This is a genomic window from Aeromonas taiwanensis (genome assembly GCF_000820165.1).
In the GTDB taxonomy this organism is placed as follows: Bacteria; Pseudomonadota; Gammaproteobacteria; order Enterobacterales; family Aeromonadaceae; genus Aeromonas; species Aeromonas taiwanensis.
Map to the genome: position 1 here is coordinate 1 of NZ_CDDD01000001.1, position 55,579 is coordinate 55,579.

Below are 55,579 nucleotides of genomic sequence, written 5' to 3' on the forward strand. Positions count from 1 at the left end.
GGCCGCCATCACCCAGAGCGGCGATCTCAACACCGAGCGCAGCGCCCGCCTGCTGGCGGCCTACCGCTTCCTGCGCCGGGTCGAGAACATCCTGCAGGAGATCGGCGATCAGCAGACCCAGACCCTGCCCACCGAGGAGCGGGATCGCCAGCGGCTCATCGCCGCCCTCGGCTTTGCGGACTGGGACGCCTTCATGGCCCACCTGGACGAGGAGATGGCCGCCGTCCATCAGGAGTTCGTCGCCGTGGTGGGGGAAGAGAAGGAGGCTCCCGCCCACCTGGATCAGCTCTGGCTCGATCTCTGGCGCACCGAGCTCGACGCCGCCGAGCTGGAAAAATTGCTGACCACCCAGGGCGTGGCGGAGCCCGCCCCCCTCTGCGCCGCCCTGCTGCGCTTCAAGGAGGAGTACAAGCGTCGCCAGGTCGGTCCCCAGGGGCGCATCGCCCTGGACTGGCTGATGCCGGAGCTGCTGCGCCTGGTGGCCGCAAGCCGCGAGCCCGCCCGCCTCTTCGAGCGGGTCTGCACCCTGCTGACCCGCATCTTCACCCGTAGCGCCTACCTGCAGCTGCTGGCGGAAAACCCCGCCGCCCTGCGCCAGCTGGTGCGCCTGTGCGACGAGAGTAACCTGGTGAGCGAGCAGCTCGCCCGCTACCCCATCCTGCTGGACGAGCTGCTGGATCCCCAGCACCTCTACCACCCCACCCCGCTGGATCAGTACAAGCCCCAGCTGCGCCAGTTCCTGCTGCGCATCCCCGAGGAGGACGTGGAGCAGCAGATGGAGGCGCTGCGCCAGTTCAAGCAGGTGCAGCTGCTGCGTATCGTCGCCGCCGACATCGCCGGCGCCCTGCCGCTGATGAAGGTGAGCGACCACCTCACCTGGCTGGCGGAGGCCATCACCGAAGAGGTGGTCAACCAGGCCTGGGCCCAGATGAGCGAGCGCTACGGTGTCCCCCCCGAGGTGGCGGTGAGCGGCCAGCGCGGCTTTGCGGTGGTGGCCTACGGCAAGCTCGGCGGCATCGAGCTCGGCTACGGCTCGGATCTCGACCTCGTCTTCCTGCACGGCGGCGATCCCAACGGGGTCACCGACGGGCGCAAGCCCATCGACAGCCGTCAGTTCTACCTGCGCCTGGCCCAGCGTATCCTGCACCTGTTCAGCACCCGCACCCCGTCCGGGATCCTCTACGAAATCGACATGCGGCTGCGCCCCTCCGGCGATTCGGGGCTCCTGGTCTCGTCCCTGTCGGCCTACGAGCAGTACCAGCAGAATGAGGCCTGGACCTGGGAGCATCAGGCCCTGGTGCGGGCGCGCCCCATCTACGGGGACGAGGCGGTCATCGCCGACTTTGCCCGCATCCGCCGCGACGTGCTGGCCAAAGAGCGGGATCTGCCGACCCTGGCCCGGGAGGTGCGCGAGATGCGCCAGAAGATGCGGGATCACCTGCTCAAGGCGGGCGAGGGGGAGTTCGATCTCAAGCAGTCCCCCGGCGGCATGGTGGACATCGAGTTCATCGCCCAGTACCTGGTGCTGGCCCACGCCTGCGGCGAGCCGGATGCCCTCACCCGCTGGTCCGATAACGTGCGCATCTTCGACGAGTGCGTGCTGGCGGGGGTGCTGACCCTGGAGCAGGCGGAGGGGCTCAAGCACGCCTATCTGGAGATCCGCAACCTCGGCCATCGCCTCAACCTCTCGGAGGTCTCCCGCAAGGTGGGAGACAACCAGCTGCCGCGCGAGCGGGGCCATGTGCAGGCAGTCTGGCAGCAGTTGCTGGGGGAATAAACGAAAGGGGCGCCATGGCGCCCCTTGTCATTGAAAGGAAAGGGAACTGTTTCTCTAGCGCCCGCCGGCCACGTCGATGAAGGTGCCGGTGACGTAAGAAGCCTCGTCAGAGAGCAGCCAGGCGATAGCCGCCGCCACCTCATAGGGTTCTCCGCCCCGTTGCAACGGGATCTGCCCCTTCACCCGGTCGACCCGGCCGGGCTCGCCGCCATCGGCGTGCATCTCGGTGTAGATAAAACCGGGGCGCACCCCGTTGACCCTTATCCCCTGGGCCGCCACTTCCAGCGACAGTCCCCTGGTCAGCACGTCGACGGCCCCCTTGGCGGCGGCGTAGTCCACGTACTCCCCGGGGGAGCCCAGGCGCGCCGCAGCGGAAGAGACGTTGACGATGGCCCCGCCGTCCGTCATGCGCTGCACCGCCTCCCGGCAGCAGAGAAAACAGCCGGTGACATTGGTGGTCAGGGTTTTGTTGATGCGCTCGGCGCTCATCTCCAGCACCCGCATCTGCGGCTGCAGTCTGCCGGCGTTGTTCACCAGGTGGGTGACGGGCCCGAGCCGGGCGTCCATCTCCTCGAACAGGCGCACCACCTCGGCCTCCTCGCCGACATCCGCCTGCACCGCGATACACTCGACCGGATACCCCGCCCGGATCTCGGCCACCAGCGCCTCGGCCGCCGCCCTGTCCTGACGATAGTTGAGACAGAGATGGTACCCCTGCGCCGCCAGATGGCGGGCGGTGGCGGCCCCTATGCCCCGGCTGCCACCGGTGATCAGCACCCGTTTGTTCATGAACCCTCCTGGTTCCCGCTTATGATGACTGCCCCGGATAGTATCCCATGTGCCTGGGCAAACCTGGCGCCATGGCGCCATGTTCCACAACAAAGAGCCCGCACTGGGCGGGCTCTGGTGGCAATACAGGGGAAGCAGACTACTTGAACAGCCCCTTGAGCAGCTGATCCGCCGCCCCCTTGATCCCCTCGTCATCGGCCTTGTCGCCAAGCAATTTCTTGAGGCCGCGCTCGGCCTCCTTGCGGGCCTTCTCCTCCAGCACCTTGTTGTTGCTGAGCAGCGCCTTCACGTCGAGGCGGTAGCTCGGCGCCTGCCAGTGACCGCCGATACGCACCGGTATGGTGATGTCCTTGAGCTCGTCCACGCTCTTGCCCCCCTGCCCCTTGCTGCTCTCCACCACAGAGGTGAGGAACAGGAAATCGAGGGTCTCCGGCACCAGGGCGGTCTGGCCCTGCCCCTTCACCCGCAGGGCGGGGGCGAACAGCTGGATGTCGTCGCTCTGGGCAACCCCGTCGGCAATCCGGAAGCTGGCGGTGAGGGCGCTGAAGTCGGTCTTGCGCACCTCCTTCACCTGGTCCGCTCCCTTGCCGGTCAGGGTGGCCCGCGCCTCGCGGATCATCTCCGCCAGGTTGATGCCGTGCAGGGCGCCGTCATGCACGGCCAGGCTGATCTTGCCCTGCATCCGGCTGAGCAGGGCCTGCTCGGAGAGACCCGAGCCCTGCACCTGCACCTCCAGATCCCCCTTGCCTTCCAGCAGATCGGTCTGGGCCAGGGTCTGCAGTAGCGGCCGCACATCCACCCCCTGTACCCGCTTGTGGACCTGATAGCGAGCCGGCTGCTGGCGGGCATCCAGCACGCCGTTTGCCGTCACCTTGCCCCCGAGCACCCCGGCACTGAACTGCTTGAGGGTGAGCTGACCACCCGCCAGCGCCAGTTGCAGATCGACGGCGCGAAGATCCATCCCTTTCGCCTTCAGGTTACCCAGCTGCAGCCGGCCGGCCAGATCCATCCGTTTGAGGGCGGCCAGATCCGGCTCGACCGTGGAGGGTGCCTGGGTGGCGGGAACTTGGGCCTTGGTTCCGGCCGGTGCCGCAGTCCCAGAGGCCGCAGCAGCCGGGGCATCCTTGGCCGGTTGACCAAGCCAGGCATCGAGATCCAGCGTCTCCCCCTTGAGGTCGAACTCCACCCTGGGCACGGCCCCCAGCCGCACAATCCCGTTGCCGCTCAGCAGGGCGTCGTCCGCCCCCATCACCAGATTGCTCAGGGTGACGGTCTGCTTGTCCAGCTCGGCGCGGGCAAAGCCAGCGAGCTTGAGCTGCATCTGCGGGCGCGGCAGGGCATCACCGCTGAGCTTGGCGGCCAGCACGGCGTCAGACACCTCCAGCAGCTGTTGCTCCCGATCGAAACGCGCCTTGAGGGTCCCCTCCAGAGTGCCGGCCAGGGTCGGCTTGGCCGCCGCCCCCTGCGCCCCCTGCAGACTCAGGGTCAGGCTGCTCCACTCCCCGAGCGCCAGCCGATCGGCCTTGAGGGAGAAGGCGTCGAGCCGCTGGGCCGGATCACTCAGACTGCCGCTGAGGCCGAGATCCTTGAGCTCGCTCTTGATGGCCTCCCGGGCCAGCTTGAGCTGGGCCTGACCCTTGAGATCAAAGGCCAGATCCCCCTGGGCCCCCTGGGCGGCCAGGGTCACGGGCACCCACTCCCCCGGGGTCAGCTGCCCCAGATCGAGGTCCAACCGGTCGAGCCGGGAGACGGCACCCCTGCGGTCATCCCGCACCAGGGCGCTGGCGTCCACCAGCGCAATGCCTTGCAGGCTGATCTGCCAGGGCTTTTCGTCACGGGCGGTTGTGGCTGGCTGGCCCTCGCCGGAGGGCTGGGCATCAGCCCCCTTGGGCTCGGCAGAGGCGGTGAGCAGGTCGCTCAGGTTGGAGCTGCCGTCGGCTCTGGTCTGGATAAACAGGTGGGCACCACTCAGGGTTACCTTGCCTATCTCAAGCCGGTGGGAGAGCAGGGGCAGCAGGCCCACCGAGGCCTCACCCTGCTCGAAGCGCACCAGGTCGGGTTCGGCGAAACCGGCGGGGTTGCGCAGCGCCACCTTCTCGAGGGAGAGACCGAGGCTCGGCCAGAAGCGCCAGCCGATCGCCCCCTCCATCACCAGCTCGCGGCCCGTGCTCTTGCGCACCTGTTCCGCCAGCTGGGGTTTGAACTGATTGGGATCGATGAGGGATACCAGGGCGGCGATGGCCACCACGGCGGCCAGCGCCAACCCCAGCAGGATATAGATGATCTTCTTCACGACGGACTCCTTGAATGCGGATCTTGTGGCTGACTATACCACCGGGGGGATAACAGATGGGGCCCTTCTCCCAAAACAGGCATCCGGCGAGACAGGGATGGTCGCGGTCGGCCATGAAAAAGGGCCCCGCAGGGCCCTGATGTCACTGGACGGTCGGCAGTTGCCGATAGCCCATCTCGTACAGGGTGAAGGCATAGATGTCCGCACTCTGCTCGATCAGCTTGGCCACCGGCGTACCCGCCCCGTGCCCGGCATTGGTCTCGATGCGGATGAGCTGGGGATGGGGGCCGGCATCGTCGGCCTGCAGGGTGGCGGCAAACTTGAAGGAGTGGGCCGGCACCACCCGATCGTCGTGATCCGCCGTGGTCACCATAGTCGAGGGGTAGCTGACCCCGGGTCGGACATTGTGCAGCGGCGAGTAGCCCTTCAGGTAGTCGAACATCGCCTCGCTGTCGGCGCTGGTGCCGTAGTCATAGGCCCAGCCCGCCCCGGCGGTGAAGGTGTGGTAGCGCAGCATGTCGAGCACCCCCACCGCCGGCAGGGCGACCCGCATCAGATCCGGCCGCTGGGTCATCACGGCCCCCACCAGCAGGCCGCCGTTGGAGCCACCGCGGATCGCCAGCCGGTCGGTGCGGGTGTAGCCCTCGGCCTTGAGGTACTCGGCCGCGGCGATGAAGTCGTCGAACACGTTTTGCTTGTTCTGCCGGGTGCCCGCCAGGTGCCAGGCCTGGCCGTACTCGCCCCCCCCGCGCAGGTTGGCCACCGCATAGACGCCCCCCAGATCCAGCCAGTTGGCCACCGACACGCTGAAGCTCGGGGTCAGGCTCACGTCGAAACCGCCGTAGCCGTAGAGGATGGTCGGGTTGCTGCCATCGAGTTTCAGCCCCTTGCGGTAGCTGATGATGAGCGGCACCCGGGTGCCGTCCTTGCTCTGGTAGAAGCGCTGCTCGGAGACGTAATCCTCTGGTTTGAACGGCGCCGCCGAGGCGCGATAGAGGCTGATCGCGCCGCTCTTGGGCTCAAACCGGTAGAGGGTCGGCGGCTGGGCATAGTTCTCGAAGCCGAAGTAGAGGGCGGGGTCGTCGTGCTTGCCGTTGAAGCCGCTGACGCTGCCAAGGCCGGGCAGCGCCACCTCGCGCACCCGCTTGCCCTCATAGTCGAACTGCTCTACCCGGGCGGTGGCATCCACCATGTACTCGGCAAACAGATAGCCGCTGCCGCTGTGCACCGTCAGCACCTGCTGGCGCTCGGGGATGAGATCCCGCCAGTGGCTCGGGCCCGGGTTGGCGGCATCCACCGTCACCAGCCGGCGGTTGGGGGCGTCCCGGTTGGTCAGCAGGTAAAGGGTGCTGCCCTTGTTGTCCACCAGGCTGACGTCCGCGTCCAGATCTCCCTGCACCGTCAGCAGCGGCGCGTTCTCCTGGCTCAGATCCTTCACATAGAGGCGGTTGCCGGAGGTGGAGTTCGCCGCCGAGATGAGCAGGAAGCGATCATCCTCGGTGACGGTCGCCCCCACGTAGCGGTGGTGCTGGGCCGGGATGGCGCCGAACACCAGCCGGTCATCCTCCTGCGCCGTGCCGAGCCGGTGGAAATAGACCTTGTGCTGATCGGTCCTGGCCGACAGCTCGCTGCCGTCGGGCTTGTCGTAGCTCGAGTAGAAGAAGCCCTCGTTGCCAAGCCAGCTGATGCCGCTGAATTTCACGTCCTTGAGGGGCGCCTCCAGCGGCTGCTTGCTCTCCACGTCCATCAGGTGGATCTCCCGCCAGTCGCTGCCGGCAAGCGACAGGGAGTAGGCCAGGATGCGGCCATCGCGGGAGAAGCTCAGCTGATCCAGCGCCGTGGTGCCGTCGGGGCTGAGGGTATTGGGATCGAGGAACACCTCGGCCGGCTTGCCCTCCTGCTGGCGCCACAGCACATTCTGGTTCTGCAGGCCGTCGTTCTTGAAGAAGTAGTGGTAGCGCCCCTCGCGAAACGGCGCCCCCTCCTTGGCGTAGTTCCAGGAAGCGGCCAGCTTCTCCCTGATGGCGGCGCGATACGGGATCTGCGCCAGATAACCCTGAGTCACGGCGTTCTGGGCCTTGACCCAGGCTTCGGTCTCGGGGCTGCGATCATCCTCCAGCCAGCGATAGGGGTCGGCCACGGCCTGGCCGAAGTAGTGATCCACCTGCTCACCCTGGCGGGTGACGGGGTAGTGAAGGCGCGTATTCCCTGACATGGCATCCTCTTGGGTTGGCTGGCCACTGCACGCACACAGCAGTGACAGGGCCAGCAGGCTGACAATGGCTCGCATCGAGGCGGCTCCCTGCGGTTTCGGTGAAGCGGGCAGGGTAACAAAGAGTGCCGTATGGCCCAACCCCCCAGCGGGTGACCCGTAACGGGAACATACCGGCACGAACCTCCTGGTCAGTCACCACGCTCTGTGAGCCAGCTCCCCCTGCCCAGAGTCTGTCTGTGCCATCCTCACAGAAACGGCAATGGGAGGAGAAACCCATGTGGATAGAGGCGGAGCCCGTCTACGGCGCCCTGGTGTCCCTGGCCATCGGTCTCATCATCGGGCTGGAGCGGGGCTGGCAGGTGCGCCAGCTGGGGGACAACCAGCGCATCGCCGGGATGCGAACCTACGGTCTTATCGGCCTGCTCGGCGGGGTCTGCGCCCTGCTGCTCCCGACCCTGGGATCCTGGCTGCCCCTGCTCGGCCTGCTGGCGGTGGTGGCAGGCTGCGGCCTCTCGGTCTGGCTGGCACAGCGCTGGAAGGGGGAGTTCGGCCTCACCAGCTCGGTGGCCATGGTGCTCACCTATTTGCTGGGGCTGATGTCGGTGTTGCAGAGCCCGAGCGAGGCGGTGGCCTGCGCCGTGCTGGCGGCGCTCTTGATGGGGCTCAAGGGCAAGATCCAGCAGGGCATGCTGTTTTTGAGCGAGACGGAATTTCACGCCACCCTGCGTTTTCTGCTCATCTCCCTGGTGCTGCTCCCCGTGCTGCCCGATGCGGAGATGGGCCCCCTCGACGCCTTCAACCCCTTCAAGATCTGGCTCATGGTGGTGATCATCGCGGGGATCTCGTTCTGTGGCCACTTCGCGGTGCGGCTGCTCGGCACCCGTGCCGGACTGGTGCTCACCAGCATGCTGGCAGGGCTCGCCTCCTCCACCGCCCTCACCCTGCAGTTTGCCCGCCTCAACAAGGAGCAGGGCGGGCTGGAGCGGCTGCTCGCCACCGGCATCCTGCTGGCGGGAGCCACCATGTGGCTGCGGCTGCTGATGCTGGTGCTGCTGATCCATAGCGAGCTGGCGATGCGCCTGGCCGTCCCCCTGCTGCTGCTGGCGGCCATCGTCTATGGCTTCGCCTTCTGGTTCTGGCGCCAGCGGGAAGAGCTCGCCGACAACCCGGTGCAGCCAGAAACCCGCAACCCGCTCGATCTCGCCACCGCCATCAAGTTCGGCCTGTTGCTGGCCCTCATCGGCTTCATGGCTACCCTGCTGCAGAGCAAGGTGGGCAACTCCGGGGTCTATCTGCTGGCACTGGTCTCCGGCATCACGGACGTGGACGCCATCACCCTCTCCCTCTCCCAGCTCGCCCAGAAGGAGCTGGCTCTGGAGGTGGCGGCCAGGGGCATACTGCTCGCCGGCCTGGTCAACTCCCTGGTCAAGGGGATGCTGGCACTGGTGATCGGTGGACGCAGGCTGGGGCTGCGGGTGCTGCTGCCCTACCTCCTCTCCGTCCTGCTGATCCTGCCCCTGGTCTGGCCGACGGGATGACGAGGATCACCTCCCCGGGATGGCGGACTGACGCCCCTCCCCCCTTGTCACGTATACTGCCTCCTCTTGCAGCATGAGGAGGTAGCAATGGCAAGCGATTGGGACAAGATTCTGGCGGGTGGCCCCCTCACCCAGACCGAGGAGATCGCGAACGACAGGATCCGCGGCCAGGCGCTGCTGGCCGAGCTCAATGCCTCCCCGTCCGGCGATCACCCCCTGCGCCAGCGCCTCTGCGCCGAGCTGTTCGGCCACTGCCCGGACTCGTGCTGGATCAGTACCCCCTTCACCTGCGAATTTGGCCGCAACATCCACCTCGGCGAGAAGACCTTCTTCAACTTCAACGTCACCATTCTCGACGTGGGCGAAGTGCACATCGGCAGCCATGTGCTGCTGGCCCCCAACGTGCAGATCTACACCGCCACCCACAGCCTGGATCACCGGGAGCGCCGCAACTGGACCGCCTACAACAAGCCGGTACGCATCGGCGATGACTGCTGGATCGGCGGCGGCGCCATCATCTGCCCCGGCGTCACCATAGGGCCGCGCACCATCATAGGCGCCGGTGCCGTGGTGACCCGCGACATACCGGCAGACTCCGTCGCCGTCGGCAACCCGGCTCGCGTGATCCGCACGTTAAATTCGGATGAGCCCCGGGATCCGGAGTGGCTGTCATGATGGTGCTGGCCCTGCTGCCCCTGGGGTGGGCCGGCTGGCTCGGGGTGCGGGACGCGAACTGGTGGCCGCTGGCCCTGATCCTGCTGATGAGCCTGCTGACCCTGGCCGCCTACGCCTGGGACAAGCGCCAGGCCATCCGTGGCGGCTGGCGCGTGCCCGAGGCGCGTCTGCACCTGCTGGAGCTGTGCGGCGGCTGGCCCGGCGCCCTGGTGGCCCGTCAGTGGCTGCGCCACAAGACCCAGAAAGGGAGCTACCGCCTGCGGTTCTGGGCCATCGTCTGGGGGCAATTACTGCTGCTCGGGCTCTGGCTCGGCCGCCCGCTCTGGCAGGGGTTCTGAACCACCAAGGCGGGCATTGCCGCCCATGACCGGGTATGAGAAAACGGAAGACAGGGAGCTGACCTCTCCCGTTCAGGCACAGACAAGGAGTCACCCATGACCATGTGGACAGGTATCGTCCTGATCGTCTTTATCAGCGTGTTTTTCGGCTATCTCGGCAAGCGTGCCCGCTACCAGATGGGGGACGCCCGCATCACCGACCGCCTCGGCAAGCAGGATGTGAACATCAGGGAGTTGCAGGAGCGGGTCGCCAATCTGGAGGCCATCATGCTCGAGGAGGAGAAGCGCAAACCCTTCCGGGAGCTGTGAGACAGAGCCCGGCGGTGCGGCAAACGAGACGGCAACCCGGGTTGCCGTTTCTGTTGGAGTGCCCCTGCGCCGCTCCCGGGATTCATGTCGTCGGAGGCAGCCCGGCTCCCGCCATGGCGCTCGCCAGCGCCTCCCCACCCCGCTCGCGCACCCCGTCGATGGCCCCCTGCCGGTCGGCCTCCTCCTTGTTCTGGCTCAGCTTGAACTTGCCCACCAGACGGTCGATCTCGATTTCGATGCCCACCACGGCCGCCACCATGGCCTCGATATAGTCTCGCGGCGCGTCCGCCATCTTCCAGGGTGTCGGCTCGGCAGCCTCCTGGGTGCGGGTCAGGGTGGCGAGCAGGCGGCGCACGAAGCGTGCATCGTCCCGCACCCGGATACGGCCGTGGGCGTGCACCACCGCATAGTTCCAGGTCGGCACCTGCTTGTGGTGCGCCTGCTTGCTCGGGTACCAGTTCGGTGAGACATAGCCGTCGGCGGCCCTGAAGATCACCAGCACCTCGTCGCCGTCTTTCACCTCCTGCCAGAGCGGGTTGTTGCGGGCCACGTGGGCGCGCAGAACCCCGTGAGCCCCCTCCCCGGCATCGAACTCAAATGGCAGATGGTTGGCATCGAGCCCCGACTTGCCATGGGTGATCAGGGCCCCCAGGGGATGGGCCCGGATCAGCTGATGCTGCGCCTCGGGGTCGGTGACGGCGAAATGGGGTGGCAGGTACATGCGAACTCCTTGTCCTGAGGACGACGTGAGGGGGCGTCCAGGCGCCCCGTGATAGGCCCATTTTCACCCGTTACGGGGAGACTGACGAGCAGACAACACAAAATAAAAAAGAGGGCCTGGGCCCTCTCTTGTCATCCATGCCGACCTCAGCCGCGCTTGGCCAGCCAGGCCTCGGCGGCGGTGAGGGCTGCCTCTATCTGCTCGCGGGCGACGCCGCCCTTGGCGACCCGCTTGGCCAGGGTCGCTTCCAGCTCCAGATTCGGGTAGACATCCTCCCCCACCACGGGGCTGAAGCGCTGGAACTCGGGGAGGGAGAGCTCCTCCAGGGGTTTCTTCACCCCGATCGCGTAGACCACGGTCTCGCCGACGATATGGTGCGCCTCGCGGAACGGGATGCCCTTGGCCACCAGGTAGTCCGCCAGCTCGGTGGCGTTGGCATAGCCGCCCTGGGCGGCAGTCTTGGTGCGCTCGCCGTTCACTTTCAGATCGATCAGCACCAGGGCCGCCATGTCGAGACAGTCGTGCCAGGTATCCAGGGCATCGAACAGCCCCTCCTTGTCTTCCTGCATGTCCTTGTTGTAGGCCAGCGGCAGCGCCTTGAGGCTCATCAGCATGCCCATCTGGGCACCGACGACCCGGCCGGTCTTGCCACGGATCAGCTCCAGCGCATCCGGGTTCTTCTTCTGCGGCATCAGGGAAGAGCCGGAAGTGACGGCGTCGGAGAGCTCCACAAACCCAGCCTCGCCGGTGTTGTAGAAGATGAGGTCTTCGGCGAAGCGCGACAGATGCGCCATGGACAGCGACGCCACGTGCATCAGCTCCACCACGTGGTCCCGATCGGAGACCGAATCCAGGCTGTTGCGGGTGGCGCCGGCAAAGCCCATGTCGAGCGCCAAGGCTTCGCGGTCGATGGCATAAGCGGTGCCCGCCAGGGCGCCGCAGCCGAGCGGGCTGGTGTCGAGGCGCTTGAGGGCATCCTGCAGACGGGAGTAGTCCCGCTCCAGCATCTCCACATAGGCGAGTGCCCAGTGGGCATAGGTGACCGGCTGGGCGCGCTGCAGATGGGTGTAGCCCGGCAGCACGGCGGCCTGGTTGGCACGGGCGGAGGCGACCAGCCCCTGTTGCAGGGCAGTGATGGAACCGAGCAGCAGCTCACCCTGGGCCTTGCACCAGAGTTTGAGGTCGGTGGCGACCTGATCGTTGCGCGAGCGGCCGGTGTGCAGCTTCTTGCCGAGCGCCCCGACGGCGTCGATCAGCTTCCCTTCGACCCAGGAGTGGATGTCTTCGGCGTCCGAACTCAGGATCTGCTGGGGATCCTGCTGCACGGAGGCGAGCAGTACCTCCATCGCCTGCTGCAACTTGCCCTGTTCACCCTCGGTCAACACGCCCACCTTGACCAGCGCTTTGGCCCAGGCCATGGAGCCCTGAATATCCTGCTCCGCCAGACGGTAGTCGAACCGCAGTGAATCGTTGAACTGCTTGAACCGGCTATCGGCTCCCTGACTGAAGCGTCCACCCCAAAGTGCCATACTGCTCTCCTTGAATGCGTTGTCGGCGGCGCCTTGCGCCGTCGAACTTGAAATCTTGCCTTGTTTTCCTGCGAGCCTGTTATCTCACAGAAGCGGCCGAGGCGCAGCCGCTCTTGTCACACCCGATGAGGATGGCAGAGGGGCTCTCTGCCTGTAAAAGAGGGGGCCATGCCCCCTCGAATCAACGGGTTATCGCGCTTGCTTAGCCGTGGGTATGGTCGCCACCGATGGCCTGGTGCTGCTCCTTCATGGCGCGGATGCGGCTGGCCAGGGTGTAGAGACGGATGAAGCCTTCAGCATGGCTCTGGTCGTACACCTCGTCGGCGCCGAAGGTGGCGAAGTCTTCGGAGTAGAGGCTGTTCGGCGACTTCTTCTGCACCGCGGTGACCTGACCCTTGTACATCTTCAGGATCACTTCGCCGTCCAGATCCTCGGCGATGGCGTTGGCGGAGGCGACAATGGCCTTGCACAGCGGGGTAAACCAGCGACCGTCATACACCAGGTGGGAGAACTCGGCACCCAGCTTCTCGCGCCAGGCGCGGGTCGGTCTGTCCAGCACCAGCTCTTCCACGGCGCGCAGTGCGGCAACCATCACGGTGCCACCCGGGGTCTCGTAGCAGCCGCGGGACTTCATGCCTACCATCCGGTTCTCGGTGATGTCGATGCGGCCCACGCCGTGCTTGCCGGCACGCTCGTTCAGGGTGGTCAGGATCTGGTGCGGGCTGAGCGGCTGATCGTCAACGGCGACCACTTCGCCCTTGGCCACGGTCAGCTTGACGTATTCCGGCTCGTTCGGTGCCTGCTCGGCGGAAACGGTCCACTGCCACACGGCTTCGGACGGCTCGTTCCAGGTGCTCTCCAGCTCGCCACCCTCGGTGGAGATGTGCCAGGCGTTGGCGTCGCGGCTGTAGATCTTCTTCAGGGTCGCCTTGCAGGGGATGTTGCGGGCTTCCAGATAGGCCAGCAGATCTTCCCGGGAGCGCATGTCCCAGATCCGCCAGGGGGCGATGACTTTCAGCTGGGGGGCCAGCGCGGCCACCGCGCCTTCGAAACGCACCTGATCGTTGCCCTTGCCGGTGCAGCCGTGGGAGATGGCATCGGCGCCTTCCGCCAGCGCCGCCTCGACCATCGCCTTGGCGATCACCGGACGGGCCATGGAGGTCCCCAGCAGGTAGGTGCCTTCATAGACGGCGCCGGTCTTCAGGGTCGGGTAGACGTACTCTTTGACGAACTCTTCCCGCAGATCCTTGACGATGCACTTGACCGCGCCGGAGGCGATGGCCTTCTGCTCGATCCCTTCCAGATCGTCACGCTCCTGGCCCACATCGGCGACGAAGGCGATGATCTCTGCGTCATAGTGCTCCTTCAGCCAGGGAATGATGGCCGAGGTATCCAGTCCGCCCGAATAAGCCAGTACGATCTTGTTGATTCCGCTCATTTACTTCTCTCCGTGATGATTCGATAAAAGGTTGTGATTCTGGGTCGGTTGCCGCGTTACTTGTGCCCGAGCAGGGTCAGCAGCACGGCATTCTGGATATGCATCCGGTTTTCTGCCTCATCCATGATGAGGGAGGCTGGGCCGTCCATGACCTCCGAGGTGATCTCCAGTTCCCGGTGCGCCGGCTGGCAATGCAGCACGTGCTGGATGCCGGTGCGGTCGAGCAGGGCCTGGTTGATCTGGTAAGGCATAAAGATATCTTTTACCTGCTCCATTGGTGTGTTGTCACCCATTGAAACCCAGGTATCGGTATACACCACGTCAAACCCTTCGATGTCCGCCACGTCGTCGCTGATGTGGATGGTGGCGCCGGATTGAGCCGCCAGCGCCTGGGCCTGCAGGAAGATCTGGGTGTCAGGGCCGTGGCCTTTCGGGCAGATCAGAGTCACGTCGGTGCCAAGCGTCGCCCCCAAGAGCAGCAATGAGTGGCTGACGTTGTTGCCATCACCCAGATACGCCAGCTTCACCTTGGACAGATCCGCGTAGTGCTCGCTGATGGTCATGAAGTCCGCCAGCCCCTGGCAGGGGTGGTAGAGGTTGCACAGGCTGTTCACCACGGGCACGGTGCCGTGTTCGGCCAGCTCGACCAGGGTCTGGTGGTCGAACACCCGGGCGACGATGGCGTCGCACCAGCGGGACAGGTTGCTGGCGAAGTCCTTCACCGATTCCCGCTTGCCGAGCGCCCCGTTCTGCTGATCCAGATAGACGCTGTGGCCGCCCAGTTTGGCGATGCCGATGTCGAAGGTGACCCGGGTGCGCAGGGAGGGTTTCTCGAACAGGGTGACCACACTCTTGCCCGCCAGGGCCTGGCTGTATTTCTTCGGATCGGCCTTGACCGATTTGCCCAGGGCGATCAGCGCCTCGATCTGGGCCTTGCTCAAGTCGCTGTCTTTCAGAAGATGTTGCATCGGATGTTCCTTGTTCCGGTGGAGATCAGAGAGAAACCTGGGTGCCAACCGCACCGCCGGCCAGCAGCTTGAGCAGTTGATCCGGGTAGCGCCAGCTGGCGACACAGACAGGCTTGCCCAGGGTCTCGGCGGCATGCAGGGCCGCCTTCACCTTGACCGCCATGCCATCGCTGATCACGCCCTTCTCCATCAGATCCAGGGCGGTCTGCTTGTCCAGCTGCGGTACCAGCTTGCCCTTGCCATCCAGGATGCCGCTCACATCGGACAGCATCACCAGATCCGCGCCCAGCGCCTCGGCGATGGCGGTGGCCGCCTGATCCGCGTTGACGTTCATCAGCTGACCCTCGGCAGTAATACCGATGGAGCTCACCACAGGCAGCAGGCCCTGGCCCAGGATGCCGGCCACCAGCGCCGGGTTGCCCGGCTTGCAGTCACCGACCGCGCCGAGATCCGGATCGAGCTGGGTCACCTGGCACAGACCGCCGTCGGCGAGGCAGAGCCCCACCGCCGGAATGCCGGTGGCGATGGCCTTGGCCATCATCATCTTGTTCGCGGTCCCCGCCAGGGCACCGGCAATCACGGGGATCTGCTCGAACGGGGTCACCCGCAGGCCGTGCTTCTTGGTGGAGGTCATCCCCAGCCCCTTGAGCAGGTCATCCACCAGGCAGCCACCGCCGTGCACCAGCACCAGGGGACGGTGTTGTTCGTCCAGGAAGGTTTTCAGGGTGGCGAACAGGGCGGTCAGGGCCTCGTCGTTCTCGATCAGGGCACCACCCAACTTGATTACCAGCGTCTGCTTTTCCATCTTCTCGATCCTTTCCTAAAGCGTTAAATCAGGCCGGTGGCCGGTTCAAAACCAAATTTGATATTTATGCACTGCATCGCCTGGGAGGCCGCGCCCTTGAGCAGGTTGTCGATGGCGGAGACCACCACCAGCATGTTGCCCTGCTGCTGCCAGGCAAGGTCGCAGTAAGGGGTGTTCGCCACGCCGCGGATGGAGGGCATCTGGCCGGTGAGGCGCACCAGGGGCTTGCCTTCGTAGGCCTTGAGATAGGCCTGGTCTACCTGGGTCTGCGTCACGCCGTCCACCAGCTGCACATAGATGGTGGCCAGGATGCCCCGCACATAGTTGCCAAGGTGGGGCTGGAACAGCACCTGCTTGCCGAGGTGGTGGCTGATCTCCGGCTGGTGTCTGTGATTGAAGGTGCCGTAGGGGCTCAGGCTCACCTCGCAGAAGCTGGTATTGATGGCCGCCTTGCGGCCGGCGCCGGAAACACCGGACACCGCGTTGATGATGGGCTGCCACCCTTCGGCAATCAGGCCTGCCTGCTGCAGCGGCTTGAGGGCGCACAGGGAGGCGGTCGGGTAGCATCCCGGCACCGCGATCAGCTGGGCGGCCTGGATGGCCTCGGCGTTCCATTCGGCCAGGCCGTAGGCGGCCTGCTCCAGCCACTGCTCGCTGTCGTGGGTGAAGCCGTAGAAGGAGGAGTAGAACCCTTGATCCTTGACCCGGAAGGCACCGGAGAGATCGAACACCGGCAGCCCCTTGGCCAGGAACTTGGGCGCGAGCTCGGCACTCACCTCATGGGCGGTGGCCAGCAGCACCAGGTCGGCCTGGGTCAGGATCCGGGTCATGCCGTCTTCGTCCAGGGGCAGCAGCGGCTGATCCAGCTCACCAACCCACTGGGGATGCAGGGAAGAGAAACGCTTGTGGGCGTCCTGGCTGCCGGCGGAGACATAGAGGCCGAACAGCTTGAGTTGTGGATGGTTCTGGACCAGTGCGGCCAGTTCGGCCCCCGCGTAGCCACTGGCACCGACGATAACGGTATTGAGCATGTTTGAGTATTCCAAGTCTGGGTTCGAAATTCGCAGCATGGTGCCGCGGTGCAAGGGGTCGGCTATCGCCCCTTCGATGCAACGAGTGCGGAGGGGCAATTCAGGCGGATATGCGTCGTCGGTTACAGATCAGGTGACAGAACATTAACTTTCCCTTACAACTAGAGGCCTTGTCGATGAGCACTCGAACAGAATATTCATGCACTCACTTTGCATTTGTATTTTCTAACAGAAAGATTCCGGGGACGCAAGGAGGAGCTGATGGCCAATCTGGATTTTTTTTCACTTTATAAGAATATTATTGCGATTCCCTCGATCAGCAGCACGGATCCCCGCTGGGATCAGAGCAACGAGGCGGTGATCCGGCTGCTGGCCGACTGGTTCGGCCAGCTGGGCTTCCACTGCGAGGTGACGGCGCTGCCGGATCTGCCGGGCAAGTTCAACCTGGTGGCGACCCATGGCCAGGGCGAGGGTGGCCTGCTGCTGGCGGGCCACACCGATACGGTGCCGTTCGATGAGGGAGCCTGGAACAAGGATCCCTTCAAGGTGACCGAGGAGGGGGATCGCCTCTACGGCCTCGGCACCATCGACATGAAGGGCTTCTTCGCCTTCATCGTGGAGGCGCTCAAAGAGATCGATCTCACCACTCTCAACAAGCCGCTGCGGATCCTGGCGACCGCCGACGAGGAGACCACCATGGCCGGGGCCCGCGCCATCGCGGCCGCCGCCGAGCTCAAGCCCGACTACGCGGTGATCGGCGAACCCACCGGGCTGGTGCCCGTGGTAGCCCACAAGGGGCACATGTCGGAGGCCATCCGCATTACGGGCCGAAGCGGCCACAGCTCGGATCCCGCCAACGGCGTCAACGCCATGGAGATCATGCACAAGGCCATGGGCCAGGTGCTCAAGCTCCAGCAGGATCTAAAAGACAAGTACGCGGATCACAGATTCGCCGTGCCCCAGCCCACCCTGAACCTCGGCTACATCCAGGGGGGCGACAGCCCGAACCGCATCTGCGGCTGCTGCGAGCTGCACATCGACATGAGACCCACTCCCCAGGTAGGGCCGGACGAGTTGATGGGCATGCTCAAAGAAGCGCTCTCCCCCATCGAGATCCACCAGCCCGGCTGCCTGCACCTGCAGCACCTGCACGAGCCCATCCCGGCCTATGCCTGTGCGGACGACTCGGATCTGGTGCGCGAGGCCGAGAAGGCGAGCGGCCAGGCCGCACAATCCGTGAACTATTGCACCGAGGCCCCCTTTATCCAGCAGTTGGGATGCCAGACAATCGTGCTGGGTCCTGGCCACATCGCCCAGGCCCACCAGCCCGATGAATACCTGGATCTGTCGTTTGTCAAACCGACCACGGCGGTGCTGCAGCACCTGATCCGGCGCTTCTGCCTCTGACCAGAGGGAATGTAAGTAAGTTACATAACAAGCCGTCCCCGGAGAGGTGAGGGAAATACATCTTCTGAATCGGCTTGTTATTTGACCTTGCGCAGACAATCTGGGTAGATTGTCCCCCTAAGATGACGGAGCATATGTTGTAATCGCACAACAATAAGTGAGGTCGCCTCCCGTCCCCGGAAGGTCAGGAGGCACCAACAAAATAAGGATGTGGAATGAACGAAAAGTACGCCGCACTACGGGCCAACGTAGGCATGTTGGGCCAACTGCTGGGTAAATCCATCAAGGACCATCAGGGGCAACCCTTCCTCGACAAGATTGAGACCATTCGTCAACTGGCCAAGTCCTCCCGCAAGGGGAACGAGGCGGACAGAGAGCGCCTGCTCGAGACCCTGCGCACCCTCTCCGACGACGAGCTGTTGCCCGTGGCCCGCGCCTTCAGCCAGTTCCTCAACCTTGCCAACGTGGCGGAGCAGTTCCACACCATCTCCCGCCGCTGCGAAGAGCAGGTCTGCACCCCGGATCCGCTGGAGCAGATGTTCGCCAAGCTGAAGTCTTCGAACCTCTCCCAGGAAGCCATCATCCAGGCCGTGCGCGAGCTGGACATCGATCTGGTGCTGACCGCCCACCCCACCGAGGTGACCCGTCGCACCCTGATCCACAAGCACGTGCAGCTCAATGACTGCCTCGAGGCGCTGGAGCTCTCCGATCTGCTGCCCCGCGAGCGGGACAAGATCCTCAATCGCATCGAGCAACTGGTCAACCAGGCCTGGCACACCAACGAGATCCGTGAACAGCGTCCGACCCCGGTGGACGAGGCCAAATGGGGCTTCGCCGTGGTGGAAAACAGCCTGTGGCCGGCCATCCCCGAATTTATGCGCAACCTGGACGAGCGTCTGCAACACCATCTGGGTGTGCGCCTGCCCCTGGACGCCGCACCGGTCAAGTTCACCTCCTGGATGGGCGGTGACCGCGACGGCAACCCCTTCGTCACCGCCAAGGTGACCGCCGAGGTGCTGGAGCTGGGTCGCTGGATGGCGGTGAGCCTGTTCTACAAGGACATCAAGGAGCTCACCTCCGAGCTCTCCATGGCCGACTGTACCGAGGCCGTGCGCGCCCGGGTCGGCGACAATCCCGAGCCCTACCGTGCCCTGGTGCGCGAGCTGCGCGAACAGCTTCGCGAGACCCAGGAGTTCCTGACTGCCAAGGTGCAGGGCCAGGCGAGCGAGAGCCGGGATCTGGTCAAGAGCACCGCCCAGCTGCGCGAGCCGCTGGAGCTCTGCTACCACTCCCTGCACGCCTGCGGCATGGGCAACATCGCCGACGGCATGCTGCTGGACGTGCTGCGCAAGCTGGCCTGCTTCGGCATCCACCTGGTCAAGCTGGACATCCGTCAGGATGGCGAGCGCCACGGCCAGGTCTTCTCCGAGCTGACCCGCTACCTCGGCGTGGGCGACTACGCCGAATGGAGCGAGGAGGACAAGCAGGCCTTCCTGCTGCGCGAGCTGAACTCCCGCCGCCCGCTGATCCCCAATGACTGGGAGCCAAGTGCCGAGACCCGCGAGACCATCGACACCTGCCGGGTGATCGCCGGTCACGACCCCGATGCGTTCGGCATCTACATCATCTCCATGGCCGGCGCGCCGTCCGACGTGCTGGCGGTACAGCTGTTGCTGAAGGAAGCCGGCTGCAAGTTCCGCATGCCGGTCGCCCCGCTGTTCGAGACCCAGGAAGACCTGATGGCGGGCACCGCCGTGATGGAGCGCCTGCTGTCGGTGGACTGGTATCGCGGCTACATCCAGGGCCGTCAGTACGTGATGATCGGCTACTCCGACTCCGCCAAGGATGCGGGCATGATGGCCGCCGGCTGGGCCCAGTATGCCGCCATGGAGTCTCTGGTGGCGCTGGCTGAGGCCAATAATATCCGCCTCACCCTGTTCCATGGCCGTGGCGGTACCGTGGGTCGTGGTGGCGCCCCTGCCCATCAGGCGATCCTGTCCCAACCGCCGGGATCCCTGCGCGGCGGTCTGCGGGTCACCGAACAAGGGGAGATGATCCGCTTCAAGTTCGGCCTGCCGAAAGTGGCCATCCAGAGCCTGAACCTCTACACCAGCGCCGTGCTGGAGGGGAACCTGCTGCCGCCACCCAAGCCGAAGGAGAGCTGGCGCGCCGTGATGGAGCAGCTGGCCGCCGTCTCCTGCGATCACTATCGCAGCATAGTGCGCGGTCACCCGGACTTCGTGCCCTACTTCCGCGCCGCCACCCCGGAGATGGAGCTGGGCAAGCTGCCGCTCGGCTCCCGTCCCGCCAAGCGCAAGCCCAACGGCGGCGTCGAGAGCCTGCGCGCCATTCCGTGGATCTTCGCCTGGACCCAGAACCGGCTGATGCTGCCGGCCTGGCTCGGCGCCCATAAGGGGCTGCAGCAAGCCATCGATGACGGCCAGAAGGCGGTGCTGGACGAGATGAGCCGCCAGTGGCCCTTCTTCCGCACCCGTCTGGAGATGCTGGAGATGGTGTTCCTCAAGGCCGACCTCTGGCTCGCCGAGTACTACGACACCCGTCTGGTACCGGAAGAGCTGTGGGGCCTGGGCAAGCAGCTGCGTCAGGAGCTTTCCGACTCCATCCAGGTGGTGCTGAAACTGCGCCCGCAGGGCGACCTGCTGGACGATCAGCCCTGGATCAAGGAGTCCATCAAGCTGCGCAACCCCTACACAGACCCGCTCAACGTGCTGCAGGCCGAGCTGCTCAACCGCTCGCGCAACCACCCGGAGACCCTGCACCCCGAACTGGATCAGGCCCTGATGGTCACCATCGCCGGCATCGCGGCAGGCATGCGCAACACAGGCTGACAGGCGGGCTATCCAGCCTCCTTCCAGCCAAAGGGCGCCCGCAAGGCGCCCTTTTTATGTCTGTCATGCAGTGCCCTTGCCCGTCCGGGGCGCGACCAGGGCGCGATATCGCCCCCTCACATCCCCCGAGAAGGTGATCACCAGATCGCAAAAAGAATTCAATTGAAAACCAAAATAATATCGCCATGTCGCAGTGATATTCAGTCTCGAATTAAGCCTTGTCAGCCTTCTTCGGGCTGGGATACTCTCGTCACTTGGCAGGGGCGATGATGAGAACTTTGCATGTTGAAGTCTGTTGCTGGCAATCAACGCATTTATTTGGGCAGTTTTATTTCATTGCTTTTATTCTTGCTTGCCGGCCATTATTCCACCCTGGCGTTTCAGAAAAACAAGCAACTGGCGTTCTCAAAAAACATATTAATAAAATCGGATGAGGTCACGTTACAACTTGCAACCTCATTGCGTGACGTCAACCAGGCCGGCCTCATTGAATGCGACAAACCCTCCATAGATAAAATCAGAATCATCGCCTCCAATTATCCTTACGTTGATGATATCGGCCTCGCTGAGGGTGACAAGCTGCTCTGTACCGCCAACTGGGGGATCCTGGAGAAACAATCTCGGCTTCCCCGCCATGACTTCATCACGGCCTCCGGATTCGAAGTCTATCTCAAGCCTCGCGATCTCTTCCCCTCCCGGCTCATCAGAAATATGACTCGCCTCGGCAACGTCGTGGCATTTTCCTCCCGTCTGAGAGCGGAACAGATATACAAGGACACCGCGGATTTTTCATATGAGCTCGTCACCAGGAACGGGGAGCACAAGTTCGTCTCGTCGGCAGGCTCCCCCGCTGCAAGCACTCCTCTTTCAACCTTGTCGACCCGGCTGTGCAGCGACGCCTTCGACTACTGCATCGTGACCTACAATGACAGGGCAGGCATACTCGCCTATCACCCGCTGCTGATCACCTTGTATTGCATCATCGCAATCTGTTTCGGCGGGCTCATCGCCTTCTCGGTTACCAGCTATCAAGAGGAGAAGCGATCTCTCGAGTTTCGTTTGATACGTGCGATAAAAAGAGAAGAGCTCTACCTTGAATATCAACCCGTGGTGCATGCCGTGCAGCATCATATTGTCGGAGTGGAAGCGCTGCTGCGCTGGAAGGATGAGTTATATGGACAGGTCTCCCCCGAGCTGTTCATTCCCATCGCCACCAAGCTCGCGCTATATAAAAACATATCCTTCTTTATTGCACATCGTGCCCTGGATGATTTGCAGCACCTGCTCAAGCAAGATAACAGCCTGATGATTTCATTGAATGTCAGCAACTATGAAATCAACAAACCGGAATATCTAGACTACCTGCACAAGCAAGTCATCCTGCACGATATAAAGCCTCATCAGATCAAGCTTGAAATAACAGAGAGGATCAACGAGTACCATCAAAAAATATCGGCGTTCGCCGCCGACGCGCGCAAGAAGGGATTCAAGGTATCACTGGATGACTTTGGTACGGGCGCATCCAACATTGTCTGGCTGACATCCATCGATTTCGACGAGATAAAACTGGACAAGATATTTATCCATGGCCTGCATGAAGAGCTGAAGAGGGATCTCTTCATCTCCATGCTCAACGGCATCGCCAAGCTGAACAAGCAGCTCGTCTTCGAGGGGGTGGAGAGCCCGCACGAACTGAGATTGATCGAGTCGTTCGACAAGCACGCCTTCATCCAGGGCTGGCTGTTCTACAAGGCCCTGCCGGCCGCGAGGCTGACCCACATCATCACAGAGAAAAGAGCGTCCTCCCCGACCGCCCTTGCTGCCGCATCGGATAGCACGCACCACGGGGCTGCAACAGGTTAGGGCTCGAGCTCATCGAGCTAGCCGCCCCTCAAACCAGGGGCGCCTTGATGGCGCCCTTCTTGTATCCAGTGTCCCAACCGCCTAGGCAACCCGGTTGCGCCCCCGGCGCTTGGCCTCGTAGAGGCGCTGGTCCACGCACTGCAGCCAGTCATCCATGCGACGATAGCCCATCTGATAGGAGGTGAGCCCCACGCTGATGGTGACGGTGATCGCCTGCTGCTGGTAGACGAAGTGGTGACGCTCCACCAGCTGGCGGGTACGTTCCATGATGACATGGGCCTCCTCCAGGCCCACCCCCCGTAGCAACATGATGAACTCCTCCCCGCCAAAGCGTGCCACCAGATCCTTGCTGCGCACCGCCTGCATCAGCAGGCTGGCCAGCTCTTCCAGCACCGCATCCCCGGCGAGGTGACCATGCTCGTCGTTGATCTGCTTGAAGAAGTCGATGTCTATCAGCGCCAGACAGCAGGCCTCTCCCCCGGCGGGATGGCGCTGAATGTGCTCCAGCACCACGTTGGCCTGGCTGAAGAAGCTGCTGCGGTTGGGCAGCTTGGTAAGAAAGTCGTGCTCGGCGTTGAAGCGCAGTACCCGCTCCATGCGACTGCGTTCATCCTCCAGGTTGCGGGCATGGATCAGGGTCCCCAGTGCCGTGGTCAGCGGCTCGAGCAGGGCCACCAACGCATCGTCGAAGCCACCGGGACGGTTGGCCAGGGCTATCATGCCGATGGCCTCCCCCTTGTGGCGGATGGGAATGCCGAGGAAGCTGTCCAGATGGGGATGACCGCGAGGGGAGACACCGCGGCTCGCCGGGTGGCTCGGCAGATCGTTGCAGCACACCAGGATATTGTGGGTGACCACGTGACCGAACAGGTTGTCGAGCTTGCTGAAGATGAGGCCGCCCCGGTTCTGGCGCTGCTGTTCGTACCAGGCATGGGTCTGCTCGTCCCAGGAGACGTTGGAGATGGAGGGAACGTAGAGACTGGGGTTCCCCTCCTCGTACTGAAGGATGCCGATGAAGCCATAGGTGCTCTGGCTGACGCTCAGCAGCCGCTCAAAGACGGTGTCGCAGGCGGATGCGAGGTTGCGGTCGAGCAGAAAGCTCTGGTGGGCGGCCACGACGATGTCGAACAGCCGGCTCTGCAACTCGACCCGCTGCTTGGCCAGTACCCCGGAGGTGATGTCGTGAGCCAGCTTGATCACCCCGAGCAGGGTTCCCTTCTCGTCAGTGATGGGCATATAGGTCGCATGGATCCAGAGCGTGCCACCCTCTCGCGTGATCCGGCGAAATTCCCCCGAGTGGATTTCACCGTTCAGCACCCTCTGCCAGAAGAGGGCATGCTCGACGTGCTGCTCCCGTGGCAACAACAGCAGGTGGGATTGACCGACCAGCGCCTCGGGTTCGTACCCGAGCATGTTGCAGAAGAGTGGATTGACCGACACGATATGCGCATCGAGATCGAACTCGACCATACCGTAGGCCCGCTCCAGCGCCGTCTGCCTGGCCAGGGATTCATAACGATCGAACGCCTCGATGTTTCGAGGATGAATTGCTGGGGTATTCATGGCTACGATTCCTTTCGCTCGCCGACGCCCCCCGCTGAAATGCGGGAACAAGAGTTCAGAGCATAGGCTCCAGCCTCCGGTTACGCGAACACCGGACCCGTTAGATACTGTCCGGGGCTTGCCACATCCGGCGCCCGGGCGCAGACTGTCTGGCCTTGCCCTGGCTCGAGGAGACCCCATGACACCCGCCATCAACCTGCTGAAGAAGCTGAAGATCCCCCACAAGCTCTATCCCTACGAATGCGAGGCCCACGACGATTTTGGCAAGCATGCCGCGACCCAGCTCGGCCTGCCCGAGGAACGCGTGTTCAAGACGCTGCTCGCCCATCACGACAAGCAGGCGGTGGTCGCCATAGTCCCCTCATCGGGCATGTGCAGCCTCAAACAACTCGCCAAGGCGACCGGGCTCAAGAAGGTGGAGATGATGAAGCCCCTCGACGCCGAGAAGCTGACCGGCTACAAGGTGGGCGGCATCAGTCCCCTGGCCCAGAAGAAGCCGTTGCCCACCGTGCTTGACGACTCCGCCATGGCCTTCGACGAGATCCTGGTCAGCGGTGGCAAGCGCGGCCTCTCGGTCGGGGTGGCGCCGGCAGACATGGTGCGCCTGATGAACTGGATTGCCGCCCCCATCGGCGATCACCACGACTGATCAGAACGAAGGGGCTCCGACATCGGAGCCCCTTCGCGGGTGACCAGAACACGGCGGGCGATAGAGTCCGCCTCCCCCCTTCCCTATGACTCTGCCAGACGGCAGATGGCGGTCAGCTCGGAGAGGCGCAGCCGCTGGCGCCCTGCCGCATCGAAGTTGCCCTCGTCCAGCCAGCGCGCGAAGCACGCCTTCAGGGCGGGCCACTCGCCGTCGATGACGGAGAACCAGGCCGTGTCCCGGCTGTGCCCCTTGTCCACCCTGGCCTGACGGAAGGTCCCCTCATAATGGAAGCCGAGGCGCAGCGCCGCCTGCCAGGAGGGGCGGTTCAGCGCATTGCATTTCCACTCGTAGCGGCGATAACCCAGGGCAAAGGCATTGTCCATCATCAGTGCCATGGCCGCCGTCGCCAGCCGCGACTGCTGCAAGGCTGGCGAGAAGTGCAGCCAGCCCACTTCCATGCTGCCTGCCCGGGGGTCGATGCGCAGGTAGCTGGCAAGCCCCAGCGCCTTGCCGCTCGCCTCGTCCACGATGGCGTAGAACTGGGGATCTGCATTCAGGCTGATCCCACGCAGCCACTCCCCCATGGCCGCCTCGTCCGCGAAGGGGCCGCTGGTGAGATAGGTCCACATGGCCCCGTTGTCGGCGTCGAAGGCCTGCCACAGATCGGTACTGTGGCGCTCGGGATCGAGCGGCGCCAGGAGGCAGCCCCAGCCGCTCAGCTCCCGGTGAGGGGGAAATTCGGCGCCGCGCCACTCGGGCAGCGCCTGGCCCAGAGGCTGACCAAAGCGGTTGGTGAAGGGGGCCTCTTGCTTTGTCTGGCTATCAGCAGGCACAGGTGATCCCCCCTTCCAGCAGCACACCGGGTTCGCTGCCGGTGGCGACCGCAAAACCGTCCTGGCGCCACCAGTGCAGGCCTCCTATCAGCTCCTTGACCTCGAAACCGAGCGCTGCCAGCTTGTAGGCACCCTGGGTCGAGCCGTTGCAGCCGATGCCGTCGCAATAACAGACATAGACCTTGTCCCGGGCCAGCCGCGCCGTTGTCTCCGGATTCATGGTGCGATGGGGGAAGGAGACGGCACCCGGAATGTGCCCCTCGGCGTAATGCTCGGGGGAGCGGGTGTCGATGATCACTATGCCCGCCTCCCCGGCCAGCAGATCCGCAGCCAGATCCGCCGGATCGGTACGAAACTTCAGCTGGGCTTCGAAGAAGGCACTGGCTTCCACGGGGCTCGCCACCCCGGTACGCAATACATGACTCATCCTGAACACTCCTTGTGATTAGACGACTATCTCTGTGGTGACGACGGTGTTGACCGAATTGGCGATGAAGCACTCCTCATGGGCCTGGTGGTGCAGCTGCGCCAGCTCGTCATAGGTTGGCTCGCGCTCGCCCCCGAAGACGACCCTGGGGCGCAGGGTGACTGCGGTCATGGCGAGGCGCCCCAGTCCGTTCTTCGCCATGATGCCGACGGCCTCGTCCCGGTAGCGTTCCACCAGATAGCCCGCCTTCGCCGCCAGCCAGAGGAAAGTGAGCATGTGGCAACTGGAGAGGGCGGCCACGAAGGCTTCCTCCGGATCCACATTCTCGGCCACCGAATAAGGCAGCGGCACCACATGGGGTGAGGAGGAGGCCGGCACCCTGACCCCGCCATCGAACGCCCACTCGTGGGCCCGGCTGTAGCGCTGATCGACGAAGGGCTCGTGGGCCCCCCGCTGCCAACTGATGGTGGCGTTGTATTCCGACATGCAGACTCCTTCTGTTGCCAATCCAGTTGCCAATCGTGACGCCAATGGGCTGGCGTCACTGCCTGTCCAACAATGTAGCGATAAAATGGCCTTGCCACGCCGACCAATTTTGCCAATATGAGCAGACCACTTTCCCCAGAGAGAGCCAGCCATGACGGTCCTGCCCACACTCTTTGCCAGCCAGGCGCAGCACGATCTGCCGCTCCATGAGCAGCTGGTACGCACCCTGCGGGCAGCTATTCTGGCGGGTCACCTGCCCCTGCACAGTCGCCTGCCCGCCAGTCGCCCCCTGGCACGGGATCTCGGCGTTTCCCGCAGCACGGTGGAGCTGGCCTATGGCCGGCTCGAAGCGGAGGGATACCTGGTGCGCAAGATGGGGGCCGGCAGCTTCGTCGCCCTGGCGGCGGTACGCCCGGCGCCGCGCCAGGCCCAGTCGGCGGCGGGCCTCTCCCGCCGTGGTCAGGAGATGGCCGACGGGGGGGCCTGCCACGACGTGCCCGAAGTGGGGGCCTCTTTTGCCTCCAGCCAGCCGGATCCCCGCCTCTTCCCCCAGGCGCTTTGGGGGCGACTGATGCAGCAGCAGTGGCGCCAGCGCGCCGGCGACTGGATGAACTACGGGGATCCCCAGGGGCTGGGGGAGTTGCGGGCCGCCATCAGCAGCTATCTGGTGCAGTCCCGTGGCGTGGTGTGCGAGCCGGATCAGATCCTGATCCTCACCAGCTCCCAGCAGGGCATACTGCTCGCAACCCAGCTGCTCATCGATGCCGGGGACACCGTCTGGGTGGAGGATCCCGGCTATCCGGGGGCCCGCACCGCCATGGAGAGTGCGGGGGCCCGTGTGCACCCGGTGCCGGTGGACGAGGAGGGTCTCCAGCCGGCAGGGGCGCACCCCAGGCCCAGGCTCATCTACTGCACACCGGCCCACCAGTATCCCCTCGGCGTGCCCATGAGCCTGAGCCGGCGCATGGCGCTGCTGGCCGAGGCCGAGCGGCACGGCGCCTGGATCCTGGAGGATGACTACGACGGGGAGTACCAGTACGACCAGCGCCCGCTGCCCGCCCTGCAGGGGCTGGACGGCCAGGGGCGCGTCCTCTACGTGGGCACCTTCAGCAAGGTGCTGTTCGGCTCGCTGCGCCTCGCCTACCTGGTGCTGCCGCGGCCGCTGATGGCCGCCTTCAGCCGGGCCCGGGCCGCGGTCGATGGCCACAGCAACCAGTTCCAGCAGGCGGTCACGGCCGACTTCATCCGGGGCGGCCACTTCGCCACCCACCTGCGCCAGAGTCGCCTCGTCTACCAGAGTCGGCGGGATCTGCTGCTGGCGGAGCTGGCCGAGCACTGCCCCGCCCTCACCCCCATCCACAGCGGCGCCGGTCTGCAGTGCGCCGTGCAGCTGCCCCCCGGCGGGGAGGCGCGCTGGACAGCGATCGCCAACGCCCGGGGGCTGGGGCTGCGTCCCCTGCACCAGTTCCACCTCGCCGTCCCCGAGCGGGAGGGCTGGCTGCTCGGCTTTGCCAGCCTCGACAACCAGACCCTGCGCCAGCTCTGCCGTCGCCTGGGACAATTGATGCGCACCGTCTGACCGGCACGCCGACAGGTCAGAGGTGCCAGGGCCTGATAGCGCTGGGTCCACGGGGGGACGCGCACTATACTGGGCGCAACCACGCTGCAGAACAGGGCCCAGATGCACCGACTCCTCTTTCTCCTCCTCGCGCTTATCCTCCCGTCCTCCCCGATGGCGGCCACCCGATTCACACTGATCGGCCCGGAAAGCAGTGAAGACGCCCGCATGGACTACTACCGTGCGGCGATGCGACTGGCGCTGGAGAAGACCCGCCCCGAATACGGTGACTACGAGCTGCTGGATGCGGTCAGGATGAACAAGGCCAGGATGCGGCTCGAGGTGCAAAAGCCGGGCAAGAGCGCCCTCTTCATCATCGACAACTGGCCCCAGGAGCGGCCTCATCCCGAGGTCAGCCTGCTCCCCTTCCCCATCGATCTCGGCATTCTCAGCTACCGGGTCTGCTTCGTCGGGCCGGACAGCGCGCAGGCCCTGGCCAGCGTCAGCTCTCTTGCCCAGTTGCAGGGCTTCAGCCAGGGGGTGGGCAAGGGGTGGCTGGATGCGGAGATCCTGCGCTACAACGGCTTCAGGGTGCATGAGGTGAGCAACTACGAGTCGCTGTTTCGCCTGGTAGCCCGTGGCCGGGTCGACCTCTTCTGCCGCGGGGCCAACGAGATACTGACGGAGTGGGAGCGCCACCATCCCAGCCTGCCCGAGCTGGCGGTCGATAACCATCTGGTCCTCTTCTACCCGCTGCTCCACGCCTTCTACAGCCATGCGAACTACGGCAAGGAGCGCGAGCGCCTGCGGCTCGGTCTGCAACTGGCCTGGGAGGACGGTTCCCTCAAGCGGCTCTGGCGCCAGCACTTCCAGCCCTCCCTGACCTTCACCCGGCTGGCGTCACGGCAGATGTTCAGCCTGGCCAATCCCCTGCTGCCCGATTCCGGGGCCGACTACAAGGCCTACCTCTATGATCCTGCCCGGGACGACTTTGGCATTGAGCGCCAGGGCAGCCAGAAGCACTGACCCTTAATCCTGTTCGCGGCAGAGGGCGAGCCAGGCCTCGGCGGTGCGGGAGAGGTAGCGATCCCTTGGCCAGATCACCCCGAGGCGCCAGCTCAGCTCCGGCACCAGGGGGCGCAGCACCAGGCCATCCGGCGTCAGTCGCCGGCAGATGGGCTCGGGCAGGAAGGCAACCCCCATGCCGCTGCGCACCATGGCGGTGAGAAAGTCCCACTGGCTGCTGCGGGCCGCCACCTGGGGCACGAACCCCGCCTCCGCACACCCCTGCTCCAGCCGCTCGCTCAGGGTGAAGGCCTGGGTGTAGAGCAGAAAAGGTTCCTCTTTCAAGTCCTCCAGCCGGATCTCCCGGCTCTCCCGCCAGCGCGGCTGATCCGGCAGCACCACCCGGATGGGGTACTGGTCCAGCACCAGGGTGCAGAGGGCCCCCTCCTCCCGGGTCGGCAGCATGGTGATGGCGAGATCCAGCTCTCCCTCCAGCACCGCCTGCTCGATGCGCCGGCCACCGTACTCGACCAGGGAGAGCTCCACCTTCGGATAGCGGCTGCGATAGGTACGGATCAGATCCGCATAGACGTGGCCCACCATGGGGGGAATGCCAAGGGCCAGCCGGCCGAAGCGCAGGCTCTGCAGATCCGCCAGCTCCGCCTCCAGCTGCTGCATCTCCGCCAGTATGGTCTGGGCCCGGTTGAACAGCACCTGGCCGCTGTCGGTCAGGGTGAAGCGGCGCCCCGATCGGCTCAGCAGGGGCTGACCCAGCTCCTCCTCCATGTTGCGGATCATCTTGCTGATGGTGGGCTGGGTGACGAACAACTTCTCGGAGGCGCGGGTGAAGCTCTTCTCCCGCACCAGCTCGACGAAGTAACGCAGGGCTCGGATATCCATGGCGATCTCTTGGCTGGCGATGAGCCTTAATCATGCCTCTTTGGCATGAATTTGATAATTTAAATTCATTTTTTGCAGGTTTCGGCCCTCTTTATACTGTGAGCAGGTTCACAGAAAGATGCCCCCCATGAAAACCCTCTGCCTTCGCTGGTTGCAAACCCCCTTCCAAATCGCCCTGCTGGCCGCCATCTGGCTGCTGGCGGACACGGCGGTGCGCACCTTCCACCTGCCCCTGCCGGCCAACCTCACCGGCATGCTGCTGCTGCTCGCCTGCATCCTGCTCGGCGTGGTGAAGGCCCGGTGGTTCAGCGCCGGCGCCCGCTGGCTGCTGGCGGAGATGCTGCTCTTCTTCGTGCCCGCCGTGGTGGCCGTGGTCAACTATCAGGATCTGCTGTTGCAGGAGGGGTGGCGCATCATGGTGGTGCTGGTCATCAGCACCGTGCTGGTGCTCGGCACCACGGCGCTGGTGGTGGACAGGGTCTATCGCCTCGAGCTGAAGCTGGCCCGCCGGAGTCGCCGCCATGTCTGACTCCCTGCTAGGCCTGCTCTGCTTCGCCCTCACCCTGCTCTTCTACTACGCCAGCAAGTGGCTCTATGGCAAGAAGCGCATCCTGCCCCTGATGCCCCTGCTGCTGGCGCCGACCCTGCTGGTGGCGGTAGTGATGCTGTTCCACATCCCTTACCAGGACTACATGGCGGAATCCCGCTGGCTGCTCTGGCTGCTGGGGCCCGCCACCGTCGCCTTCGCGGTGCCCGTCTACGAGAACCGCCAGCTGATGCGCCGCCACTGGCTCTCCCTGTCGGTGGGGGTGGTGGCGTCCGTGGTGATGGCGGTGGGCAGCACTGTGCTGCTGGCCCGCTGGCTGAACCTCTCCGAGCTGCTGCAGCGCAGCATGGCCATGCGCTCCATCACCACCCCCTTTGCGGTGGAGGCGACCCGCTCCGTGGGGGGCAACGCCGACCTCACCGCCCTGTTCGTGGTGCTGACCGGCGTCATCGGCATGGCGGTGGGGGAGAGCGTCCTGACGGTGCTCGCCATTCGCAGCCGCCTCGGCAAGGGGGCGGGGTTTGGCGCCTCGGCCCACGGGGCCGGCACCGCCCGGGCCTATCAGATGGGCAACGAGGAGGGGGTGGTCTCCAGCATGGTGATGATGATCGCCGGCATGGCCACCGTGCTGCTCGCCCCCCTCCTGGGTCGGCTGTTCTGGTAACGCCCTCCCGCCAATCATCCAACAAAAAAGAGGCGCCCCAGGGCGCCCCTTCTCCTTGCGTGGTGTCATGCAGCCTCAGAGGCTGGCGCAGATCTGCCACAGATCGTACTGGATGGCGGCCGCCGTCACCTCGCGACCCGCCCCCGGCCCCTGGATAACCAGAGGGTTGGTGCGATAGCTGTCGCTCTCGATGGCGAACACGTTGTCGCAGGGCAAGAGGTTCGCAAACGGGTGGTGAGGCTCCAGCGCCTCCAGCCCGACCCGCGCCTTGCCGTCGTGCTCGAAGCGGGCGACGTAGCGCAGCACCTTGCCGACCCGGCGCGCCCCCTCGAACGCGGTCAGGATGGGATCGTCCAGATCCTTGAGCCGGTCCATGAACTGATCCGTGCTCACCTTGCGCAGGGCCAGGGGCACCAGGTTCTCCAGCTCGATGTCGGCGGAGTCGAGCTCGAAGCCCGCCTCCCGCGCCAGAATGAGCAGCTTGCGGCGCACGTCCTGGCCGGAGAGATCCTCCCGGGGATCCGGCTCCGTCAGGCCGTGCTGCCACGCCTCGTCCACCAGCTCGGAGAAGGGACGGGTGCCGTCATACTGCTGGAACAGCCAGGAGAGGGTACCGGAGAAGATGCCGGAGACTCCCTGGATGCGGTCACCGCTCTGGCGCAGCATCTGGATGCTGGACTGGATGGGCAGCCCGGCCCCCACGGTGGCGTTGTAGCGCCACTGCACCTGATGGTCGCGGCAGGTCTGCTTGATGCGCTGGTAGAACTCGCTGTCGGCGGCACCGGCAAACTTGTTGGCGGCGATGATGTGGACGCCGAGCTGGGCGAAGTCCGGGTAATAACGGCTCACCGTCTCGCTCGCGGTCAGGTCCAGGGCGATGAGGGCGTCAAAGCCGTGCTGCTCCAGCTGGGAGAGCAGCTCGGGCCAGATGAGCGGCCTGGGATTGAAGCTGTCGCGTACCTTGAGCGGGTCCAGCCCCTCCTCGTCCAGCAACCCCCCTTCCGAGCTGAACACCCCGTAGAGGGTGAGTGCCAGATTGAGCTCGTGCTCGAGGCGCGCCTTCTCCCGGGCGTAGAGCCCCAGCCAGTGGCCGCCGATGTTACCCTTGCCGAACACCACCAGGCCGACCCGGGTCGGGCGGCTGAACAGGGCGCTGTGCAGGGCGATGAGCAGGGGCTCCAGTACCACCTGGCGCAGCACGGCCACCAGGCTCAGGCCGTCTTTGGCCACCTGGACGAACTCCAGGGGCTGATCCGCCAGCAACTGGTAGAAGCGGTGGCACTGCTCGGCGTTGTCGGTGACGCCGGCGCCCACCAGGGCGACCAGGCTGAACCCCTCCTTCTGGATGAGGCCGGTGAAGTTGCCCTGCAGCTGGAAGTCCCGCAGCACCTCGAAGGCCCCTTGTGCCACCTCCAGGGTGTAGGCGAGGCGCAGCACCCGGCGATCCGGCTGGCGCTGCAGGGTGAGCGGGTGGAGGCGATGGCGGGCCAGATGGGCCTCGATGGCCGCCACCGTCTGGTCGAAATGGGTCTGCGGCAGCACCTTCAACTCGATGAGCGCTATCTGATCCACCGAGGAGACGATGCGGGCACCGCCGGAGCGCGGGGCGCGGCGCAGAATGTGGGTGCAACCCTCGTCCGGGTTGTAGCTGCAGCGCAGGGTCAGGCGCTGGCGGCTGTCCGCCACCGGCTGCAGGGTGCGCGAATGGAGCACGGAGGAGCCGAGACGAGCCAGTTCGTTGGCTTCGGCCAGGCTCAGACGCTCCAGCAGGCGAGCCTCCTTCACCCGACGCGGGTCGGCACTGTAGACCCCGGCCACGTCGCTCCAGATGGTGGTGGACTCGCCGTCCGCCAGGGCTGCCAGCAGGCTGGCACTGTAGTCGGAGCCGTTGCGCCCGAGCAGCAGGGAGCGCCCCTCCATGTCGGCGGCGATGAAGCCGGTCACCACGATGCGACCGGGATGCTCCGCCAGGCGGGCCTTGAGCAGTTCGCTGGAAAGCGCGGTATCCACCTTGACCAGGGCGCCATCCTCGGCACGCAGGAAGCTGCGGGCATCGAGCCAGGCGGCAGGTTCGCCACGACTGGTGAGCAGGGCGGCCAGGAGGCGCGCCGACCACACTTCGCCAAAGGCGAGCAGGCCGTTGCGCTCGAAGCGGTCAAACTGCCCCTCCAGGGTCTTGGCGATGAGCTGCATGTCGTCCGCCAGTTGCTGGCTCAGGGAGAGCAACAGCTCCCCTTCCAGCAGGCCGTCGATCAGGCTCTGCTGGTAGGCGTGCAGGGCCGTGATGGCTTCCCCGGCGGCTTCGTCCCCCGCCTCGGCCAGCTCCACCAGCTGGATCAGCCGGTTGGTGGTCTTGCCAGCGGCGGAAACCACCACCAGCTCATGACCACCCGCCTGCTGCTCTATGATGGCGGCGACCCGGCGATAGCAGACCGGATCCGCCAGACTGCTGCCGCCGAACTTGTGCACATGGCGCCGCTTGAAGACTGCCTCTGTCACCACCACACACTCTCCTTGCTGTTGCTGTTCCATTACTTCACCTGTTCTGCCTGTTGTGCCAACTGCGCCTGTTCAAAACCTCTAGCCAGATCGGCCACCAGATCTTCACCGTGTTCGATGCCGACCGAGAGGCGCAGCAACTGGGCGCTGATGCCCGCCGCCTGCTGGGCCGCCGGTGTCATGGCCCTGTGGGTCATGCTGGCCGGGTGGGCCACCAGGCTCTCCACCCCGCCGAGGGACTCGGCCACCGAGAAGAAGGTAAGGCCCGCGAGGAAGGCGCGAATGCCCGACTCGTTGCAATCGAGCTCAAAACTTAGCATGGCGCCGAAGCCGGACTGTTGACGGCGCGCAATGTCGTGGCCCGGATGGCTCGGCAGGCTGGGGTGATAGATGCGCTTGACCAGCGGCTGGGTCTGCAGGAAGGCGAGGATGCGATCCGTGTTCTCCTGGTGGGCGCGCAGCCGCGGGGCCAGGGTGCGCAGGCCCCGCAGGGTGAGGTAGGAATCGAACGCACCTGAGGTCAGCCCCAGGCAGTTGGCCCACCACACCAGGGACTCGGCCAGCGCGGACTCCTTGGCGATGGCGACCCCGCCCACCACGTCGGAGTGGCCGTTGATGTACTTGGTGGTGGAGTGGACCACCACGTCCGCCCCGAGCGCCAGCGGCTGCTGCAACAGGGGGGAGAGGAAGGTGTTGTCCACCACCACCCGGGCGCCTGCCGCGTGGGACGCCTCGGCGATGGCCGCGATGTCCACCACCCGCAGCAGCGGGTTGGAGGGGGTCTCTACCCACACCAGCGCCGGTTTTTGCGAAAGTGCCTCGGCCAGCGCCACCTCGTCCCCCTGATCGACGAACTGCACCTGGTAGTGGCCCTTGGCCGCCAGGTACTCGAACAGGCGCCAGGTGCCGCCGTAGCAGTCGTGGGGAGCGATCAGCAGATCTCCCGCCTTGAGCAGGGCCGTGGTCACCAGGTGGACAGCCCCCATGCCGGTGCCGGTCACGACGGCACCGGCCCCCCCTTCCAGGGCTGCCAGAGCGTCCGCCAGGTTGGTGCGGGTCGGGTTGCCGGAGCGGGCATAGTCGTATTGACGGGGCTCGCCAAAGTCGGCGAAGGTGTAGTTGCTGGAGAGGTAGATGGGCGGCACCACGGCACCGTGCTGTGTGTCTGTCTCAATCCCGGTGCGTACCGCCAGGGTGGCCTTGTGGGTCATGTCACTCTCCTTGATGTCTCTTCGAACGCCGGTTCGCTGTTGCTGCCACGCGTCATCCCGCCATTGCAGGCTCATGGTGCACCACACTACGCCAGCTTAAAAAAGCCGTCAACACTTCCAGACGTCTAAATGGCTTTGCTGTTGGATTGCCATTGAAATCCTTAAGGGTTAAAATCCGCGCTCACGGCCAAACGAGAACAGGTGGAACATGGGTACAGAGTGGAACGGCGACTACGTCAGCCCCTATGCGGAGCACGGCAAGAAGAGCGAGCAGGTCAAGAAGATTACCGTCTCGATCCCGCTCAAGGTGCTCAAGGTGTTGACCGATGAGCGCACCCGTCGCCAGGTGAACAACCTGCGTCATGCGACCAACAGCGAGCTGCTCTGTGAGGCCTTCCTGCACGCATTTACCGGTCAGCCGCTGCCTTGCGACGACGATCTGCGCAAGGATCATCCGGACAGCGTGCCCGCCGAGGCGCGTGCCATCATGGAAGCGCTGGGCAAGGAAATCGAAGACTTCGACGCCGAGTGATCCGGCTGCCCATGGCAAACGACACTTTCCCTTCGATGACGCGGCCCGGTGCCGCGTCATCGCTATCCGCCTCCCCCTTCAGCCTGCGCCGCTACCAGCACGACACACACAGTCACAGCCATGACCATGCCCAGCTGGTGATCCCCCTGGATGGCCCCCTCGAAATCGAGGTGCAGGGCCAGGGGCGCCGCCTCGCCCCGGGGTCGGTCTGCGTCATCCCGCCTGGCCTTCGCCACGACTACGCCGCCGATCCGGCGTTCTCGTTTCTGGTGCAGGAGAGCGACTGGCTGCCCCACTCCCTCGGTGAACGTCCCTTTCTCGAGCTGGACGACACTCAACGGCATTATCTCGCCTTTCTGCACCGCATGGTGGCAGAGGGGCGCCATCTGGCCGGCATGGATCAGGTATGGCTCGGGCTGCTGGCCGAGGGGCGCGGCATGCCCGCCATCGTCCCTCGTATCGCCAGGGTACAGCGCCATATCGAGGCCCACCTCGCCCAGCACCTCACCAACGAGCGACTCGCCGCCATCGCCTGCCTCGGCCAGAGCCAATTCAAGCATGCCTTTCGCCAGCAGGTGGGCATGAGCGTCTCCCGCTACATCCTGGCGCGGCGCCTGACGCTGGCCCGCACCCTGCTGGCCCGGACCGCCCTGCCCATCGGCGAGGTGGCCAGTCGCTGCGGCTACCAGAATCAAGGGGCCTTCGCCGAGCGCTTCCTGGCCGAGACCGGCCTCACCCCCACTCTCTGGCGCCGACAAAACGGCTCCCTGCCGTAACCGAACGGCCCCTCACCGAAGACAGCGCCCTCCTTTCACGGCATGCTGGAGCCCATGCAAGCCATGGCAGAGGAGGAGCCAAGATGCAGACCATAAGCTGGCAGGATTTCGAGATGGTGGAGCTCAGGGTCGGCACCCTGGTGCGGATCGAGCCCTTCCCCGAGGCGCGCAAGCCCGCCTACAAGGTGTGGGCGGATTTTGGCCCCGAGCTCGGGGTGCGCAAGAGCAGCGCCCAGATCACCGACCTCTATCGACCGGAGGATCTGGTGGGCCGCCAGATCGTCGCCGTGGTCAACTTCCCCCCCAAGCAGATAGGGCCCATCCAGTCGGAGTTCCTGCTGACCGGCTTCTACCGCCCGGATGGCGCCGTGGTGATCGCCATCCCTGAGCAGGCGGTGGAGAACGGTGCCAGGCTGGGTTGACGCAGCAGGCCCCATGAAAAGAGAGAGGCGACCCCGGGGTCGCCTCTCTCTTTTTGCTGTTTGCGAAACGCGGTCACTTCATCAGGCTGAAGAGCAGGGCCGAGACAGCCAGGGCACCGGTCACCAGAATGAAGCCGTTCACCCAGCCGTGACGGAAGCGGGCCAGCGCCTCCACCTTGTAGATGGCCACCACCGGCATGATGAAGAGGATCATGGCGATGACAGGGCCTGAGAGGGTCTCCATCAGCCCCAGGATACCCGGGTTCATGACGGCCGCCCCCCAGATGGCGAAGAACATCAGGGCGATGCCGAGCTTGTCCGCCTTCGCCAGTGACAGGCCGGTGGGCTTGGCGAGCAGGCTTTTGAGGCTTTCGCGGGCACCCAGGAAGTGGCCGAGGAAGGAGGAGCTGATGGCGATGAAGGCGATGAGCGGCCCCAGGGTCACGATCACCGGGTTGTCGGTGATGTTGGCGAGATAGGAGAGCACGGAAACGTTCTGGGCCTTGGCCTCTGCCAGCTGGGCCGGGGAGAGGCTCAGCACGCAGGAGAAGACGAAGAAGAGCACGAAGCCCACCAGCATGACGGTGGTGTTGCGCAGGATCAGGCCGCTCTTGGCCTCCGCCTGCTCGCCGTATTCCCGACGCTGCACGTTGGCAAAGCCCGAGATGGCGGCGGCATGGCTGAAGGCGAACACGGTCACCGGCAACGCCAGCCAGACGGTGTTGAGGAAGCTGACGCTTTCAAAGGCGGTCACTTCCGGCCACTGCCACTGGGGAATGAGGTAGCAGGAGAGCGCCAGCAGGATCGCCGCCAGCGGGTAAACCATGACGGCGAAGGCCCGCAGCATCGCCTTCTCCCCGGCCAGCATCACGGCGATCATGGCGAACACCAGCACGCCGGAGAGCATCACCCGATCCGGCATGGCGGTGCCCAGCTGATTGACCATGAAGCTCTCCACCGTGTTGGTCAGCCCGACGCCATAGATGAGCAGGATCGGGAAGATGGAGAGGAAATAGAGGGCCGAGATGAGGCGACCGGCCATCTTGCCGAAGTGTTCCTCGGCCACCTCGGTGAAGTCGGCGTGGGGACGGGAAGAGGAGAGCACGAAGCGCGCCAGCCCGCGGTGGGCCAGGAAGGTCATGGGGCCGGCCAGTACGGCGACCACCATGAGGGGCCAGATCCCCCCCAGTCCCAGGTTGATGGGCAGGAACAGGATGCCGGCACCGACAGCGGTGCCGAACAGGCTGATGACCCAATGGGTGTCGTGACGGCGCCAGCTGCTGGCAGTCGGGGTGGATTGGGAGGCGGACAGCTCCCGGGAGGCTTCTGCAGATAAACTCATCGGTAAACCACTTTCACATAGTATTAAAATCTAAAAATATTGTGCTCCTTTAGAATTTAATTCTCAAAAATGGACAGTGGCAGATCTCACTGGCTGAACCGAGGTTTACCAGTGAGATTGGGCGAGAGTTGGCAGGCGCGCCATTTATTTAATCCCGCAAACATAAATAACTCAAAATATAAAACCAAATTGTCATTCATGTTTGATTTTTTATTTTGGTGAAATGAACCTTTCCAGAATTACATGAAAACATGAACCAGTTAATTCTGCATGATTGAGACGATCCACTACCACAATCCAATTAACCAGCGAATGAAACTGAAGACTCCGCAAAAAGACAGCAGAACGCACCAAGCAATCAGGCGACTCTGAAGCCGCCTGATGGTTTCATATGGTACTCACGTCAGGGCTCAGTGGGCCAGGATCCTGCCCCAGGCGAGCTCAGGATCCCCCATCACGATGAAGTCCGGGTTCTCCAGCGATTCCGTCTCGTTGTAACGCAGCGGCTGCAGCGCCAGGCTGAGGATACGGCCACCCGCCGCCTCGACGATGCACTGGGCGGCGGCGGTATCCCACTCCCCGGTGGGGCCGAGCCGCACGTAGCAGTCGGCGACCCCCTCCGCCACCAGGCAGGACTTGAGGGAGCTGGAACCCAGCGGGATCAGCTCGTAATGGATGGCAGGGTTGAGGCGACGGGTCAGGTTCTCCAGCTTCTGGCGGCGGCTGATGGCCACCACCAGGGAGTCGGGCTGATCGTGCTCATGGTGAATGGCGCTGATGGGGTGCACCTCGCCGTTCGCCTCCTTGAAGGCGCCGTGACCGCGCACCGCCCAGTAGAGCAGGTCCGACTCGGGGGCATAGATGACCCCGAGCACCGGCACATTGTCCTGCACCAGGGCGATCAGGGTGGCGAAGTCACCGCTGCCGGCGATGAACTCGCCGGTGCCGTCAAGCGGGTCCACCAGCCAGTACTGGCGCCAGTTGGCACGCTGGCTGAAGGGGATGTCGGCCGCCTCTTCCGTCAGTACGGGCACATGGGGAGTGAGCGCCGACAGCGCCCGCTTGAGGTAGGCGTCGGCAGCAAGATCGGCACTGGTGACCGGGGTCGCATCCTCCTTCAACTGGCGCTCGAACTGACCGCCGCGATAGATCTCGTGAAGGATCCGCCCCGCTTCGCGGGCGATCTCCTTGACCTCCGGTATCCAGGCCAACAACTCCTGCATATTCCTGCCCTCTGTCTCTGATTACCAAACAGCCCCGAACGGGCTAATCCTCCTGCTCCGCCAGCCACTTCTGGGCCAGCAGCAGGGCGCTGATGCTGCGCGACTCGGTGAAGTCGGGGCGCGCCAGCAAGTCGTCGATGCGGTTGAGGGGCCAGGGGATCACCTCGAGGGGTTCGGGCTCGTCGCCGACCCGCTGCTCGGGGTAGAGATCCCGCGCCAGCAAGATGTCCATCCGGCTGGAGAAGTAGCCGGGCGCCAGAGACACCTGCTTGAGCAAGGTCAGGCTGGCGGCCCCGAAGCCCGCCTCCTCCATCAGCTCCCGGTTGCCCGCCTCGAGGGCGCTCTCGCCCGGGTCGATCAGTCCCTTGGGAAAGCCCAGCTCGTAGGAGTGGGTACCCGCCGCATACTCGCGCACCAACAGCAGGGTATGGGCATCGAACAGGGGCACCACCATGACGGCGCCCCGGTTGCCGCCACGCATCCGCTCGTAGACCCGCTCCTCGCCGTTGGAGAATTTCAGGTGCAGGGACTCCACCTTGAACAAGCGACTCTCGGCCACTATCTCGGCCTTGAGGATCTCTGGCTTGCTCTTGTCATGGGCCATGGTCTCGGCACTGAGGTGCACGGGGTTGCGCTTGCGGGGATCGCTCATCGGGGCTGACTGCTCGTTAAAAAATCGTGTTTCAAGAGTAAACGACTACCAGGGCGAACACCACGGGGCAAGGGCGGGAAAGATGCCCGAAAAATCCGTTATAATGCGCCCCGTTTTCCCCACTCCCCATAGACATCGAGAGACCCCATGCCGACTCCCCTGCCCTGGCACCAGATAGATACCGTTTTGCTCGACATGGACGGCACCCTGATCGATCTCCATTTTGACAACCACCTGTGGCAGACCCTGGTGCCGGCGCGCTACGCCGAGCGACTCGGCCTGCCGCTCGCCGAGGCGAAGGCGCAGATAGATGCCCATTATCACGCCGTCAGCGGCACCCTCCACTGGTACTGCGTCGATTACTGGAGCCAGACCCTGGGGCTCGACATCCGCGCCCTCAAGCAGGAGATCCTGGAGAAGATCCAGTGGCGCCCCCACGTCCTCCCCTTCCTGGCCGCGCTCAAGGCCGCCGGCAAGCAGCTGGTGCTCTTCACCAATGCCCACCCCGCCAGCCTCTCGGTGAAGGATGCGCGCCTCGGCCTCGCCGAGCACCTCGATCTCATGGTGAGCACCCACGAGCTGGGCTGGTCGAAGGAGAGCCAGCACTGCTGGCAGGCACTGGCCGAGCGGCTGGCGTTCGACCCGGCCCGCACCCTGTTCGTGGATGACAGCGAGCGGATCCTGCGCGCCGCCGCCGATTACGGCATCGGCTACCAGCTCGCCATCCAGAATCCGGACAGCCGACAGCCCGAGCAACGCATCACCGCCTTCCCGGCGATCCGCGACTACGCCGAGCTGTTGCCCCTCGGCACCTGACACCCTCAAGGCCCTCCTCGCGAGGGCCTTGTCATATCAGCTCAGCAGCCAGTCCGCTGATTAAAACCCTCAGGCCGCATCAAGGGGAGCCAGCACCCCCATGCCGGCCAGGTAGTCGAGGGCGCTCGGGGTGAAGCCAAGCTCTGCAAGGTGCGCCGCCGTGAAGGGGGCACAGTGCAAGGGCTGGCCGCGACTCACCCGTTCCATCCAGTCCGGATTGCCGATGGCCGCCGTGCCCACTGCCACCAGATCGGCGCCGCCCGCCAGGGCCAGCTCGGCCGAATCTGCGTCGCTAATCTTGCCCGCCACCATGAGCGGCACCCGCCCGGCCAACCCGACCCGCACCGCCTCCAGCAGGGCGCCGCCGTCGGGATCCCCCGCCACCGCCTTGAAGCTGTCCCCCATGGAGAAGTGCAGGTAGTCGATCCCCTCGTCCGCCAGCAGGTGCGCCACCGCCAGCTGATGGGGCAGCGCTATGCCCTGGATATGGGCATAGCTCTCGGGGGAGAGGCGCACCCCGACCAGAAAGTCCCGGGGCAGGCGGGCGCGGATGCCGCGCACTATCTCCACCAGGATCCGCGCCCGGTTGGCGATGCTGCCACCCCAGCGGTCGGTGCGCCGGTTGTGCAGGGGGTTGAGGAAATTGCAGAGCAGGAAGTTGTGGGCGGCGTGCAACTCGACCCCGTGCAGGCCGGCGCCATGGGCCCGCTCGGCGGCGCGCACGAAGGCGTCAATGAGCGTCAGAATCTCCTCCTCGCTCAGCCCCTTGACCCCGAGGGGGTAGCGCCCGCCCGGCGCCAGCTCGCACGGGCCCACCGGCGCCCCGTCGTTCAGTTCGGGCAGGGCCCGCATCCCGCCGTGATGCAGCTGCACCACCGCCAGCGCCCCGGCCTGCCGCGCACTGTCGGCCAGGGCCGTGAAGGCCTGCTGCTGGGTGTCGGTCATCAGGGCCGGCTGCCCCGCCCAGCAGCGTCCGCCGGGCTGCACCTGGGTTGCGGCGGCGATGAGCAGGCCGAAGCCGCCCCGGGCGCAGCGCGCCAGCCAGTCGAGCTCGGCCTGAGCGGGATCGCCGCCTGCGCCGCTCATGTTGTGGGTCAAAGGGGCCAGCACGGCCCGGTTCTTGAGCCGCAATCCGGCCCGCTCGAAGTGGAAGCTGTCGCCAAGTGCCTTGTTCATCGCCCTCTCCCGGGATCGCAATGGAATGCCGCCACTATAAACCCGGGCACTGAGGATATAATCAGGCACACAAGCAAGGCATTCATTCCCTGCAAGACACAATAGGCCACCCATCATGCGTCACCACAAGTTCGACACCCTCTACCTGATGCGCCTGCTGGTCGCCATCGTCCGCTGCGGATCCTTCGCCGCCGCCGCCGCACACCTCGGCATCACCCCGAGCAAGGCGTCAAAGGATCTACGCCACCTGGAGCAGAGCCTCGGCAACACGCTCCTGAGCCGTACCACCCGCCGGGTGCAGCTGACCGATGCGGGGGAGCTCGCCTACCGCCAGGCCGACCAGATGATCGCCCTGCACGAGCAGCTGCTGGACGGCCTGCAACGCCGCCGCTCGGCCCTGTGCGGGGAGCTGCGCATCACGGCGCCGGATCTGTGGGGCGAGGTGGTGCTGACCCCGGTACTGCTGCGCTTTCGCGCCGACCACCCCGAGGTGCGGATCATCGCCGACTTCAGCAATACCCCGGCCGACCTGCTGCGCGACAACCTGCACGTGGCGTTTCGCAGCACCGAGCTCGGCACCCAGCCCTATCTGGCGCGCCCCATCGCGGTGGACGATCTGGTGCTCTGCGCCAGCGCCGACTACCTGGACCGCCACCCGCCCTTGAGCGAGCCGCAGGATCTGCACCAGCACAGCCTCATCACCCGCTGCCAGGAGTACAGCCGCCACGAGCGCTGGACCCTGCTTGCCCAGGGGCGCGAGATCCCGCTGGAAGTGGCGGGCGAGCTGGCCTTCAGCAGCAAGAGGGCGATTCACCAGGCGATGCGCCAGGGGCTGGGGATCGCCCGCCTGCCGCGCTACCTGGTGGCGGCCGAGCTGGCCGAGGGGGTGGTGCACGAGGTGCTGCCCGACTACCGTCCCAAGGGGGCCCATTTCTATGCCCTCTACACCCAGCGCCGGGCCGAGTCGGCCCTGGTCGGCCACTTCCTCGACTACGTCATCGAGGCGCTCACCCCCTCATGAGCGGATCACCAGGTGGTACTGCTTCTTGCCCCGGCGCAGCAGCAGATAGCGGCCGAACAGCCAGTCGCCGTCGGTCACTGGCTCATCCTGGCGGATCGCGCCGTTGAGGCTGACGGCCCCCGCCGCCAGCAGCTCCCGGGCGATGCGCCTGGAGTTCGCCAGGCCGCACTCCACCAGCAGGGTCACCAGATCCGTTTCCCCCTCGATGGGGCTGCTCGGCAGGCCATCCTGGGCCAGCTGGGCCAGATCGCTCTCGCCAAGACGAGCCACGTCACCGCTGAACAAGAGCTCACTAATGCGCCGCGCCGCCGCCAGCGCCCCCTTGCCGTGCACCAGCTCGGTCAGCTCGTCCGCCAGCACCTGCTGGGCCAGCTTGCGCCCTTGCCGCTTGGCGTCCTCCGCCTCCAGCGCCTCAATCTCGGCCAGCGGCATAAAGCTGTAGTAGCGCAGGAAGCGGTAGACATCCTCGTCCGCGGTGCCGAGCCAGAACTGGTAGAAGGCGTAGGGTGAGGTGAGCGCCGGATCCAGCCAGATTGCGCCCCCTTCCGTCTTGCCAAACTTGGTGCCGTCCGCCTTGGTGATGAGCGGCAGCGTCATGCCATAGACCTGGGCATGATGCAGCCGCCGGGTGAGATCCATGCCGCTGGTGATGTTGCCCCACTGGTCGTTGCCGCCGATCTGCAGGGTGCAGCCGAGACGCTGGTTGAGCACGGCGAAGTCCTGGGATTGCAGCAGGGCGTAGGAGAACTCGGTGAAGGAGATGCCCTGATCCGGGCGGGCCAGGCGCTGGCGCACCGATTCGCGGGCCAGCATGGCGTTGACCGAGAAGTGCTTGCCGATATCCCGCAGGAAGTCGAGGGCCGACATCTGCCCCATCCAGTCGGCGTTGTTGACCAGCAGCGGCGCCGCCAGCCCGTCGCTCGCCGGCAGCAGGGCGCTTATCTGGGCCGACAGGCTGGCCACCCAGCCCTGCACCGTCTCGGCGCTGTTGAGGCTGCGCTCGCTTGCCTTGAAGCTGGGATCGCCGATAAGGCCGGTGGCACCGCCCACCAGGGCCACCGGGGTGTGGCCCGCCAGCTGGAAGCGGCGCAGCATCAAGAGCGGCACCAGATGGCCGATGTGCAGGCTGCCGGCGGTGGGATCGAAGCCGCAGTAGACGGTGCGCGGGGTGGCGAGGTGATCGCGCAGCGCCACCGGGTCGGAATTCTGGGCCACCAGGCCGCGTCGGGTCAGCTCATCGAGCAGGTGGGGGTTGATCATGGGTGCTCCAACAGCAGGGGAAAAGCCCACATCCTCGCTGCTCCGGTTCGCGCCGAATATGTCCCCCAGGGGACAGTTTTGCCATTCCCGTGCTAGCATCCTGCCATAGTGGGTAGCCAGCCCAGCCACCCGGAACTTATCGCCATGACCCAACGCCCATGATCCAGCCCCTCGCCACGGATGCCCTGACCCACAGCATGACCGAGGTGGTCGATGCCCTGCACGGCAGCGGCTTCCCGGCGGCCCTGGTGCGCCTGATCCAGCAGCAGGTGGCGTTCGACTGTGCCCTGCTGCTCGGGGTGGGGCTGCGCCCCGTCTACCTCTACGACAACCTGCATCATCAGCGGGCCCTGTTGTTCGACCGCTACCTCACCCGCCACTTCAGTCAGGATCCCTTCATGCAGGCGCTGGAGCAGGGGCTGGGTGCCGGGGTCTGGACCCTGGCGCAGGTGTCGCGGGGGCGGCTCGACCCCGAGTATCGCCACCACTTCTATCAGGCCACCGGCTGGCAGGAGGAGGTGGGGCTGATCCTGCCGGTGCGCGGCGGCCTCACCCTGATGCTGTTTCTGGGTCGCCTCGACAAGCGCAGCTCCCTCAGCCGTGACGAGCTGGCCCGGCTGGAGGCCCTGTTTCCGCTGGTGCATTCGCTGTGCCGCCAGCACTGGCGGGAGGGGGCCGCGCTGCTGGCCCAGAGTCCGGCACTGCCGGGTGGCGCCGATCTCAAGGCGACCGTGGAGCAGGCCATCGCCAGCGTGGGGGGCGCAAGCCTCACCCGCCGCGAGCGTCAGGTGGCGGGATTGCTGCTGCAGGGGCTCGACACCGAGGCCATTGCCGGTGCGCTTGGCATCGGCAGCGGCACGGTGAAAAATCATCGCAAGCACCTCTACGCCAAGCTGCACCTGCGCTCCCGGGCCGAGCTGTTCAACTTCTTTCTCAATCACCTCATCACGGCGCCAGCCGCCGCGGCCCCATAACGACACCACCCCGCCGGGGCGGGGTGGTGTCGATGCATGCCAGATCAGACAGCAAGGCCGTCAGATGCGGCCCTGGTAGCGCAGCGGGAAGCGTCCCTGACCGTCGGGCTGGCCGAGGAAGGGCAGCCCCTGCTTCATCTGCTCCGGCAGCTCGGGCCCGGGTTTCAGGGTCCCCTGGAACAGGTACTGGCGATTGGCCTGCAGCTCCAGCTTGCCCAGCACCTGCACCGCCTCCGAGCCCTGCTTGATCTCGGCCACTAGCCGGGAGTCGAGGCAGGTCAGCTTGATTTCAGGATCCCCCAGCGCCAGCTTGCCCGCCGGGGTATGCGCCTCGGCGTCATACCAGTGAAGATCGCCATAGAGGTTGTCACACCAGGGATTGCCCTGGGCAAACTGGTCAATCTTGAGCTGCAGCTGGCCCGCAGCCATCAGGGGGAAGGGAGGTCTCATCGGCACCCGCTCCAGCACCCAGGGGGCCGGCGCATTCAGGGTGATGTCGCGACCGAAGGCCGCGCCGTTCCAGCCGACTACCCCCTGGCCATTGAGGCCGCCGCGCTCGCCAAAGCGCAGGGAGACTTCAGGGGCAAGGCGCAGCAGGGACCAACCATTGAGCTCCCAGCGCAGCTGGGTCAGCGACTCGCTGGCGTATTGCAGGCGGGCCACCTGGCCGCTCCAGAGGGTACCGCTCACTCCCTCCATCCTCACCAGGTTGGGGGGCAGCGGCAGGTGGCGCACCACCAGGCTGGCCGGCAGCTGGGCCAGCAGGAAAACCAGATAGGCCGCCAGAAACAGCACGGCAATCAGCACTCTTTGCTTCATAGAAAACGACTCGACTGCAAACGCCCGATCAGGTGCGAGGCGAAGGCCGGATGACCGGCGGCCAAGGCCCTGATCGGGGCGGGTTGTTTCATTGGGGGCGACTCAGCTGCAAACGTCTGACCTTGACCAGGCCGGGCGCCAGCCCCTCGCGGGCCACCTCGATGATCTGCACCTGCACCCCGTACTGATCGGAGAGGGTCGCAAGCCAGATCAAGAGGTCATCGAACGGCACAGTGTCTATCCAGACCTGCAGCTCCTGGCCCTGGGGCTGCAGCCGGGCAATCTTGATCTTCTGGTTGAAGGCGGTGCGGTTCACCACCCCGTCCAGGGTGCCGCTGGTATCGATCTGGCGACCCTGACCACCCTGCATCGCCAGCACCTCCTGCCCCTTCTCCTTGAGCCAGGCCAGGGTCTGCTGCTGATTGACCACCTGGCGCTCGCGCTCGGCGATGCGATTGCTGATGGGTTGCCAGATGGCCCAGTAACATATCCCGATCAACAGGACGCTGCCCCCGACCGCGACCAGACGCTGCTCACGAGCACTGATGCTCCGCCACCAGCCTTGCAGTTTGTCCATCATGACGACCTCCCCTTGAGCACCAGCGCCCCTTCGACCTTGCCCTCGGTGCTGCGCACCTCACCCTGCTGCACCTCGAAGCGCTTGCCCGCCAGCTCGCGGAAACGCTCTATCTCGGTGAACCCTGGGGCGGTCACCTGCAACCTGAGCTCGCCCCGGGCCGCGTCGAACCGCATCACCTCGGGCTTGAGGCCGGGCACTTCGGCAAACACGGGGGCCAGCTCGGTCAGCAACAGCAGGACGCCGTCCTGCGGGGCCTGCCCCAGGTTCTTGAGGTGCTGGGTCATCTGGCTGCGCACGTTGACGATGCGCGTCTCCCCCGGGAAGATCCGGGTGTAGACCTGCCGGATCTCCGCCTTGAGGGCCTTGTCCTGTTCCGCCAGCTGGTGCAGATGCACGCCGCGCTGGACCAGGGTCACCAGCAGCAGAATGCCCGCCAGCACGGCCACCTTGCGCCACTGCAACCAGTAGCGGGCGTATTCCGTCTGGGGACGATAGGGCCCCTGCAGCAGGTTGGCCTGGCTGGTGAGCGCGCCCTTGGCGAGCAGCAGCATGGGGAGCTCGGGATCCGCCCCCCGCCAGTTGCCCGCCGCCATGGCGGGGATGGGGGTATGGCTGTTGAGGATGACGGGCTCGGGCTGGGCCGCCAGCAGCATGGCCAGCAGGGACTCCTCCGCCACTATGCCCTGATGGGGCCCCTGGCGGACCAGCCACTCCTCCCCCAGTTGCAGGGCGGACCATCCCTCGGCGGCCAGCGGCAGCGCCAGCACGTCCGGGAGCAGTTGCAGGGTCTTGAGCCCCGCCTGCTGCAACCAGCCGAGCCAGGTCTGCATCTTCTCCTTGTCCACCGCCATCAGATCCACGTCGCGCCCCTGATGAGCGAGCACCACCAGGTGCAGCTCGTCCACGTCGGAGGCGATCTGCTCCTCCAGCAGATAGGGCAGCGCGGCCGCACTCTGGCGGCTGTATTTGCCCGGCAGGCTCACCCGCCGGAAGATCAGATCGCTGCCCGGCACCAGGGTCACCACGGGGCGACCGCCTGCACGTGCCTGCAGCTCGCCGAGGGCATCGGCCGAGGCCAGGATGCCGGAGGCGATGATCTCCTGCTCCTGCGCCGACCACACCAGCCAGTGCACCGGCTGCTGCGCATGGGTCCCCAGACGGATGACCAGACTCTCGCTCACAAATAATTCTCCTGCCATGCCCGCCAGCATATCGTCGATGGGCGGGGTCGCAGCCCTCGGCTGCAATCCGGATGAGGGGCGGTGCGGGCTGAACCCGGCCCCCGCCTTCTCCCTGTCATTCGGCACCGCCATTGAGGCGGCGCAACATCACCAGCTTGTTGTCCTTGCCACGCTGGAAGAAGGTCTCCAGTCTGGCCCGGGTATCCCCTACCTCCGCCAGCAGATGGGCCTCGAAGAAGCTGCTCTTGATATCCAGCGCGCCGTCGAGCCCGTTGACGGCTCCAGGCTGGACCGGCATCTGCTCCGTCATCTCCTGTTTGTTCTTCCACCCCTTGTTGGGGCGGCTGGTCAGCACCTGCCTGGCGTCGTCCAGCCCTATCTTGCCCAGGTAGAGGCCGACCAGCAGGGCCGCCTGCTCCGGCTTGATGGTGTTGATGTTCACCACCAGCTTGTCGTTGGGCAGGGCGCACACATAGGGGGCGAGCCGGGCGTAGAGCTCGCCGCTCATCCCGCGCACCGCCCTGAGCTCGTCCGTGCCCAGCAGCCACTGGTTGCCCACCAGGTAGGGAGGAGTGAGGCCCTCGTAGTAGGCATCCTCCGCGCCGTTGCTGGAGACCAGCTGGGTATCCTTGTCGGTCCAGTCACGGATGGCGTCGGTGAGCTGCACCGCCTCGTAGTCGTCCACCTCGAGCTCGGCGAGCAGGGCCCGGAACACCTTGAACTGGTAGGGCTGGGCCTCGAGATCGTCGCCGCTCTCCCCCTCCTTGAGCGCCACACTCAGGCTGTTGAGGTTGAAACAGGACTGCAGATCCCGCACCCGGCCGGACAGGGTGCCATCCTCCACCGGGAAGACGCCATCCTCCCGCGCCCAGTTCTGCCCCAGGCTCACCCGGTCGGGGTCATCCTTGAAGTCCTGGTTCAGCACCTTGATCACCAGGGCCTCCGCCGACATGGCGTACCACCAGGCCTGTTTACCCAGGGTGAGGTTGGCGGTGCGCCGCAATTCCAGTTGCAACCTGCCGCTCATGTTGCTGGCGATGATCACCATGACCGACAGGATGAGCAGCACCACCAGCAGGGCCATGCCGCCCTGACGGCCCGATCCGGTGAGAGGCCGGCTCCGGCTGCGCTTAATTGCCATTTGCCGCCCTCTGGCCACCGGCTCCAATCAGAAACTGGCGACGTATGGTCCCGTAATCCTCCAGATCCAGCTCCACCGCCAGCCCGCTCGGCAACAGGTCGCGCTGGGTCCACGCCTCCTTCCACTGCTTGTCGTAGAAATAGAGTCGCAGGGCGGTCACTCCGGTCAGCACCGGCTGAATGCGCGGCTCGGTGCCGATCGCGGGATCCGGGTAGAGATAGCTCAACCGCTCCAGTGTCTGCCCCTTGAGGCGCCACCCCACCCGCTGCAAGCCGGAGCGCGGCAGCATGCCGTCCGGGTTGAGCCAGCCGCCACGCATGAAGGCCATGCCCCAGTCGTCGCTCTGCTGGCCAAAGCGGGACGCCGCCAGCAGCACCTTGTTGTTTTCGCCGTCGATGCGGCCGCTGCGCGGCACCATCTGGGTGACATCCCGCTCCAGCAGGCTGAAGGCGAGCTGCAGTTCGGAGAGGCGTATCTCCTTCTTCTTGGCCACCTCGTCGCTGTTGAGCACCCCCTGAAGCACCTGATAGGCCCCCAGGCTGAGCGTGGCGAAGATGGCGATGGCCACCAGCATCTCCAGCAGGGTAAACCCCGCCTGATGCTGGTTGCGGTGCCTGGGCAAAAGCGGATTCAGCGTCCTCGGCTGATGCCGGCTCCGGATCATGGAGACTCGTGGATGCAGGTTCATCGGCTGAGATAGGTCCGGATCATGGCCACCGGGCTCTCGGCCTTGGGGGCGGTGCGCACCTCCATGTCCAGCGCCCTGAAGTTGCTGTCGGCGGTGGCGACGCCGCGATAGCGCCAGTACCAGGTCTGCCCGGCCATCTCTTCATCCCCTTCCACCCAGCTGTCTCCCGGCCACTTGGCCTCGAGCTTCTGCTGCACCAGCTGGTTTTCCACCACCCAGGTCGCCAGCGTCTTCTGCTCCAGATAGTTGAGGCCGGAGAGGTGCTCGCTGGCGGTCTTCATCACCGCCAGGCCCGCGATGGCGAACACCGCCAGGGCCACCATGACCTCCAGCAGCGTCATGCCCCGCGCCTTGGCAGGCCCGCCGGCCAAGCGGGTGACACTTCCCTGCCCGGCCCCTGATCCCCTGGTGCCCGTCACTCTTCTTCCTCTTCGTCTTCTTGCAGGGATAGGCGACCGAATTCATCCCCCCTGACGGTACGCAGATACTGCTGATCCTCGTCCTGCTGGCGCAGGGTCAACACGAAGGGGGACTGCTCGCCCCCCGGGAAGATGAGGATCTGGGGCGTGCGCTCCTCCTCGTCCCGGGTCTGCTCACGCCGCTCGTCCGACTCCATATTCCAGCCAAAGCCCTCCAGCTCCACGGCCAGGGTCATGGCCTCCGGCAGGGTCACCGGCCCCAGCAGCTTGTCGCCGGTCAGGGCCTGCCATTTTCTGTCTTTGGCCGAGCGGGACATAAACTGCCAGCCGTTGTCCTCGATCCTGAGCCCCAGCAGCCGGCCATCCATCACCGAATACTCCTGGGCCTGTTGCAGGGTCGCCATGAAGCGGCGCGCCTGCTTGTCGAGTTCCCTGTCTCCCCTGGCCCCCCCCATGCTGAGGGTGACGGCGGTGGCCACCAGCCCCATCAGCATGGCGACCAGCAACACCTCCAGCAGGGTAAAGCCCGACTGGCGACAACGGCTCACAGTTCGAGCCCCATCGGCACGGCGGGGATCAACAGCGCCGCCCTCATGCAGGCAGCATCCTCGGGGCGAGACGGCCAGAGATCACTTATTGAAAGTCCTTCAGGTTCCAGTTGCCGATGTCGTCATCGGTCCCGGCTTCGCCGTCCATCCCCGAGCTGAAGATGTCGATCTTGCCAAACTGGCCCGGGCTCAGCAGCTGATAGGGGTTGCCCCAGGGATCCTGCGGCAGACGCTTGATGTAGCCCCCTTCACGGTAGCTGCGCGGCTCCGGGGATGCGGTCGGCTTGTTGACCAGGGCGTCCAGACCCTGCTCCGTGGTCGGATAGCGGTTGTTGTCCAGCTTGTACATGTCCAGGGCATTTTCCAGCGCCACTATGTCGGAGACGGCCTTCTGCTGATCCGCCTTCTCCTTGTTGCCCATCAGGTTGGGCACCACCAGACTGGCCAGGATCCCGAGGATCACGATGACCACCATGACTTCCAGCAGGGTGAAACCGGCTTGACGACGCTTCTGCATTACTATGACTCCCTAACGAAATGAGATGGCGCAGGCCATCAGAAAGTGATCTGTGGGCCGACGGGCCGCCGGGCGGCACCATCGAACACCGGAAACTTACAAATTCACCATGTTGTTGAGCTCCAGGATCGGCTGCAGGATCGACATCACGATAAACAGCACGACCCCGGCCATGGAGACCACCAGCATGGGTTCAAACACCCCGAGGGCGATGTTGACCTGGGTCTCGAACTCCCTGTCCTGGTTGTCCGCCGCCCGCTCCAGCATGCTGTCGAGCTCGCCGCTCTGCTCGCCGGAGGCGATCATGTGCAGCATCATGGGCGGGAAAATTTTGGTTTCGTCCAGCGCCTTGCGCAGACTGGTTCCCTCGCGCACCCGCTCGGTAGCCTCCCCGATGCGCAGGCGGGCGAAGTCGTTGGAGAGCACCTCCCCCGAGATCCGCATCCCCTCCAGCAGGGGCACGGCGCTGGCGTTGAGGATGCTCAGGGTACGGGCGAAGCGGGCGGTGTTGAGCCCCCGGCTGACCCGGCCGATGACCGGCAGGCGCAAGATGACCTGATGCCAGTGACGGCGACGCTTGTCGTCGGTCAGCCACCAGCGCCACACCAGGCCACCGATGGCGAGCAGCAGCAGGAACCAGAGGCCGTAGTGCTGCAGCAGCTCGCTCGTCCCGATGAGGAAGCGGGTGGTCCCCGGCAGCTGCTGGCCCATGTGTTCGAACTGGGCCACCACCTTGGGCACCACGGCTGTCAGCAGTATGGAGATGACGCCGACGGCCACCAGGGTGAGGACGATGGGATAGATCATCGCCTGCAGCAACTTGGTGCGCATGTGCTGGCGCTGTTCGGTGTAGTCGGCCAGGCGGTTCAGCACCTTCTCCAGGTGGCCCGACTTTTCGCCGGCCGCCACCATGGAGCGGAACAGCTGGTCGAACACGTGGGGGAAGGCCCCGAGCGAATCGGCCAATGAATAGCCCTCCACCACCTTGCTGCGTACCGTGGCCACCAGGCTGCGCAGGTGAGCCTTCTCGCACTGCTCGGCGACGGCCTTGAGCGCCTCTTCGATGGTGAGACCGGCCCCTACCAGGGTCGCCAGCTGACGGGTGATGAGGGCCAGTTCCGCCGTGCTGGCACCGCGACGAAACAGCACGAAGCGGTTCGCCTCCCGCTTCGCCTTCTCGGTGGTCTCGTTCACCTCGAGAGGAGTGAGTCCCTGCTCGCGCAGCAGCTGGCGTACCTGGCGAGCGGAATCGCCCTCCATCACCCCGGATTTCTGTCTGCCCCTGGGATCGAGCGCCTTGTATTCGAACGCCGCCATCTCAATCTTCCCGGGTCACGCGCAGCACCTCTTCGAGGCTGGTCTGCCCCTGGAGGACCTTGTCGATGCCGTCACGGCGGATGCTGGGGGTATGGCCCCGGATCAACCGCTCGATGGCCAGCTCGCCGCTGGCACTGTGGATCGCCTCGCGTACCGCCTCGTCCACCACCACCAGTTCGTGGATGCCGGTCCGGCCGCGGTAGCCGGTGTAGTTGCATTGCTCGCATCCCACAGGACGCCAGATCTGCTGATCCGGCGCGAGTTCGATGCCCATGGCGAGGCGCTCCTGCTCGGTGACGGGGTGCGAGGTGCGGCAATCCGGACAGAGGGTGCGCACCAGACGCTGTGCCAGCACCGCCAGGAGCGACGAGGAGAGCAGGAAGGGCTCGATACCCATGTCCCGCATCCGGGTGATGGCGCCGATGGCGGTGTTGGTGTGCAGGGTCGACATCACCAGGTGACCGGTGAGGGACGCCTGCACCGCGATCTGGGCGGTCTCGAGGTCGCGGATCTCCCCCACCATCACCACGTCCGGATCCTGACGCAGGATGGCGCGCAGGCCGCGGGCAAAGGTCATGTCCACCTTGCTGTTGACCTGGGTCTGGCCCACCCCTTCGAGGTCATACTCGATGGGGTCTTCCACCGTGAGGATGTTGCGATCCCGCGAATTGATCTCGGACAGTGCCGCATAGAGGGTGGTGGACTTGCCCGAACCGGTCGGGCCCGTCACCAGAATGATGCCATGGGGCTTGCGGATGAGATCGCTGATGATGTTGCGATTGGCGAGCGTCATGCCGAGCTGCTTGAGCTCGAGGCGCACGTTGTTCTTGTCCAAGAGACGCAGCACCACCCGCTCGCCGTAGCTGGACGGCATGGTGGAGACGCGCACGTCGACGGCGCGGCCGCCGATGCGCAATGAGATGCGGCCATCCTGGGGCACCCGCTTCTCGGCGATGTCCATGCGCGACATCACCTTGATGCGCGACACCAGGAGCGACGCCAGCTTGCGATGGGGGCGCAGGATCTCCCGCAGCACCCCATCGATGCGAAAACGAATGACCAGGGCCCGCTCGAAGGTTTCGATGTGGATGTCGGACGCCTCCTCTTTAATCGCCTCGCTCAGCATGGCGTTGATGAGGCGGATGATGGGGGCGTCGTCGTCGGCGTCCAGCAGATCCTCGCTCTGGGGCAGCTCCTCGGCCAGGGCGAAGAAGTCCATCTCGTTGCCGAGATCCTCCATCAGCTGGCGCGCCTCGGAGGAGTCGCGCTGGTAGTGGGCCATCAGCAGTGTCTCGAACTCGTCGTTGCCAAACTGTTCCACCGCGAAGGCGCAGCCCGCCACCCGCCGCACTTCCAGCAGGGTCTGCGGGGTCACCCCCTGGCGACAGAGCAGCACGGGGGCTCCCTGGCGCTCGGTCAGGATGGCACCGAAATTGCGGGCGAAGGCGAACGGCAGTTCCGGCAAAGCGGCCGGCAGCTCGCTGCCATCGAGCTGATACGCGGCCATCAGGGCTTGCTCTGCACGAAGGGCTGTTGCACCTGGGTGCGGACACCGGTGGCGGTGGCCTGCTGCTGGGCCTTCATCCGCTCGATCTGCTGCTGCACCTCGGGGGACATCATCACGTCCTGGCCGTAGGCGGGCAGCACCTGGCGGGGGGGCGAGGTGGCATAGCCCTCATCCGCGGCCCGGTTCAGCTGCTCGGCCCTGAACAGGGTGTACTTGTTGCTGGAGACCCCGGTGTAGACGTTGGCGTCACGCAGTATGGTCGGCCGGATGAACACCATGAGGTTGCGCTTGGAAGTGGTGTTGGACGTCGAGCGGAACAGATAGCCCAGTACAGGGATGTCGCCGAGCAAGGGAACCTTGGAGACCTGCTCCTTGGTCTGCTCGTCCATCAGACCGCCCAGCACCACGGTCTCGCCGCTCTTCACCAGCACGGCGTTCTTCACGGTGCGGGTGTCGAAGGTCGGGCCCAGGTTCGCGGTCCCGGTCGCCTGGGTCTGTGCCACGCTGGAGACCTCCTGCTCGATGTTGAGCAGCACCGAGTCTCCCTCGTTGATCTGGGGCGTCACCACCAGCTTGGTCCCCACCGTCTTGCGCTCTATGGTGTTGAACACCTGATCGCTGGTGGTGGAACTCTGGGAGCCGCTCTGCACCGGCACTTCCTGGCCGACGTTGAAGGAGGCTTCCTTGTTGTCCATGGTGACGATGCTCGGGGTCGAGAGGATGTCGTTCTTGGTGTTGGTGGAGAGCGCCGTCACCAGAGCGGCCCAGTCTCCCTTGTAGAAGCCCGCCGCCATGCCGCTGAAATCGCTGAGCAGGCTCTCCAGCCCGTCGGTGTTGCCGTTGTCGTCGTAATCCTTGCCCGCGATGATGGCGGGACCGATGGGAAGGCCGGTGTTGGTAAACTGGGTGCCACCACCGTTGGCGTTGGCCCACTGCACCCCGAGGTTCAGGCCATCACCATCCGACACCTCGACGATGATCGCCTCCACCAGCACCTGGGCACGGCGAATGTCGAGCTTGGCGATGACCTGCTCCAGTTCGGCCATGACGTCCGGCTGGGCGGTGATCACCAGGGCATTGGTGGTCTCGTCCGCAGAGATGGCGAGCTGGCCACCGCCTATGCTGGCACCACCGCCAGCGGCTGCGCCCCCTCCCTTCTTGTCCGCTTCTATGCTGGAGCTGACCCCCTTGAGCACGTCCACCAGATCCTTGGCCTTGCCGTATTTCAGGTAGAAGACCCGGGTGTTGCCCTGGCTCTGCAGATCCCGGTCGAGCTGGCGCACCATCTGGATGATGCGGGCACGGGCCTTGGGCTCACCGCTGATCACCACGGAGTTGGTGCGCTCGTCCGCCACCACCTTGGGGGAGAGCAGCAGGGAAGCGTTGGCTCCCTGGTTGCTGCCATCCTTATTGAGGTTGGTCACCAGCCGCACCATCTCGCCTGCGGAGGCGTACTTCAGCTTGATGACGTCCATATCCTGATCGCCCGCCTTGTCCACCCGGCGCACCACTTCCACCAGGCGATTCACCACGGCGGCACGGCCGGTGATCAGCAGCACGTTGGAAGGCTCGTAATGGACCACGTTGCCGCCACCGGCGTTGTCGTTGAGCTGGCGCAGCAAAGGGGCCAGCTCACGCACCGAGACGTTGCGCACCGGGACCACCCGGGTCACCATCTCGTCCCCCACGCCGGGGTTGCGATCGTCCACCACGGGGATGGCCGAGGTCTTGGCATCCTTGGAACGCACCACCTTGAGCACGCCGTTGTTCATGGGCACCAC

The 55,579-nt window shown here is 65.1% G+C and carries 51 protein-coding genes (1 of these 51 cut by a window edge); 19 read left to right on the plus strand and 32 right to left on the minus strand.

What is annotated here, in order from left to right:
• Positions 1 to 1,777: bifunctional [glutamate--ammonia ligase]-adenylyl-L-tyrosine phosphorylase/[glutamate--ammonia-ligase] adenylyltransferase (gene glnE / locus BN1136_RS00005; RefSeq protein ID WP_043807871.1), on the plus strand; the 1,777-nt coding region annotated here is incomplete at its 5' end.
• A 54-nt stretch (positions 1,778 to 1,831) separates the two neighbouring features.
• On the opposite strand, the gene BN1136_RS00010 is transcribed toward glnE, so the two are convergent.
• From BN1136_RS00010 to BN1136_RS00020, 3 genes are all read right to left on the minus strand, one after another.
• Positions 1,832 to 2,566, minus strand: coding sequence for an SDR family oxidoreductase (locus BN1136_RS00010; protein ID WP_043763208.1), 735 nt, complete (start codon positions 2,564 to 2,566; stop codon positions 1,832 to 1,834).
• Positions 2,567 to 2,705: 139 nt separating this feature from the next.
• A complete protein-coding gene (locus BN1136_RS00015; RefSeq protein ID WP_043763206.1) occupies positions 2,706 to 4,859 on the minus strand; it encodes an AsmA family protein in 2,154 nt (717 codons plus the stop codon).
• A 142-nt stretch (positions 4,860 to 5,001) separates the two neighbouring features.
• A complete protein-coding gene (locus BN1136_RS00020; RefSeq protein WP_043807873.1) occupies positions 5,002 to 7,149 on the minus strand; it encodes a prolyl oligopeptidase family serine peptidase in 2,148 nt (715 codons plus the stop codon).
• Positions 7,150 to 7,349: 200 nt separating this feature from the next.
• Between BN1136_RS00020 and BN1136_RS00025 the strand changes: the two genes are divergently transcribed.
• From BN1136_RS00025 to BN1136_RS00040, 4 genes are all read left to right on the plus strand, one after another.
• On the plus strand, positions 7,350 to 8,612 hold the full coding sequence (locus BN1136_RS00025) for an MgtC/SapB family protein (protein ID WP_043807874.1): 1,263 nt from the start codon (positions 7,350 to 7,352) through the stop codon (positions 8,610 to 8,612).
• Positions 8,613 to 8,699: 87 nt separating this feature from the next.
• Positions 8,700 to 9,287 (plus strand): sugar O-acetyltransferase, encoded by a 588-nt coding sequence (locus BN1136_RS00030; RefSeq protein WP_043763143.1) that lies wholly within the window; start codon positions 8,700 to 8,702, stop codon positions 9,285 to 9,287.
• Entirely contained in the window at positions 9,284 to 9,625 is a 342-nt protein-coding gene (locus BN1136_RS00035) for a DUF1294 domain-containing protein (RefSeq protein WP_043763141.1), read from the plus strand. The genes BN1136_RS00030 and BN1136_RS00035 overlap by 4 nt, the downstream gene beginning before the upstream one ends.
• A gap of 96 nt (positions 9,626 to 9,721) precedes the next feature.
• A complete protein-coding gene (locus BN1136_RS00040) occupies positions 9,722 to 9,934 on the plus strand; it encodes a hypothetical protein (protein WP_043763139.1) in 213 nt (70 codons plus the stop codon).
• 82 nt (positions 9,935 to 10,016) lie between these two features.
• Here BN1136_RS00040 and BN1136_RS00045 read toward each other — a convergent pair whose 3' ends face one another.
• The 6 genes from BN1136_RS00045 to argC all read right to left on the minus strand — a co-directional run bounded on the left by BN1136_RS00045 (position 10,017) and on the right by argC (position 16,426).
• Complete coding sequence (locus BN1136_RS00045; protein WP_043763136.1) at positions 10,017 to 10,655, minus strand: FMN-binding negative transcriptional regulator; 639 nt, start codon at positions 10,653 to 10,655, stop codon at positions 10,017 to 10,019.
• A 146-nt stretch (positions 10,656 to 10,801) separates the two neighbouring features.
• Positions 10,802 to 12,184, minus strand: a complete 1,383-nt coding sequence (argH, locus tag BN1136_RS00050; protein WP_043763134.1) for an argininosuccinate lyase — start codon at positions 12,182 to 12,184, stop codon at positions 10,802 to 10,804.
• A 202-nt stretch (positions 12,185 to 12,386) separates the two neighbouring features.
• Positions 12,387 to 13,622, minus strand: coding sequence for an argininosuccinate synthase (locus tag BN1136_RS00055; RefSeq protein ID WP_043763131.1), 1,236 nt, complete (start codon positions 13,620 to 13,622; stop codon positions 12,387 to 12,389).
• Positions 13,623 to 13,678: 56 nt separating this feature from the next.
• A complete protein-coding gene (locus BN1136_RS00060; RefSeq protein ID WP_043763129.1) occupies positions 13,679 to 14,590 on the minus strand; it encodes an ornithine carbamoyltransferase in 912 nt (303 codons plus the stop codon).
• Between the two features lie 25 nt (positions 14,591 to 14,615).
• Positions 14,616 to 15,395, minus strand: coding sequence for an acetylglutamate kinase (argB, locus tag BN1136_RS00065; RefSeq protein WP_043763127.1), 780 nt, complete (start codon positions 15,393 to 15,395; stop codon positions 14,616 to 14,618).
• 23 nt (positions 15,396 to 15,418) lie between these two features.
• Positions 15,419 to 16,426, minus strand: coding sequence for an N-acetyl-gamma-glutamyl-phosphate reductase (gene argC / locus BN1136_RS00070; RefSeq protein WP_043763125.1), 1,008 nt, complete (start codon positions 16,424 to 16,426; stop codon positions 15,419 to 15,421).
• A 261-nt stretch (positions 16,427 to 16,687) separates the two neighbouring features.
• On the opposite strand from argC, the gene argE reads away from it, so the two are divergent.
• From argE to BN1136_RS00085, 3 genes are all read left to right on the plus strand, one after another.
• Positions 16,688 to 17,833, plus strand: coding sequence for an acetylornithine deacetylase (gene argE / locus BN1136_RS00075; RefSeq protein ID WP_043807876.1), 1,146 nt, complete (start codon positions 16,688 to 16,690; stop codon positions 17,831 to 17,833).
• A 215-nt stretch (positions 17,834 to 18,048) separates the two neighbouring features.
• Positions 18,049 to 20,682: a phosphoenolpyruvate carboxylase gene (gene ppc, locus BN1136_RS00080; protein WP_043763121.1), complete on the plus strand. Its 2,634-nt coding sequence runs from the start codon at positions 18,049 to 18,051 to the stop codon at positions 20,680 to 20,682.
• 282 nt (positions 20,683 to 20,964) lie between these two features.
• Positions 20,965 to 22,545: an EAL domain-containing protein gene (locus BN1136_RS00085; RefSeq protein ID WP_043763119.1), complete on the plus strand. Its 1,581-nt coding sequence runs from the start codon at positions 20,965 to 20,967 to the stop codon at positions 22,543 to 22,545.
• Between the two features lie 81 nt (positions 22,546 to 22,626).
• On the opposite strand, the gene BN1136_RS00090 is transcribed toward BN1136_RS00085, so the two are convergent.
• The gene (locus BN1136_RS00090; protein ID WP_043763117.1) at positions 22,627 to 24,108 is read right to left on the minus strand and encodes a sensor domain-containing diguanylate cyclase; all 1,482 of its coding nucleotides are present in this window, start codon (positions 24,106 to 24,108) and stop codon (positions 22,627 to 22,629) included.
• A gap of 178 nt (positions 24,109 to 24,286) precedes the next feature.
• On the opposite strand from BN1136_RS00090, the gene ybaK reads away from it, so the two are divergent.
• Entirely contained in the window at positions 24,287 to 24,757 is a 471-nt protein-coding gene (gene ybaK / locus BN1136_RS00095) for a Cys-tRNA(Pro) deacylase (RefSeq protein WP_043763115.1), read from the plus strand.
• A gap of 83 nt (positions 24,758 to 24,840) precedes the next feature.
• On the opposite strand, the gene BN1136_RS00100 is transcribed toward ybaK, so the two are convergent.
• From BN1136_RS00100 to BN1136_RS00110, 3 genes are read right to left on the minus strand one after another with little or no spacing between them, the layout of a single operon-like run.
• Positions 24,841 to 25,590, minus strand: coding sequence for a GNAT family N-acetyltransferase (locus BN1136_RS00100; RefSeq protein WP_043763113.1), 750 nt, complete (start codon positions 25,588 to 25,590; stop codon positions 24,841 to 24,843).
• Complete coding sequence (locus BN1136_RS00105; RefSeq protein WP_043763111.1) at positions 25,580 to 26,017, minus strand: rhodanese-like domain-containing protein; 438 nt, start codon at positions 26,015 to 26,017, stop codon at positions 25,580 to 25,582. Before BN1136_RS00105 ends, BN1136_RS00100 begins: the two co-directional genes overlap by 11 nt.
• Before the next feature lie 18 nt (positions 26,018 to 26,035).
• Positions 26,036 to 26,503, minus strand: a complete 468-nt coding sequence (locus BN1136_RS00110) for an OsmC family protein (RefSeq protein WP_043763109.1) — start codon at positions 26,501 to 26,503, stop codon at positions 26,036 to 26,038.
• A 151-nt stretch (positions 26,504 to 26,654) separates the two neighbouring features.
• Here BN1136_RS00110 and pdxR point away from each other — a divergent pair, with 151 nt between their 5' ends.
• Positions 26,655 to 28,082, plus strand: coding sequence for a MocR-like pyridoxine biosynthesis transcription factor PdxR (gene pdxR / locus BN1136_RS00115; protein WP_043763106.1), 1,428 nt, complete (start codon positions 26,655 to 26,657; stop codon positions 28,080 to 28,082).
• A gap of 153 nt (positions 28,083 to 28,235) precedes the next feature.
• Complete coding sequence (locus BN1136_RS00120) at positions 28,236 to 29,087, plus strand: type 2 periplasmic-binding domain-containing protein (RefSeq protein ID WP_081843856.1); 852 nt, start codon at positions 28,236 to 28,238, stop codon at positions 29,085 to 29,087.
• A 3-nt stretch (positions 29,088 to 29,090) separates the two neighbouring features.
• On the opposite strand, the gene BN1136_RS00125 is transcribed toward BN1136_RS00120, so the two are convergent.
• Entirely contained in the window at positions 29,091 to 29,966 is an 876-nt protein-coding gene (locus BN1136_RS00125; protein WP_043763096.1) for a LysR family transcriptional regulator, read from the minus strand.
• A 127-nt stretch (positions 29,967 to 30,093) separates the two neighbouring features.
• On the opposite strand from BN1136_RS00125, the gene BN1136_RS00130 reads away from it, so the two are divergent.
• Complete coding sequence (locus BN1136_RS00130; RefSeq protein WP_043763094.1) at positions 30,094 to 30,495, plus strand: CidA/LrgA family protein; 402 nt, start codon at positions 30,094 to 30,096, stop codon at positions 30,493 to 30,495.
• Entirely contained in the window at positions 30,488 to 31,177 is a 690-nt protein-coding gene (locus tag BN1136_RS00135; protein WP_043763091.1) for an LrgB family protein, read from the plus strand. The genes BN1136_RS00130 and BN1136_RS00135 overlap by 8 nt, the downstream gene beginning before the upstream one ends.
• Positions 31,178 to 31,252: 75 nt before the next feature.
• Here BN1136_RS00135 and BN1136_RS00140 read toward each other — a convergent pair whose 3' ends face one another.
• On the minus strand, positions 31,253 to 33,709 hold the full coding sequence (locus tag BN1136_RS00140; RefSeq protein WP_043763087.1) for a bifunctional aspartate kinase/homoserine dehydrogenase II: 2,457 nt from the start codon (positions 33,707 to 33,709) through the stop codon (positions 31,253 to 31,255).
• Positions 33,709 to 34,887 (minus strand): cystathionine gamma-synthase, encoded by a 1,179-nt coding sequence (gene metB / locus BN1136_RS00145; RefSeq protein WP_043763085.1) that lies wholly within the window; start codon positions 34,885 to 34,887, stop codon positions 33,709 to 33,711. The genes BN1136_RS00140 and metB overlap by 1 nt, the downstream gene beginning before the upstream one ends.
• 208 nt (positions 34,888 to 35,095) lie before the next feature.
• On the opposite strand from metB, the gene metJ reads away from it, so the two are divergent.
• The 3 genes from metJ (at position 35,096) to BN1136_RS00160 (ending at position 36,617) form a co-directional block, all read left to right on the plus strand.
• Positions 35,096 to 35,419, plus strand: a complete 324-nt coding sequence (gene metJ / locus BN1136_RS00150; protein ID WP_005327165.1) for a met regulon transcriptional regulator MetJ — start codon at positions 35,096 to 35,098, stop codon at positions 35,417 to 35,419.
• Positions 35,420 to 35,454: 35 nt separating this feature from the next.
• Positions 35,455 to 36,195, plus strand: a complete 741-nt coding sequence (locus tag BN1136_RS00155) for an AraC family transcriptional regulator (protein ID WP_043763171.1) — start codon at positions 35,455 to 35,457, stop codon at positions 36,193 to 36,195.
• Between the two features lie 83 nt (positions 36,196 to 36,278).
• Positions 36,279 to 36,617 carry a tRNA-binding protein gene (locus tag BN1136_RS00160; RefSeq protein ID WP_043763082.1) on the plus strand — a complete coding sequence of 113 codons (339 nt, stop codon included), beginning with the start codon at positions 36,279 to 36,281 and terminating at the stop codon, positions 36,615 to 36,617.
• A gap of 73 nt (positions 36,618 to 36,690) precedes the next feature.
• Here BN1136_RS00160 and BN1136_RS00165 read toward each other — a convergent pair whose 3' ends face one another.
• The 3 genes from BN1136_RS00165 to nudE form a co-directional block, all read right to left on the minus strand.
• Positions 36,691 to 37,959 carry an aromatic amino acid transport family protein gene (locus tag BN1136_RS00165; protein ID WP_043763078.1) on the minus strand — a complete coding sequence of 423 codons (1,269 nt, stop codon included), beginning with the start codon at positions 37,957 to 37,959 and terminating at the stop codon, positions 36,691 to 36,693.
• 410 nt (positions 37,960 to 38,369) lie between these two features.
• Positions 38,370 to 39,182 (minus strand): 3'(2'),5'-bisphosphate nucleotidase CysQ, encoded by an 813-nt coding sequence (gene cysQ, locus BN1136_RS00170; protein WP_043763072.1) that lies wholly within the window; start codon positions 39,180 to 39,182, stop codon positions 38,370 to 38,372.
• 43 nt (positions 39,183 to 39,225) lie between these two features.
• Positions 39,226 to 39,834, minus strand: coding sequence for an ADP compounds hydrolase NudE (gene nudE, locus BN1136_RS00175; protein WP_043763069.1), 609 nt, complete (start codon positions 39,832 to 39,834; stop codon positions 39,226 to 39,228).
• Positions 39,835 to 39,981: 147 nt separating this feature from the next.
• Between nudE and yrfG the strand changes: the two genes are divergently transcribed.
• The gene (gene yrfG, locus BN1136_RS00180; RefSeq protein ID WP_043763067.1) at positions 39,982 to 40,650 is read left to right on the plus strand and encodes a GMP/IMP nucleotidase; all 669 of its coding nucleotides are present in this window, start codon (positions 39,982 to 39,984) and stop codon (positions 40,648 to 40,650) included.
• A gap of 69 nt (positions 40,651 to 40,719) precedes the next feature.
• Here the strand turns inward: yrfG and BN1136_RS00185 are convergent, their stop codons facing one another.
• The gene (locus BN1136_RS00185) at positions 40,720 to 41,826 is read right to left on the minus strand and encodes an NADH:flavin oxidoreductase (protein WP_043763062.1); all 1,107 of its coding nucleotides are present in this window, start codon (positions 41,824 to 41,826) and stop codon (positions 40,720 to 40,722) included.
• 115 nt (positions 41,827 to 41,941) lie between these two features.
• Between BN1136_RS00185 and BN1136_RS00190 the strand changes: the two genes are divergently transcribed.
• Positions 41,942 to 42,847: a LysR family transcriptional regulator gene (locus BN1136_RS00190; RefSeq protein ID WP_043763060.1), complete on the plus strand. Its 906-nt coding sequence runs from the start codon at positions 41,942 to 41,944 to the stop codon at positions 42,845 to 42,847.
• Here BN1136_RS00190 and tyrS read toward each other — a convergent pair.
• Positions 42,842 to 44,107 (minus strand): tyrosine--tRNA ligase, encoded by a 1,266-nt coding sequence (gene tyrS / locus BN1136_RS00195; RefSeq protein WP_043763057.1) that lies wholly within the window; start codon positions 44,105 to 44,107, stop codon positions 42,842 to 42,844. The two genes, BN1136_RS00190 and tyrS, sit on opposite strands and share 6 nt — an antisense overlap.
• A gap of 158 nt (positions 44,108 to 44,265) precedes the next feature.
• Between tyrS and BN1136_RS00200 the strand changes: the two genes are divergently transcribed.
• Positions 44,266 to 45,081 carry a helix-turn-helix transcriptional regulator gene (locus BN1136_RS00200; protein WP_043763054.1) on the plus strand — a complete coding sequence of 272 codons (816 nt, stop codon included), beginning with the start codon at positions 44,266 to 44,268 and terminating at the stop codon, positions 45,079 to 45,081.
• A 60-nt stretch (positions 45,082 to 45,141) separates the two neighbouring features.
• Here BN1136_RS00200 and exeN read toward each other — a convergent pair whose 3' ends face one another.
• The 11 genes from exeN to exeD form a co-directional block, all read right to left on the minus strand.
• Positions 45,142 to 45,900 carry a GspN family type II secretion system protein ExeN gene (exeN, locus tag BN1136_RS00205; RefSeq protein ID WP_043763053.1) on the minus strand — a complete coding sequence of 253 codons (759 nt, stop codon included), beginning with the start codon at positions 45,898 to 45,900 and terminating at the stop codon, positions 45,142 to 45,144.
• Between the two features lie 88 nt (positions 45,901 to 45,988).
• The gene (exeM, locus tag BN1136_RS00210) at positions 45,989 to 46,480 is read right to left on the minus strand and encodes a GspM family type II secretion system protein ExeM (RefSeq protein WP_043763051.1); all 492 of its coding nucleotides are present in this window, start codon (positions 46,478 to 46,480) and stop codon (positions 45,989 to 45,991) included.
• Positions 46,477 to 47,661: a GspL family type II secretion system protein ExeL gene (gene exeL / locus BN1136_RS00215; protein ID WP_081843855.1), complete on the minus strand. Its 1,185-nt coding sequence runs from the start codon at positions 47,659 to 47,661 to the stop codon at positions 46,477 to 46,479. Before exeL ends, exeM begins: the two co-directional genes overlap by 4 nt.
• 115 nt (positions 47,662 to 47,776) lie before the next feature.
• Entirely contained in the window at positions 47,777 to 48,802 is a 1,026-nt protein-coding gene (gene exeK / locus BN1136_RS00220) for a GspK family T2SS minor pseudopilin variant ExeK (RefSeq protein ID WP_043763049.1), read from the minus strand.
• On the minus strand, positions 48,792 to 49,466 hold the full coding sequence (exeJ, locus tag BN1136_RS00225; protein WP_081843864.1) for a GspJ family T2SS minor pseudopilin variant ExeJ: 675 nt from the start codon (positions 49,464 to 49,466) through the stop codon (positions 48,792 to 48,794). Before exeJ ends, exeK begins: the two co-directional genes overlap by 11 nt.
• Positions 49,467 to 49,486: 20 nt before the next feature.
• Positions 49,487 to 49,861 carry a GspI family T2SS minor pseudopilin variant ExeI gene (gene exeI / locus BN1136_RS00230; protein WP_268749072.1) on the minus strand — a complete coding sequence of 125 codons (375 nt, stop codon included), beginning with the start codon at positions 49,859 to 49,861 and terminating at the stop codon, positions 49,487 to 49,489.
• Between the two features lie 44 nt (positions 49,862 to 49,905).
• A complete protein-coding gene (exeH, locus tag BN1136_RS00235) occupies positions 49,906 to 50,457 on the minus strand; it encodes a GspH family T2SS minor pseudopilin variant ExeH (RefSeq protein WP_043763045.1) in 552 nt (183 codons plus the stop codon).
• 85 nt (positions 50,458 to 50,542) lie between these two features.
• Entirely contained in the window at positions 50,543 to 50,974 is a 432-nt protein-coding gene (exeG, locus tag BN1136_RS00240) for a GspG family T2SS major pseudopilin variant ExeG (RefSeq protein WP_043763043.1), read from the minus strand.
• Between the two features lie 96 nt (positions 50,975 to 51,070).
• Positions 51,071 to 52,291, minus strand: coding sequence for a GspF family T2SS innner membrane protein variant ExeF (gene exeF / locus BN1136_RS00245; protein ID WP_043763040.1), 1,221 nt, complete (start codon positions 52,289 to 52,291; stop codon positions 51,071 to 51,073).
• A 1-nt stretch (position 52,292) separates the two neighbouring features.
• Positions 52,293 to 53,798, minus strand: coding sequence for a GspE family T2SS ATPase variant ExeE (exeE, locus tag BN1136_RS00250; protein ID WP_043763038.1), 1,506 nt, complete (start codon positions 53,796 to 53,798; stop codon positions 52,293 to 52,295).
• Positions 53,798 to 55,579, minus strand: partial view of a GspD family T2SS secretin variant ExeD gene (gene exeD, locus BN1136_RS00255; protein WP_043807878.1) — the 3' portion only. The gene runs 267 nt beyond the window's last position; only the last 1,782 of its 2,049 coding nucleotides appear in the window; its start codon lies off the right edge, out of view — the gene reads right to left on this strand; it ends in the stop codon at positions 53,798 to 53,800. Before exeD ends, exeE begins: the two co-directional genes overlap by 1 nt.

What these genes read in the sequence shown, in the direction of transcription:
- BN1136_RS00010 (WP_043763208.1), bottom strand. Translation starts at nt 2,566, where the DNA reads ATGAACAAACGGGTGCTGATCACCGGTGGCAGCCGGGGCATAGGGGCC.
- BN1136_RS00020 (WP_043807873.1), bottom strand. Translation starts at nt 7,149, where the DNA reads ATGCGAGCCATTGTCAGCCTGCTGGCCCTGTCACTGCTGTGTGCGTGC.
- BN1136_RS00025 (WP_043807874.1), top strand. Translation starts at nt 7,350, where the DNA reads ATGTGGATAGAGGCGGAGCCCGTCTACGGCGCCCTGGTGTCCCTGGCC.
- BN1136_RS00030 (WP_043763143.1), top strand. Translation starts at nt 8,700, where the DNA reads ATGGCAAGCGATTGGGACAAGATTCTGGCGGGTGGCCCCCTCACCCAG.
- BN1136_RS00035 (WP_043763141.1), top strand. Translation starts at nt 9,284, where the DNA reads ATGATGGTGCTGGCCCTGCTGCCCCTGGGGTGGGCCGGCTGGCTCGGG.
- BN1136_RS00040 (WP_043763139.1), top strand. Translation starts at nt 9,722, where the DNA reads ATGACCATGTGGACAGGTATCGTCCTGATCGTCTTTATCAGCGTGTTT.
- BN1136_RS00045 (WP_043763136.1), bottom strand. Translation starts at nt 10,655, where the DNA reads ATGTACCTGCCACCCCATTTCGCCGTCACCGACCCCGAGGCGCAGCAT.
- argH (WP_043763134.1), bottom strand. Translation starts at nt 12,184, where the DNA reads ATGGCACTTTGGGGTGGACGCTTCAGTCAGGGAGCCGATAGCCGGTTC.
- BN1136_RS00055 (WP_043763131.1), bottom strand. Translation starts at nt 13,622, where the DNA reads ATGAGCGGAATCAACAAGATCGTACTGGCTTATTCGGGCGGACTGGAT.
- BN1136_RS00060 (WP_043763129.1), bottom strand. Translation starts at nt 14,590, where the DNA reads ATGCAACATCTTCTGAAAGACAGCGACTTGAGCAAGGCCCAGATCGAG.
- argB (WP_043763127.1), bottom strand. Translation starts at nt 15,395, where the DNA reads ATGGAAAAGCAGACGCTGGTAATCAAGTTGGGTGGTGCCCTGATCGAG.
- argC (WP_043763125.1), bottom strand. Translation starts at nt 16,426, where the DNA reads ATGCTCAATACCGTTATCGTCGGTGCCAGTGGCTACGCGGGGGCCGAA.
- argE (WP_043807876.1), top strand. Translation starts at nt 16,688, where the DNA reads ATGGCCAATCTGGATTTTTTTTCACTTTATAAGAATATTATTGCGATT.
- ppc (WP_043763121.1), top strand. Translation starts at nt 18,049, where the DNA reads ATGAACGAAAAGTACGCCGCACTACGGGCCAACGTAGGCATGTTGGGC.
- BN1136_RS00085 (WP_043763119.1), top strand. Translation starts at nt 20,965, where the DNA reads ATGTTGAAGTCTGTTGCTGGCAATCAACGCATTTATTTGGGCAGTTTT.
- BN1136_RS00090 (WP_043763117.1), bottom strand. Translation starts at nt 24,108, where the DNA reads ATGAATACCCCAGCAATTCATCCTCGAAACATCGAGGCGTTCGATCGT.
- ybaK (WP_043763115.1), top strand. Translation starts at nt 24,287, where the DNA reads ATGACACCCGCCATCAACCTGCTGAAGAAGCTGAAGATCCCCCACAAG.
- BN1136_RS00105 (WP_043763111.1), bottom strand. Translation starts at nt 26,017, where the DNA reads ATGAGTCATGTATTGCGTACCGGGGTGGCGAGCCCCGTGGAAGCCAGT.
- BN1136_RS00110 (WP_043763109.1), bottom strand. Translation starts at nt 26,503, where the DNA reads ATGTCGGAATACAACGCCACCATCAGTTGGCAGCGGGGGGCCCACGAG.
- pdxR (WP_043763106.1), top strand. Translation starts at nt 26,655, where the DNA reads ATGACGGTCCTGCCCACACTCTTTGCCAGCCAGGCGCAGCACGATCTG.
- BN1136_RS00120 (WP_081843856.1), top strand. Translation starts at nt 28,236, where the DNA reads ATGGCGGCCACCCGATTCACACTGATCGGCCCGGAAAGCAGTGAAGAC.
- BN1136_RS00125 (WP_043763096.1), bottom strand. Translation starts at nt 29,966, where the DNA reads ATGGATATCCGAGCCCTGCGTTACTTCGTCGAGCTGGTGCGGGAGAAG.
- BN1136_RS00130 (WP_043763094.1), top strand. Translation starts at nt 30,094, where the DNA reads ATGAAAACCCTCTGCCTTCGCTGGTTGCAAACCCCCTTCCAAATCGCC.
- BN1136_RS00135 (WP_043763091.1), top strand. Translation starts at nt 30,488, where the DNA reads ATGTCTGACTCCCTGCTAGGCCTGCTCTGCTTCGCCCTCACCCTGCTC.
- BN1136_RS00140 (WP_043763087.1), bottom strand. Translation starts at nt 33,709, where the DNA reads ATGGAACAGCAACAGCAAGGAGAGTGTGTGGTGGTGACAGAGGCAGTC.
- metB (WP_043763085.1), bottom strand. Translation starts at nt 34,887, where the DNA reads ATGACCCACAAGGCCACCCTGGCGGTACGCACCGGGATTGAGACAGAC.
- metJ (WP_005327165.1), top strand. Translation starts at nt 35,096, where the DNA reads ATGGGTACAGAGTGGAACGGCGACTACGTCAGCCCCTATGCGGAGCAC.
- BN1136_RS00155 (WP_043763171.1), top strand. Translation starts at nt 35,455, where the DNA reads ATGACGCGGCCCGGTGCCGCGTCATCGCTATCCGCCTCCCCCTTCAGC.
- BN1136_RS00160 (WP_043763082.1), top strand. Translation starts at nt 36,279, where the DNA reads ATGCAGACCATAAGCTGGCAGGATTTCGAGATGGTGGAGCTCAGGGTC.
- BN1136_RS00165 (WP_043763078.1), bottom strand. Translation starts at nt 37,959, where the DNA reads ATGAGTTTATCTGCAGAAGCCTCCCGGGAGCTGTCCGCCTCCCAATCC.
- cysQ (WP_043763072.1), bottom strand. Translation starts at nt 39,182, where the DNA reads ATGCAGGAGTTGTTGGCCTGGATACCGGAGGTCAAGGAGATCGCCCGC.
- nudE (WP_043763069.1), bottom strand. Translation starts at nt 39,834, where the DNA reads ATGAGCGATCCCCGCAAGCGCAACCCCGTGCACCTCAGTGCCGAGACC.
- yrfG (WP_043763067.1), top strand. Translation starts at nt 39,982, where the DNA reads ATGCCGACTCCCCTGCCCTGGCACCAGATAGATACCGTTTTGCTCGAC.
- BN1136_RS00185 (WP_043763062.1), bottom strand. Translation starts at nt 41,826, where the DNA reads ATGAACAAGGCACTTGGCGACAGCTTCCACTTCGAGCGGGCCGGATTG.
- BN1136_RS00190 (WP_043763060.1), top strand. Translation starts at nt 41,942, where the DNA reads ATGCGTCACCACAAGTTCGACACCCTCTACCTGATGCGCCTGCTGGTC.
- tyrS (WP_043763057.1), bottom strand. Translation starts at nt 44,107, where the DNA reads ATGATCAACCCCCACCTGCTCGATGAGCTGACCCGACGCGGCCTGGTG.
- BN1136_RS00200 (WP_043763054.1), top strand. Translation starts at nt 44,266, where the DNA reads ATGATCCAGCCCCTCGCCACGGATGCCCTGACCCACAGCATGACCGAG.
- exeN (WP_043763053.1), bottom strand. Translation starts at nt 45,900, where the DNA reads ATGAAGCAAAGAGTGCTGATTGCCGTGCTGTTTCTGGCGGCCTATCTG.
- exeM (WP_043763051.1), bottom strand. Translation starts at nt 46,480, where the DNA reads ATGATGGACAAACTGCAAGGCTGGTGGCGGAGCATCAGTGCTCGTGAG.
- exeK (WP_043763049.1), bottom strand. Translation starts at nt 48,802, where the DNA reads ATGGCAATTAAGCGCAGCCGGAGCCGGCCTCTCACCGGATCGGGCCGT.
- exeJ (WP_081843864.1), bottom strand. Translation starts at nt 49,466, where the DNA reads ATGATCCGGAGCCGGCATCAGCCGAGGACGCTGAATCCGCTTTTGCCC.
- exeG (WP_043763043.1), bottom strand. Translation starts at nt 50,974, where the DNA reads ATGCAGAAGCGTCGTCAAGCCGGTTTCACCCTGCTGGAAGTCATGGTG.
- exeF (WP_043763040.1), bottom strand. Translation starts at nt 52,291, where the DNA reads ATGGCGGCGTTCGAATACAAGGCGCTCGATCCCAGGGGCAGACAGAAA.
- exeE (WP_043763038.1), bottom strand. Translation starts at nt 53,798, where the DNA reads ATGGCCGCGTATCAGCTCGATGGCAGCGAGCTGCCGGCCGCTTTGCCG.